The following is a 55,707-nucleotide window of genomic DNA, read 5'->3' as shown; positions in this document are numbered from 1 at the left end:
TTACTGAGAATGTTACAGATTGTCCCTCGGTTACTGTTTGGCTAACGGGTTGTGTGGTTATTGACGGGGGAATTGCGGAATTTACAGTTAATACTGCGGTACTACTTGTTACAGTACCCTCTAGATTGGATACATCAACTGTATAATCTCCTGCGTCGGCTAATACAACGCTGGGGATGTTATAGCTTGCCGTAGTGGCCCCAGCAATTGCTACCCCATCTTTTTTCCATTGGTAAGAAAGAGGGGCAGTGCCTGTTGCGGTTACTGAGAATGTTACAGATTGTCCCTCGGTTACTGTTTGGCTAACGGGTTGTGTGGTTATTGACGGGGGTATAAATGTACTCGACATGGGTGATTTCACATTCGTGTTGAAGGCGTGGCCCAAATGAGGATTTGCAAAAGCATTATTAAGTTGCCCGAATTGCAATATAAAACCCAAGAAAAAACAGAACATCACAAGGTATGACTTACATGTACTCATTATTTAATCCAAAAAATTTAAGACAATTTCAAATTAATTTAAAATTTAACATATTGTTTTCAAAGAGAAATTTGTTATATTTACTCATTAAAATGAAATTGGTTAATTTAATGAGCTTGCTTATGCTTAGAAAAATGTTCTCACAGCCCGATCAAACTCAACTGTTTTTCCTGATAGGAGCTAAGCACTAACGTAAATATGGTTTTAGGTTTCTTTTATTATTAACTCTAATCCTTGTTTATAGCTTTTACATGCAAGTGACTCTTCGCCAAGCTTTTCATGCAACTGTCCTTGAATTTCGTAGGCTAAGGCTGTAGGTTCGATCTCATTTGATTTTTCAAGGTAGTATTTGGCTTTGCCCCACAGTTGTTGTTTTACGCAGATTTGCCCTAAACATAAATAAAGCGCTGCTGAATGCGCATTTTTTTTAAGTAATCCCTCAGCAAAAGCCAATTGTTTTTCATTAGATGGTAATACGCTATAAAGCCCAATCAATTGGGGACTAAGATTTTTACGTAGTGAACGTTGTAGTAGATTATTTGCAGTAATATAGTCCGCTTTTTTTAATAAGAAACGTACATATTCTGCAATAATATTGGGCTCATTAGCTAAAGGTTTAGGGAGCGAATGAAAAAATGTATCCACAACTTCTGGTTGATTTTGCTTTACCAAGTCAATAAGTCTTTGTAAATAAGCGTTGTATTGTAATAGTTCAAATTCCTGTTGATTAACAACCCGATGCTTTTTTAAATCAGGCAAAATAGTAATAAGTTGCGACCAGTCTTTTACTTCTTGATAAAGTCGCATAATTAGTTTTAAAACGTAAGGATGATGTGGTGCTATATCACGTAAATGTTTTAAGGTGGCCAAGGCTTGTTCCCATTGATGATTTGCTAGTTGCAATTCCGCTTGGGTCAATTCAACAGCAATTTTAGCTTCTGGCATTGAGTGCTGTGCTTCACGTAAATAATCATCACGTAATTGGTTGTCTCCCATTTTTTGAGCCGCGCGAGCTGCTGTTAAGTAATTTAGTAACGGTGTATCGGTATTAGGTAATGCCTGAATTAAATGATTTTTTGCTTTTAACCAATATCCTTCACTGTATTCAATTAATCCTTTCCGAGTAATTGCTTGTGCTTTTTGGGCAAGTCGTTTTGAATGCCATCGAGTTAATGAGCTCGGAGCATGCGAAATTTTCTGGCATAAACGAAGAATAAGATACAAGGCCATGAATAAAATAATAATACTAAAGACCGCTACCCAGACCGTGGTTTCAACGGTCCAATGGTTAATTGCAATTAATATATAGCCCGGATCTTTATTGAGTTGAATTCCTAAAGCTACAGAACCCAATAAAATCAAAAAAGCAAAGAGAAGACGCATCATTATTGATTTCCTCCTTGTTCACTATGTATGGATTGATTTGCTGAAGTTTTTTTTGCGTCAATCAATTCATTGAGCATAGAGAGTGCAGAACCCATACGGGGTCTTTTTTGAGTTATATTTGTTTGTTGCAATTCAGTAAGTTTTTTGATTAAAGCTGCTGTGTTTGGTGCATTTGCATTAAAATTCATTTTAAGGCTATCAATTGCCTGTTTTAGAACCAGTTGAAAAACAAAGGGCTCATTATTTAGGATTGCCCATTGCGCTTCTTGGAGATTAAGTCGAAGTTTTTCTTTAAGGAGGGCTTCGAATGCGGGAGATATAAGTGGTTTAATCTCCTGATTATGGCGTCGGATCACAACAAGTTTTTCCAGTACATTCATACTGTTTTGTAAGCGAGCGCGCCAAGTAGGCAAGTTATTTGCTGGCGGTGTTGTGTTTTCTGCTGAGGTTACATTTTTGCTTATCGGTAACGGAATACTCAAATCATTAATGCTGCTCTGTGCTGCATCCAATTGACTCAGCAATCCAGCAACATCCACAGAGGGTAGAGCTTGGGTTTGAGCTATATCCTTAGCGATTGCTTGCCGTATACCCAAAATTTTAGGACTGTTTAATTGTTTTAAGAGCTTATCAGCTTGTTCTAACAATGTTATAGTGGAGTCCATTTCATTACTCCAATGTGCATTGATTTGCGCTAACTCAAGGTAGTAACGTGCTTTGAGAAGAAGCCAGTCCTGATTTTGATAGAATTTTTGGTTCATTGCATTTTGTAATTGTTTGCTTAAACTTTCAAATTTAGTCTGTAATTGTTTTTGTATTTCTTCAGCATTATTTGTTTTTGCATTGATCAGTTCTTGAGCTTGATCTTGTTTTTGTTCCAGTTGTTGTAGGTGTGTGGAAAAATTATTTTGCGCGTTACTTAATTGAGCTTGCAATTGTTTGTTCAGAAAAAGGGTATATGCAGCAACGCCAAGCGCCACGAAAGCAACAATACAACTTAATACAAATATTAGATATTTATTTTTACAAGCAGGGGAATTATTTTTTGCTTTCGTCTTTTCATTAGGAGTTTTGTTGATTGCTTTTTTTGTTTTTTGTATTTGTTCTTCTTTGCCGCTTGCCATAAGTTAATCCTTGTTTATATAGTCAAACAATGTATTCATTACCTGATTAGGATTACATACCCTAATATTTTTTATCTTCATTGAAGAGGCAATTTGAGCCAGGCGCTCACTAATTATGAGCCATTTTTTATTGCGAAGCCAAACATGAGCCTCTTTGTTAAACAGTATAAAAAGGTTATGCAAAGACTGTTCGCTTGTTAACAGTATAATGTCCACTAAATCATCGCGCCATATCGATTGGATATATTGACGGCTTATTTGAGGAATAACTCTTTGATATACTTTAAGAATAATAAGGTAAGCTCCTCTTTGTTTCAATTGTTCCTCAATGAGAGGCCTTCCACCCTCTCCTTTAAATAGTAGCACGTTTTGTTTTTCTGGTTGTTGTAATGTTTTTAATGCCAATAAATGTTCACTGTCAGGCACATCAGGAATTGCACTCACGTTGATGCCGAATTTTTGCAGCGCAGCAGCACTTCCTTGACCAATTGCAATGACTTGAATCGAAGACGGCCACTTAATATGCCGCTGATTTAATTGATTAAAACAATAATGAACAGCATTCGCACTAATAAAAATGGCGTGATTTACTTTTTCTAAATTAGGTAATGAATTGATCCAATTGCTGTTTGTAGCTTCAATTTCCAAAGTTGGAAGTTCAATTGATATTCCTCCTGCCTCACGAATACTTTGGCTCAACTGATGAGCTTGTTCTCGTGGGCGAGTATTTAAAATGCATAAACCGTGAAGTGAACTGTTCATCGTGGAACTGATGCAAGAAGGTTTGCTGCACCTTGTGCCAACAAAGATTGAGCGCAACGCTCAGCTAAGCTGATTGCCTGCTCTATTGGGCCAGTTTGTGTACTTGTAATGATTTTTGCCCCATCAAGGGTTAAAATTTTCGCGTGTAATGAAAGTTGCTTGTTTTCTATTGGCGTGCAAAAAACGGCTAAAGGTACATGACAATTTCCGCCAAGAAGGGCGTTAACCTTTCGCTCTGCGCGGACGCAAATAGATGATATAGGATCATCGAGTTCGGTAATGAGTGCTTGGATTTCGTGATCATCGCTTCTACATTCGATTGCTAAGGCACCCTGACCGCACGCAGGAAGCATGATTTGCGCTGATAATTGCTCGGTGATGACATGGGCGAATCCCATACGCTCAAGACCTGCAGCAGCAAGGATAATTGCGTGATACTCCCCTGATTTGAGTTTCTCAAGTCGAGTATTGATGTTACCTCGTAAGGATTTAATGCTTAAATCCGGTCTGTACGCTAATAATTGTGATTGTCGTCTAAGGCTTGAGGTTCCAACAATAGATTGAGCTGGCAATGTGTGCAAATCGTTGTGTTGGTAGCTGACAAAAACATCGAAAGGGTTATCCCGTTTACAGATTGCAACTAAATCGAGACCTTCAGGAAATTCTGCTGGCATATCTTTTGAAGAATGAACAGCAAAATCCGCTCTCTTATCTAACAATGCCTCTTCTAATTCTTTTACAAATAAACCTTTGCCGCCAATAGTCTGAAGTTTATCCTTGAGGAATTTATCTCCAGAGGTACTCATGGGGACTAATTCAATCTGCAAATGCGGCCGTTTATTTAATAATAAATCTCGGACATGATTAGCTTGCCATAAAGCAAGTGGGCTTTTGCGCGTTGCTATACGTAGTGTTCTTGAGTGCATAGAATGCCGCATTTGGGAAAGAAGGCAGTATCATACTATGTTCATTATAAGGATGCACGCACAGAAAGAATGATAAAAATATAAATCCAGCCATTAACAATCATATCAATAGTAATGAACATTCCTATAACTCATAAGCTGCTAATTGGTCCTTGCATGATGATCAGTACTCCAAGAACAAGGGCATTCTGAATACAAGCCAACCTCTTCCTCTGGAATTTTGTAAAGATATGGATTATTTACAGCTATCATAAAAAGCATAAGGTTTTTGTTTATAATAAGCCCAGTAACGGTCTCCATAAGACCAATGCCAGTATTCATTGCGATAATTAACGAAACCAACAGCTTCTAAGACATGACTCATGATTTTGCGATTTTGCTTTGCTTTCGCGGGAATAATTTCTGAGGCAGTTAAGGAAAGAGAGCCATCTAAATCTTCCATCCAATCTTTAGGATGAATTCCCATTTCAATGATCTCTTCTTGCTCATTGATTAAATATACATCAATTGCTGCGCCCGTTGAGTGAGGTGGGATATTCGGGGAACCGTCTTGGTTAATTACTGGGGAAACCATGCGGATTGTTTCTGTGAAAATCTGTTCAGATGACCATTCAGGATGTTTGCTCTTAACTTTCTCATAACGTGCATCAAAAAGAGATTTTTGTAATGTCAGACTCCGATAACTTTCATACAAACAAAAACGCAATCCTTGAGGTAACAAGAATTGGGCTTGTTTTAATTTTTCATAAACCGTTTTTCGCATTTTTGTGTAATCAATGTTGTTAGGTATTTCCGGAGATGGACCGTAGCTAATTTCTCGAAGATCCACTAAATCAATCATAGGGTCGTGATTATCAATCACAGGGATAGCGACTATTTTAGGATCTGCAATGAGCAAAATCGGATCCAACTCGGTGTAATCTGACATTTCAAGTCCTTATAACATAATTTATTTTTTAGCCATTGATGCAAAGAAATCTGCTGCGTTTTTTCTGATTTCCTTATCGGTTAGATCTTGAGTATGCGCAGAAATCATCCAGGAATAGCCAAAAGGATCTTTAATATGTCCTGCACGATCTCCCCAGAACATGTCAGATACAGGCATTGTTATTTGACCACCAGCAGTTACCGCTTGTTGGAAGACGGAGTCTACGTCAGCAACATATATATAGAATCCGATTGGCGATTTGCCAAGGGTCTCAGCACTTTTGGTACAATTATCTCCTTCCATTTCATCACCCATCATTATGATGGAGTTACCGATCTGGAGGCGGGCATGCATAATACCTTTTCCATCCAAAGATGGGAAAACATGCAGTGCTTTGGCATCAAATGCTTTTTTATAAAACTCAATCGCTTTCGCACAATCTTTAAAAGTCAATGTTGGAGTTACAGTATGAAAGCCTTCAGGAATTGCTTGGACCATATTTTTATCTCCATAAATTTTGGCTAGAAGAGCCATTATAGTTTGAAGATGGTCTCATGGAAACAAAATGATATTTCTCTTATTTTCTGCGCTACTATGCTCACATATTGCGTGTATGCTGCCGCTTCAGTACTCGAAGAGCTGACTATTTTGATTCAAACTAGCGAGAATGCAAACACCCGGTAATCTTGCTGGAAAAAAAATTCACTTCTATGTATTATGTCAAATTATTATCATGCAGGATAAACTCATCTAATTTTTGAACACAAAGTATTTTTTTGCCTGCTTACCGTGCTTTATGCACGCATCCAGTTGATAGTGCATAAAGACTGAAGCTGGATTCTGAGCATAAAATGCGGAAAGCAGGCCTTTGAATTTAGGTACGGTTACCCTGTATTATCATGAGGTGTTTGGGCATGAAATTGCAGTTTTTGCTATCATTGTTTTGTTTTTCATTTGCGCTGTATGCAAGTGATGAATTGCAGCAACGAGAGATTCAATTAAGAATTCAACCTGTAGGAAAGGTTACTGTACAAGGCCAGGCTCAACTAGATAATAAAACAATGATTAATGCCGAGACAAAAACAGAGCCCGGACAAGAAACATATCAGCAATATTGTATTGTGTGTCATCGAGATGGTCTCGCGGGGGCACCGAAATTCAGAAACGAACAGGATTGGAAATCGCGTTTATCCGGGAGAGAATTAAATGATTTACTTGCTTCTTCAATTAAAGGTTTGAATGCTATGCCTTCAAAAGGAACGTGTATTAAATGTAGTGATAATGATCTTAAAGCTGCTATATCCTATATGTTGCCAAAATCATGAGAAAACTAACTTATAGAAAAATTCAAACTTTTAATGCAGCGCTGACGGTGTTTGTTTTATTTGCTTCTTTTTATTTTCAATATGTGGTTGGCCTTACTCCATGTCCTTTATGCATCATGCAACGCCTTTGTGTTTTTTTGTTGTTGGCAGTTCTGGGATTAAGCTTTCGAACTTTAAAGAAGGCACGTATTATCAGTTTCCTGCAAATCATCATTGCCTGCGCAGGGCTATATTTTGCTTTACGTCAATTATGGTTACAGTCTTTGCCGCCAGGTGAAGCACCTGCTTGTATGCCAGGTCTGGATATTTTAATTCGTTATTTTCCGTGGCAAACGGTATTAAAGACTTTGTTTTGGGGAACTGAGGATTGTGCTGAAGTTAGTTGGCATATGTTAGGAATTTCGATGCCGGGATGGTGTGCTTTGTACTTTTTATACATGGTGCTTATAGGATGTTTTTTGTTTTGGAGTACTCGATCAAGCGCACTTCATGACGATAATTTATAGTCTAGGTGCTTTGTAGCCTGGGTTCCATGATTGTGCTTTGTAAACGCCCATCCTCCTATCAGAGGGCGGCGGTATTTGGCCGCATCTTTGCGAGATAATTCGGCCATTCGAATAAGCACGTTAACATGGAATCCTAAACTATTGCGATGCTTTGTCCAGGCCACAGAAATTTAAATTGTTGTTGAGGTATTGAATTGCAGATTTTGCCCTGCAGTACTTTCGTGATCTTGTACTGCTTGGGATAAAGGAGACATGGACTGATTTTTTCCCGGATGAGTGAAACGAAGCATCTGATTTTTAAAATGAGCGATGCGAGCAGCTGATTCCGGTGATTGAGGTAACGTGATTTTCTGCAATAGTTCAAGTAATACATGACGCGGTTGATGGCAGACGATTAACATATCACAACCGGCTTTAAACGCTTCTTCTGCGCGGGTCATTAAATTGCCTATATCGGCACCTGTCATACTCAAGCAATCGCTTAAAACTAAACCCTTAAATTTCAATTCATGGCGTAAAATCCCTTGCAGCCAAATTGTTGAAAAACCAGCAGGCTTATTTACATCAATTGCTTTGTAAGTTACATGAGCGGGCATCACAGCGCTGAGTAAACCTTTCTGGATAAGCTCGATAAAAGGTTTTAAATCTTTAATTTTCAATTCATCCATCGAGGCAAGAGAAACTGGCATAGCAGTATGTGAATCAGCAGAAACGGAACCATGGCCTGGAAAATGTTTGGCAACTGCAGGCATCCCTGCTGCATTCATGCCTTCAATAAAAGCACTTGCCAAAGCAATAATGACATCAGGATTATGGTGAAAAGCACGATCCAAACGTGCGATAACACGACTTCTGTCATGGAGGTCAAGGACTGGAGCAAGACTTAAATCAATACCAAATGCTAACAGGTCCTTGGCCATAATTTCACCATATTGCCTTGCAAGGCGGATGCCCACTTCCGGGCTCAGATCGTACACATCGCCGTAGACGCGAGAAGCAGGCAGGGCGCGAAATCCCTGGCGCAAAAAACGTTGCACAAAACCGCCTTCATGATCAGTCGCTATAAAAATATAGGGATTGATTTCGCGGATTTCATGAATGAGTTGTTCCAACTGCTGTGGATTTGCAAAGTTACGTGTGAAAAGAATCACGGAGCCGATATTAGGATGTTTTATGATTTCCCGTTCAATGTCTGAAAGTTCAGTGCTTTCTATATCAATCATGAATAAATGAGAATTTGAACTGGGCATATATGCGTATCCTTTTTAGAATTTGGATGAATAAGACCATGCTTCCTCGGTTTAGCGCATGATATCATAAATTAGACTTTTTTCGAAACTCTGCTGTAGCGAGTTGCGACAGAATCTATTGATTCGTGATTAACATGGCTAATGCTGGTAATCTGAGTTTGACTTAGCTATCATCGGCATTTTTGAATTATTTTTGCGAATGAAAACCTTTTCTTGTGACGTGTTGTATAAGCACTCAGCTACTCAGGCACGGGTGACCCGTGTCGCTACTGCTCATGGTGAATTTATTACCCCAGTTTTTATGCCTGTTGGTACGCGTGCCGGTGTAAACAATATGACTCCTGTAGAATTACATGATGCACACAGCCAAATCATTTTAGGGGGTAATACTTACCATATGTTATGTGCTCCAGGTATGGAAGTCATCGAAAAAGCAGGAGGTATGCATCCTTTTATGGGATGGCATGGGCCTATGCTAACGGATAGTGGCGGCTTCCAGGTTTTTAGTTTATCCAAGAATAAAAAAATCTGTACTATTGATGAGGATGGGGCACATTTTAGATTGCCAGGCAACGAGCGATTAATTCATATGACACCAGAAATGTCTTTGGAAACCCAAAAGATTATTGGTGCGGATATTATTATGGCTTTTGATCAGTGTACACCAGACAGTTGTACTAAAGATGAAGTAAATCATATCATGACACGTACACATCGTTGGTTAAAACAATCCATACAATACCATCAACAATATCCCAACTCACGATATGGTTATGAGCAAGCGCTTTTCGGTATTATCCAAGGGGGGACTTTTAAAGATTTGCGCTGCGAAAGTGCGGATTTTGTATCTTCCATGAATACTGAAGGTATCGCGATTGGTGGTGAAACCATTGGTTTTGATATGAAAACCACTGTTGAAGTCATCCGGTGGGTACGTGATTATCTACCAGAAAATAAGCCACGGTATACTATGGGAGTCGGAATGTCACCCCAAGATCTTTTAGATGTCGTTGCCGAAGGAATTGACATGTTCGATTGTGTTGCCCCCACACGTAATGCACGGCATGGGTCTTTATATTGTGGTGAGTTAATTCGGGAAGGCGATTGGTTACGTTTTACCAGTGAGTATGAAAATGAACGAATTCAGATAAAGAAATCATGTTTTGCTGATGATCTGTCGCCAATTATGGCACAATGTTCTTGTTATACTTGTCTTAATTATTCACGTTCTTATTTGCATCAGTTAGCAAAACAAAAAACAAATTTATTTACTGCATTAGCAAGTATTCATAATGTTCATGTAATGCACGATGTTTGTGATAAAATGCGAGAGTTGATAATGAGTGAATGTGCGAACTAAAAAAGCAACGCATGCGATTTATGACTCATAACGAATATTATCCTTTAAAAAAGCAAAGTCTTTTTATATTTAGGATCCATCAATTAATTTAAAAAATGACAGGAGATATAATGGTTGTAATTAGCACATCTAAAGGTGATATTCATCTACAGTTAGATACAGAAAATACTCCAACTACAGCAGAAAATTTTCTTAATTATGTGCGCAGTGGTTTCTATAATAATACAATTTTCCATCGTGTTATTGCCGGTTTTATGATTCAAGGAGGGGGATTTGATTCAGATATGAAACAAAAATCAACTCGCGAATCCATTAAGAATGAAGCAAAGAATGCGAAGCCAAATAAGCGAGGTACTATTGCAATGGCACGAACTATGGATCCGCATTCTGCAACGGCACAATTTTTTATTAATGTTGCTGATAATGCATTTTTAAATTACAGCGGTGAGCACATGCAAGGATATGGGTATTGTGTATTTGGTGAAGTAGTTGAGGGTATGGATGTTGTAGATGCTATTGCCAAAGTAAAAACGGGACAAAGCATGGGGCATGCTGATGTACCTGTTGAAGAAGTGAGTATTCTTGAGGTTAAAGAAATTTAAGCATGATTGGTAGCCTGGGTGAAGCAAAGCGAAACCCAGGAAGCACTCTTACAATTTTTTCCTTTTGCGTTTTTTGATACTTTCCGAATAATCAAATATCGGTATTTCAATGTGGAAAAAAATGGCTAAGAGACGCGCAGTAAAAATACTGATTAGTGTGATTATCACATTAATGTTTTCCGAAATATGAAAATAGTCAAGCGTGATAAACAGTACTGCGCCAGCCAAGGCAATGACTGCATAGAGCTCTTTTCTTAATACCAATGGAATATCATTGCAAAGAATATCTCGTAACATTCCACCACAAATACCCGTAATCATTCCGCTAATGACTGCAATGCTTGGTGATAAACCATGGTTTAGAGCTTTTTGAGTGCCAATGATCACAAAAGTAGATAATCCCAATGCATCAAGGATTAAAAATATTTTCATGATTCGAATCAATGAGTGTGCAATAAATATGGTGAGAAATGCAAATAATGATGTGTAAAGCAAATATTCAGGATGAATAACCCAGGTCAGCGGGTACGTGTTAAATAGAGCATCTCGTACAGTACCTCCACCTAATGCAGCAATGCAGGCAATCAGCATGACACCAAAAAAATCCATTTTTTTACGACCAGCAGCCAATGCACCTGTGATGGCTTCAACACAAATACCTATGAGGAAAAGAGAATGGAGTAACATGTAAACTCAGTGTTTTTTTAAAATGCAATAATATCACTATTGGGTCAATGGTGAAATATATTGTTAGGCGCTAATTTTGTGAGGAAAGAGCTTACGCTTTATGATCCTCTACTATACTCCATGTGGATAACTAAAATGTTTCACTGTAGATAAAGCCAAATCAATGATTTTTTTAGACTGTTCTTCATCCGCATTAATTATGCTGACATCATTGATTAATTCCATTAAAAAATTAGGTATTTCCTGTTCCAAGAACGTGCCGTTATAAAGACATGATGCTCTGGTGAAAATATAGTGAAGCAAGTTTTTATTAATTGATATTTTTTTTGGGGTAATTCCCTGGTCATTATGGGAGTCTCCAAATAATAACCATCCTGGTGAAACATGAATTTTTACTGCGATTTCTCTTAATTTGACGGGATCAGGAATGGCTTCGCCACGTAGATACTTACGACAAATTTGTACTGAATAACCTGTAATTTCTGCCAACTTATGGATGCAGACACCCGAAGTAGAGCGTTGAGAATTAAATCCAGCCGCGATCATTGCATCACGCAAACGGTCAGCGAACTGTTTTGCTAGGTTAACTTTTTCCATAATGATATAAGTCAAGTTTAGGGAGATAAAGTATAACAAATCGATATGGTTTATACAAAAAATCAATTTTTAGAAACTTAAAGTTTCTATTGGAAATTTATTGTTGACATTGAAAGCTAAAAATGTATAATTTCACGGAATCCTAAAGGAAAAGGATTTCATTTGCCTAAATAAGGGCAACTCGTGATATATGATGGAACACATATCACATAGTACAGTCCAATATAAGAAAAAAGTGGCATAACTCATAGCGGTTACCTCGCAATATCATGGCTTGAATGGTTCCCCTCTATTCGAGCCTTTCTATCACATTCAAAAGAGATTATTAACAATTTGCTGATTTAAAGAAATTGACCTGAAAATGCAAATAGAGGTCATTTCAAGCGAGTTCTGGATTTCAAAAAGTAATTCACGGTTAATCTTGAAGATTCACGAAAAGTTATTGAGGGCTGCTTGCTTCTGAATCACATTTGTATTTTAAATTATGTGGATTTTCTTTATTATTCCTATAATTAGTTTTTTAGTTATGAATGCAGGAAAAATGCTGGAGTTACTGAAGTCGGCTTAATTACAACATTTCCGTATTTATACTCCATAAAATGAATATTTTGTTTCTATTTCTATTGAGGGTGAGCGCGGGTTGATTCATTTTCGCTTTGGATTGGCATTCAAATTGAATAAGGGATTAGGGATTTGATTATGATGGACATTTTAATATTTAGGAATTTAATGAGATATCGAAAATACTGGTTTATGCGATCTCTATCAGGTTCCCTCACCGCTATTTTGTTGTGTTTCTCTATATCACTCTATGCTGCGTCATTAGCTATCCCTCAAATTCCACTGGTTATAGCAAGCCCAACTCATCCTCAGGTATTGATCCTGATAGGAAATTCTCAATCGATGGATGGTAACTTTAGCGGTGCGGTTATGACTGGTTCGGGTTCACTAGCAAGCAGTCTAACTTCCCTTTACAGTTCAAGTTCGCCAGTTAATTATCAAGTCCCATCGGGTTTTACTCCACCAATACAAGGCCCGGATGCCAATGGGGTAGCTCCTTATACCGTTATTCAGGGTGGGATTAAAGTTGATAATAGTCCCAGTCGATTAAATATAGCCAAACAAGCTGTCAAAGCCATCATTGAACATTATATCCCTTCAACGGATTTTGCCTTGGCGACCTACAGTACGAGCAGTATCAGTGTTTATAATACGTGGGTTTATTACATGTCGCCCCAAGGCAGTAATTTTGTTTTTACGAATACTCCAATCGCTGGGAATCGATATGTCACTAATCCTTGCTATAACTATAGCTCAGCATCGTCTGCCGTTGCGAGTAATTGCACATCGATTGCTACGCTCTATGGTAGCAATGTGGTGTCTTCAAGCCAGTACATGCAAATTGGAAACTCTAGTGACGATCCAGTAATTAATGATGTACTTTATGGTTCAGGTGGCATCCCTGGTGTATTCGTGAGTTATAATGGTCCTACGCCGTCTCACCCTTATCCTCCTAATTATACCCTGTCCAATTATAATCAGGGGAATATTAGAATGACCTACAACAATACCAGTCCTTCTATTGGCAGTCTTACTACATCGCCTACGAATGCTGGATTTGTACCTTTTTCATCGCAGGTTATGTATGTGCAGCGCGGTTTCGCATATTACAGTAACAATGCTTTTAATACGGGTAATGTACTGGTCAACATGAAGACTGCTGGAATAAATCCAACTCCTACAAGTGTTTCTAATGCTCTGAATGCTTTTCTACCCTTTTTACAACCGGAAACCAACTCAACATCTACCTCTGAAATAAAAGCATCTGCCCCCCAATCTCCCCTTGGAGGGATGCTAACCAGGGCAGGGAGTTTTATGAAAACTGTTGGAACAACGAGTGGTAATTGCCCACAAAAAAAATACATTATTCTGATTTCAGATGGTTTACCGACTCAGGATCTCCAAGGAAGATATTGGCCGCCATTAGGGAGTGCTGCGGCAGTAGGATATGGAGTCACTGCAACATTCAATGCGGATGGAACGCTAAATAGTACCAATAATCGGGCTTTAAGTGATGCGATTAATGAAGTAGTTGATCTAAAAAATAATAATGTTACAACTTTTGTTATCGGTCTAGGAGCAGGTGTTGATCCTACAGTTAATCCACAAGCTGCCGCAACTCTAAAAGCCATTGCAGTAACAGGCGGCACAGAAAATTATTATCCTGCCAAAAATCCTGAAGAGCTGGTCAATAGTTTTAATGCTATTCTGGCGAATATTCAAAATGGATCTTTTTCAACTTCAGCAGCGACGGTCAGTTCGACTCGTATCGATACGAACACTGTGGAACATCAAGCTAATTTTACCACTCGTGATACACCTTACGAAGACTGGACTGGAAATTTGTTAGCAATAAAACTTGACCCAGATACTGGCACACCAACAAGTACTGTCCTATGGTCAGCACAATCCCAACTTGACACTTTAGTAGACGGAACAGGGTGGTCAACAAACCGGAAAATAGCTACATGGGATCCTCTGACTGGTGTTGGAGTTCCTTTTAGATGGGCAAATATTAATACAACCCAACAAGCGCAATTACAACCTTTCGATCAATTAGGGGAACAGCGATTAGAGTATATACGGGGCAATACTACATTGGAAAAAAGAAATGGGGGAGCATTCCGCAATCGTTCGCATGTCTTGGGGGATATAGTTGACAGTCAAGTCATATACGTTGGCTCACCCCAAGCTCCTTATTTAACAACCAGTTATATAGATTTTGCAAAAACAAATGTTAATCGGCAACCCACACTGTATGTGGGGGCAAACGATGGAATGCTCCATGCGTTTAATGCGGGTACAGGTCAAGAGCTTTTCACTTTTATTCCCAATGATGTATTTAGTAAGCTCTCTCAGCTTACTTCTACTCTTTATAATCAAAACCATTTATTCTATGTAAATGGCTCACCAGAAAGCGCCGATGTACAACTCACCGATGGTTCCTGGCACACTATTCTCGTGGGAGGAGAAAGCGCAGGTGGCCAAAGTATCTATGCGCTTGATGTAACTAACCCTACCAGTCTGGCTACCGAAACTGCACTGGCAAACGCGGTCTTGTGGGAATATACTGATATTGATTTAGGACTTACTTTCGGTACCCCCAAAGTGGGTCAAATAGGAAAAACAAGCCCTTCCTCCTTAAATTTTGCTGTTTTTTTTGGTAATGGATATAACAGCACAAATAATAAGTCGGTACTTTATGCAATCAATCCTCAAACAGGAGCATTAATTCGGAAAATAGATCTTTGCACCGCTGTGCCTTCAGCCTGTGATGTTAACTTACCCCAAGGACTATCGACAGTTGCATTAGCTCAAAAAGATGGATTGCTAGGAGAACCTGTTACCGTAGTTTATGCGGGTGACTTGCAAGGTAACCTATGGGCAGTCGATGTTTCATCGAATGATCCTACCAATTGGAGTCCTCGAGTCCTGTTTCAAGCAAGAGATTCCACCGGTGTAGCTCAGCCTATAACAACAGCTCCTATAGTGACATTAAATCCGAATTATCCACGTTATCAAGGCCCATTTGTCCTATTTGGCACAGGGCAACTTCTGACAACGTCTGACTTGGCCAATGCTCAAACTCAAACAATTTATGGGATATGGGATAAACCGCTTTCCTCAGCAACCTTTATTCGGACTAATCTTCAGCAGCAAACTTTAACGCGGGTTAATGCATCCACTTCTGGTTTATCCACAGACATTATTACAGCAACAGCTAACACCATAAACTGGACTAACAAAGTAGGATGGTTTGCCGATTTGCCAGTAGCAGGCCAAAGAATAATCAGCAGTCCTGAACTGATTAACGGAGCATTTATTGCGACACTCAATACCCCTCCTCTCAATTCATGCGGATTTGGATTTTCATCCATGCTTTTACAATTGAATTTCTTAAATGGGGGCGCTTTCCAATATGCTCGCTTTGATCTAAATGGTGACGGTGCTTTTAATACCTCTGATCAATACAATGGGGTATATCCTGTAGGTATTGGCCTATCAAATAGTTATGCGAATTCACCAACGATTTTAGGACCTGATAAAAATAACAATCTGGTGATTTTAATCACCCAATCTGATAGAACACAAAAAGCTATTATTGCGCCTAACCTTGTGCGAAGAAAAACAGGTTGGTGGCAAATTAAATAGAGGATATAACCTGTAAAGAATCCCGCGTGCAAAGATAAGCTTATCTGGGCTTGCGGGTGAACGTTTTGGTCGTAGAAGAAGAACCGGTTTCATTCTCCGTAAGCGGCTCATCTTGAACGCTCACCATGACGACCTTTAGGCTTTGGAAGTAATTTCTAAACGAGACCATATCTCGTCATCAATGGCCATCCTTGACATTCCCTCTCCCCAACCCTCTCCCGCGAAAGGGCATCATCATACTATCAAAGTTCCTGGCGCGGGAGGGCTAGATCGCAGTGAAATTGAAAAATCTGTGCTCAATTCAAGATTAAATCTTGTCTAAAAAAACTTCAGGGACGTTGCCTAGTAGATTAACCAATAAATTAATTGAGTTAGCTAGAATTATTTGTTCCTTTTCATCCAAAGAACGAAGACTTTCATTCAGTCGATTATGCAGAAGGTAGGGGGTGGCACGAACAAAATCTTTTCCTTTTTCTGTGATATCAATATAGATAATACGACGATCCTTACGGTCTCGTGTGCGAAGAACAAATTCTTTTTCTTCTAAGCGATCGATTACACCCACTAAGGTGCTCATGGATAAATATACTGTTTTAGATAAGCTGGAGAGGGTCATAATTCCATTTTCATAAATTTCATACAAACATGCGATTTGCGGTACAGTTAAACCATAACATTTATTTAAACGTCTGGAATGAAAATCCATTTGCTGCATGATTTTGCGCAAGGCAAGAATAATGCTTTTAGAATGAAGTTCAGTTTGTGTTTGCAGAACAATTTTTTGATCCGCTTCATTTTTTTCAATAGTGTTCATGGATGGTCTTATAAAAATTCAAGGTTGAAATGGAATGCTTTAACCATTAGTATCTGAAATGATTTGTGTACGAATTGTTTCATCAGATATGAATGTTTAAGGGTATATTTATTGTACATCACTATTAAATCTAACTGTATAGAGCTCCTCAAAAATATCGAAGAGGAGACTTTCTCATGCTATTTCCAATAATAAAAAGAAGGATTAACTATGCAAAGTCAACTTAACGAATCCTTAACACAAGCCCCGGATACTGCTCAGCCATTATTAGCCTCAGAAGATGACATTCTTTTTAACAGTAATGGAATATTGACTTTGGGTGTTGAAATAGAGCTACAACTCATCGATGCTGAAACCTACAATTTATGCTCTCGAGCGGAAGATGTTTTAAATACTGTGTCTCATCTTGAGAAGATCAAACCGGAATTCTATTTAAGTACCATCGAAGTAAATACGACCAAATGCAGTTTGGTGCAAGAAGTTGAAGAAGATCTTTATGCAACACTTTTTGAGCTACAGCATGTTACGAAAAAACAGGGTATTTTACTGGCAACAACGGGTTCTCACCCCTTCTCAAAATATGCCGATTGGGTCATCTCGCCGACAGCTCGCTATCAAGATTTAATTGATCGCAATCAATGGCTTACACGTCGTATGAGCGTATATGGCCTTCATGTGCATTTAGGTATGTCCAGTGGTGAGGAGTGCATACGGTTTAATAATTTTTTCATGTATTTTTTGCCTCACTTATTGGCGTTGTCCTCCAGTTCTCCTTTTTGGCAAGGAATTGACACCGGGCTTGCTTCATGTCGCCCCACTACTTATGAGGCTCTTCCGACAGCGGGTCAGCCTTATCATGTACGCTCATGGCAGGATTTTGAATACTTGTATAAAACGCTTCGATCATGTGGTTCTATAAAATCACTTAAAGATTTATGGTGGGATCTAAGACCGAGCCCTGGTTTTGGAACTCTGGAAATTCGCGTTTGTGATGGCGCTGCAACGCTTGCAGAAACATTGGCGCTTGTTGCATTGATTCATGCCCTTGCTCACTGGTTTGCTGATAATGGAAGTTGGCTTGAATCAGTAGCCTATCCTCCTTATTGGCTTTCTCGGGAAAATAAATGGAGGGCTATTCGTTATGGCTTGGATGCTGAATTAGTAATGAATACAGACGGAAAAACTAAGTTAATGCGCGACGACTTGAAGGAGTGGTTTGAGAAATTAAAACCATACATTGAGCAACTTAATTATGAAACTTATTTTGCAACGCTTCAGGCTATTATGGATTCAGGAACAAGCTCTGAACGACAACGAAAAGTATTTGCCTATAACAATTGTTTTAAAGAGGTGGTGAAACACAATGTAAGCGAGTTTTTACTGCAAGTACCACTCTATAGACGTGAACTGGCAATTTCTTAAAGACAAAATAATTAAAGCAATTAAGGCAGTTGAGCCTACTGCGCAACCTGCTAAACCACTGGATTTTAAATTTTTGTTTACTGTAGAGATGCATACTGCGTTCATCAAAAAATTTTAAAATCTGACATCTTCAGCGTGCCATTAACGTGCTCGTTACGTACTCACTCTTTTTCTAGGTTAAATGATTGCTTTGTAATGCCACCTTATTATATACTTCATCACAATGTATATGCAGGTCGTTTTATAGGCACGTAGCTCAGTGGTAGAGCACCACCTTGACATGGTGGTGGTCGGTGGTTCGATCCCACTCGTGCCTACCATGCAAATAAATCATATTCTAGGAGCTCCCGCTTTCATTTGGGATGAAGCTTGGTAACCGTTCAAGATGAACCGATTTCTAGTGATACAAGCGTGAACGCTTACGATGCTTGCGATTGACTCCTCTTAATTAAGGTTTAAGCCCTGCCACGCAGGGTTTTTTTTTGAAAAGAAGTGCTTACGGATAAAATTATGCCACACATTAAATTGCCTGATGGAAGTATAAAACATTTTGAAGCGCCTTTAACTGTTTATGATGTCGCTCAGAGTATAAGTCCAGGTTTGGCTAAAGCTGCTTTGGCAGGTCGTGTCAATGATTGCTTGGTTGATATTTCTTTTCTTATCGAAAATGATTGTGCATTAGTTATCCTTACTGAAAAACAAGAAGAAAGTCTCGAGGTTATTCGTCATTCTACAGCGCACTTACTCGCGCAAGCAGTTAAGAGTCTTTTTCCAACAGCTCAAGTGACCATAGGTCCTGTAATTGAAGATGGATTTTATTATGATTTCGCATTCCAAAGACCATTTACACCTGAAGATCTCGAATTAATCGAAGCAAAAATGACGGAATTGGCCAAGGCAAATTATCCTGTAACGCGCAGAGAATTGCCACGCGATGAGGCAATCAAGTATTTTAAAAGTATCGGCGAAGAATACAAAGCGAGGATTATTGCTGATATTCCTGAAGATGAAGTATTGTCTTTATATAAACAAGGAGATTTTGAAGATCTTTGTCGTGGCCCTCATGTTCCTTCCACTGGATTTTTGAAGGCATTTAAGCTGACTAAATTAGCTGGTGCTTACTGGCGTGGCGACTCCAATAACGAGATGTTGCAACGTATCTATGGTACTTCCTGGGCTGATAAAAAATCTTTGGCTGATTATTTATTTCGTCTTGAAGAAGCCGAAAAACGTGATCATCGCAAATTGGGAAAAAGTTTAGAGTTGTTTCACTTTCAGGATATTGCTCCTGGAATGGTGTTTTGGCACCCCAAGGGTTGGACAATTTATCAAGAACTTGAACGTTATATGCGTAACCGACTGGCTGATTTTGGTTATCAAGAAATTAGAACTCCGCAATTAGTTGATAGAGTACTTTGGGAAAAATCCGGTCATTGGGCTAATTTTAGAGATGAGATGTTTGTCACTGAGACAGAAAATCGTCACTATGCAGTCAAGCCAATGAACTGTCCGTGTCATGTACAAGTATTCAATCAAGGTTTAAAAAGCTATAGAGATTTACCATTAAGATTTTCCGAGTTTGGTAATTGCCATCGTTGCGAACCTTCGGGCGCATTACATGGCTTGATGCGTGTTCGCAACATGGTTCAAGATGATGCTCATATCTTCTGTACCGAAGATCAAATTCAATCAGAAGTAGCGATGATGCTCGAGCTAGTCCAGTCTGTATATACCGATTTCGGTTTTAATGAGATTAAATATCGTTTGGCATTACGTCCTGAAAAGCGTGTTGGAAGTGATGATGTTTGGGATAAAGCCGAGGCTGCCTTAAAACAAGCAATGAAAGGTAGAAATATAGAATGGATTGATGCTCCAGGTGAAGGAGCTTTTTATGGACCTAAAATTGAATGTTCTTTAGCCGATTGTTTAGGTAGAATTTGGCAATGTGGAACCATACAAGTTGATTTTTCGATGCCTGGTCGTTTGGATGCTTCGTTTGTCTCAGAAGACGGTAGTAAACAGACTCCTGTAATGTTGCACCGTGCAATTTTAGGTTCTTTTGAGCGTTTTATGGGGATTTTAATAGAACACTATGCAGGAAAATTACCTTTATGGTTATCCCCAGTGCAAGCAATCGTTCTGACAATTAGTGAAAAGCAGAACGAGTATGCAAGTAAAGTAACTCAAATTTTACAAAAAAGAGGTATTCGCGCTAACTATGACTTGAGAAATGAGAAAATTGGCTTTAAAATTCGCGAACATACTTTACAAAAAGTACCTTATCTTTTAGTGATAGGTGATAAAGAGGTTGAATCAAACCAGGTCGCTGTGCGTTCACGTGAAGGTGCAGACTTGGGTGTGATGACAATAGATACAATTTGTGATACCTTAACGCAAGAAATTGCTCAAAAGGGTCATTATTAATTAACAAGCAGGGGGGATTAAACCATTAGTGCACCAACTAAGCGTGAAAATGATCGCGCACGAATTAATGAACAGATCAATGTACCTGAGGTACGCTTAATTGATGTCGATGGTAACCAGGCAGGAATTGTCCCCACACGCGAAGCCCTGCGTGCAGCGGAAGAAGGTGGATTGGATTTGGTGGAAATATCCCCAACAGCCAAACCTCCCGTATGCCGTATTATGGATTATGGTAAGTTTCTCTTTGAGCTGAGTAAGAAACAAGCTGAAGCGAAGAAAAAGCAGAAGCAAATTCAGGTCAAAGAATTAAAATTCCGTCCTACGACGGAAGATGGAGATTATCAGGTCAAGCTACGCAACCTGATCCGTTTCCTAAATCATGGTGATAAAGTCAAAGTTACGCTGCGTTTTCGTGGCCGTGAAATGGCTCATCAAGAACTTGGTATGAAGATTCTTGAGCGTTTACAGCAGGATACCGCTGAATTTGCTGTTATAGAGCAGCAAGCGAAACGTGAGGGAAGACAATTGCTGATGGTGTTATCACCCAAAAAAACTAAGTAGCTGAAATAAATGCGGAGTATATTGTTATGCCGAAGTTAAAGTCACATCGCGGAGCATCTAAACGCTTCCGTAAGACAGCGAGTGGCGCGATTAAACGTCGCGGTGCTTATAGAAATCATATCCTCACCAAGAAGTCTACTAAAGCAAAACGACATTTGCGTGTAGAAGCAGGTACCTTGAAGCCATGCGATGCGCGCTTGGCAGAACGTATGTTGCACGGTAGTTAAGGGGGGAATGAAAAATGCCAAGAGTTAAACGTGGTGTGACAGCGAAAGCACGTCACAAGAAAGTTTTAGACCAAGCAAAAGGTTATTACGGAGCCCGTAGCCGAACCTACCGCATGGCAAAACAAGCAGTAATTAAAGCAGGTCAATATGCTTATCGTGATCGACGCCAGAAAAAACGTCAGTTTCGTGCATTGTGGATTACGCGTATTAATGCACAAGCTCGTGAGTGCGGATTATCATACAGTCGTTTAATTGATGGATTGAAAAAAGCATCAATTGAACTGGATAGAAAAGTATTGGCCGATCTGGCTGTTCATGACAAAGTAGCTTTTGCTGCAATTGCTGAACAAGCTAAAGCTGCATTAGCAAAATAATCTTTATTATAAAGTAGCTTGGGTGAAGCGAAGCAGAACTCGGGATCGGGTCCGCTACGCTTCAGGCGACAAGTTGGCTAATTACGCTAGATAAAGATGAAAATTATTTTAAGGAGGCTGCGGCCTCCTTTTTACTTGTGGGTATAATTATGCAGGATATCATCACCATACAAGAGCAGGCTTCTGAAGCAATTAAGAATGCACAAGATGTATCTGGATTGGAATCAATCCGTATTGATTTTTTAGGCAAGAAAGGTAAGCTAACAGAAATTTTAAAAAGCCTTGCGCATCTATCTGCCGAAGAAAAACCTAAAGTAGGTCAATTAGTAAATCAGGCAAAACGTGAAATTAGTACATTGATTGAAACGAGAATGCTTGAACTTAAAGAAAAACAATTATTAGAAAAGCTCTCTGCAGAACGTATCGATGTCACCCTTCCTGGGCGTAAGAAAGAAAGCGGTTCATTGCACCCTGTGACCCAAGTGAAGCACCAAATTAATGAGTTTTTTAGTCGCATGGGATTTGATATTGTCGATGGCCCTGAAATAGAAACTGAATTTTATAATTTCGAGGCATTAAATATTCCTGGACATCATCCTGCACGAGCAATGCATGATACATTTTATTTTGGTGACGGTCGATTATTGCGAACCCATACATCACCAGTGCAAATCCGTACTATGGAGCAACGCAAACCTCCTTTCCGCTTAATTGCACCTGGACGTGTCTATCGTTGTGATTCAGATGTGACTCACACCCCCATGTTCCATCAAGTCGAAGGTTTGTTGATTGATAAGCAGGCTACTTTAGCAAGCTTAAAAGGATTACTTGAAGATCTTTTTGCCGATTTTTTCGGTCGTAAATTAGCATTGCGGTTTAGACCCTCCTATTTTCCTTTTACTGAACCTTCCGCAGAGGTAGATATTGAGTGCACCCAATGCAGCGGTAAAGGATGTCGTTCCTGTAAGTTTACTGGATGGCTTGAGGTTTTGGGTTGCGGCATGGTGCATCCTAATGTACTTAAAGCGGTGAATATTTCTTCAGATGAGTATCAAGGGTGGGCATTTGGTATGGGTATAGATAGACTGGCAATGTTGTATTACGGAATAGATGACTTACGTATGATGTTTGAAAATGATCTTACTTTTTTAAGTCAATTTTAAAAAATATCACAGGTTGAGATACTGTATTGCTTTCAGTATTGAAGCTCCGTAGATGTACGCTATCTACAGAACGTAATAAACAGTTTAATAAGGTGGTAAGGACTATAAATGAAATTAAGTAAATTATGGTTACGTGAATGGGTTAATTTTTCATTAACTGAACAAGAATTAGCAAATCAACTGACTATGGCTGGCCTTGAAGTGGATGCGGTGAGTCCAGTAGCAGGGGAGTTTACTCATGTAATCGTTGCTGAAGTTCTTAATACCAAACCTCATCCTAATGCGGATAAATTAACCATATGCGAAGTGAATGCAAACACCGATAAGTTGCTGCAAATTGTTTGTGGTGCTTCTAATGTAAGGCCAGGATTAAAGGTAGCCTTAGCAATGATTGGCGCGTGTTTGCCAGGTGGTTTTAATATTAAAGAATCTAAATTACGTGGTGAATTGTCCCAGGGGATGCTTTGTTCTGTTAGTGAATTGGGAATGGCGGAGCAATCTGAAGGCATCATGGAGTTAGAAGCTGATGCACCTGTGGGAATGGATTTACGCGAATATTTGAGTCTTGATGATCATATTTTTGATATTGATTTAACCCCCAATCGTGCCGACTGCTTTAGTATTTTAGGTATTGCACGTGAAGTAGCTGTTTTGAACAAATTATCCTTAGAGAAAAGAAGTATTTCCGAGGTGACTCCTGGCGTTGATGATATAGTGACCATCGAATTGAAAAATACTGAGGCTTGCCCACGTTATTGTGGTCGAGTGATTCGTAATATAAATCCTAAGGCAAATACACCTTTGTGGATGAGTGAGCGCTTGCGTCGAAGTGGTATTCGAATAGTGCATCCCGTGGTGGATGTGATGAATTATGTAATGCTCGAATTGGGACAACCCATGCATGCTTTTGATTTAGCAACAATCAAAGGCGAAATTAAAGTGCGTTTTAGTAATAGCCAAGAACAGTTAGCATTGCTTGATGGGCAAGAATTAACTTTAAATGAAAAAGTATTGGTTATTGCCGACAAAGAAAAACCCTTGGCGCTGGCGGGTATTATGGGGGGAGAAGCGAGTTCGGTACAAGTGCATACACAAGATGTATTTTTAGAAAGTGCTTATTTTAATCCGATTGTCATTGCGGGTGTTGCAAGAAAGTTTGGTTTATTCAGTGACTCGTCACAACGTTTTGAGCGAGGAGTAGATCCATGTTTGCAAATAAAAGCTCTGGAACGAGCTACCGCGTTAATTTTAGAAATTGCAGGTGGAAAACCTGGGCCAGTTATTGAGGCTCAAGACAAAAAAAATTTACCAGAAACGGTAAGTTTTTCTTTTGACACAGATAAAGTTAAAAAATTAACCGGACTTAGTATTTCCTTGCAAGAAATGAAGAGCTTACTGGAAGGACTTGAAATTGTTATCGGAAAACAACGAAATAATTTCCTTGATGTTACCATCCCCTCTCATCGTTTTGATATCCAGCAGGATGTGGATTTAGTGGAAGAAATCATCCGTCTCTACGGTTATGATAATTTACATGCTCAACCTACATATACATTGGTGCAGGCGGGAAAAGCGTGTGGGAATGAGGAAATAGCGGCAAAGCTTTCACGTTGGTTTAGCAACAGAGGGTATCACGAAACAATCAGCTACAGTTTTGTTGACCCAGAATTACAACATGAACTTTATCCTAATAAAGAGTTTATGCAATTGTTAAATCCCATTTCTTCAGAATTATCACAAATGCGTGCTGGGATGTGGCCAGGATTGATCGCTTCAATGATTTATAATGTTCATCGTCAGCAAAATGCAGTTAAATTCTTTGAAATTGGTGTGGTATTTGATGTGAACAAGGGACAGCTCATTGAACATCCTTGTGTTGCAGGTTTGTTGATGGGAGAGCAAGGAAGTGCTAACTGGAGTGAGCCTACACGATCTTTTGATTTTTTTGATCTGAAAGGTGATCTTCAATCTTTATTTACTGCACTCAAATTAAATCAGGTTGAGTTCACAACAGCTGCACATGATGCGTTACATCCTGGACAATCAGCCCAGATAAAGATTAATGGAGTAGCTTCTGGATGGATAGGTATGCTTCATCCACGCTTGACCGATGCATTGGATTTGCAAGAGGATGTTTTGTTATTTGAAATAAATTTAGCGGCATTAATCGGACACGATGCGCCGCGCTATAAAACAATTTCAAAGTACCCGCAAATACGCCGAGATTTATCCTTCTTAGTTGATGCGGATATCAGCGTGATGCACATTGAATCCATTATTCGATCAACTATAAAAGAAAATTGGTTAAAATCTTTTGATGTCTTTGATGTGTATATCGGGGAAGGGGTTCCACAAGGTAAGAAAAGCCTTGCAGTTGCCTTGACTTTGCAAGATGAAAGTCGGACATTGGTGGATGCAGAGATTAATTCTCTAATTAGTGCTATAATCAATACGTTAGAAAATAAATTTTCAATCATATTGAGGGAATAATCGTGAATGCACTGAGCAAAGCAATAATGGCAGAAACCTTGTGTGATGAATTAAAGTTGTCTAAACCCGCATCAAAAGAAATGGTCGAGAATTTTTTTGAAGAGTTGCGGCATGCTCTTGAGCATGGACATCATGTAAAATTATCTGGTTTTGGTAATTTTACATTAAGGGACAAGCCACAAAGGCCGGGTAGGAATCCAAAGACAGGAGAGGAAATTCCTGTAGTAGCCAGGAGAGTTGTAACGTTTAAACCTGGTTTGAAGCTAAAAACAAAAATTGAAGCTATTGAATCTATAGGATAGTAAGCATTGGCCTATTACACTAAACATGTTCTGATATGCACCAATCAAAAGGCTGCAGGCAAGCAATGCTGCGCCAATTCTGGCGGTGAAATGTATTTTGATTATATGAAGTCGCGACTCTTAGAACTGGAAATGCATGGTCCAGGTAAAATTCGTGTGAGTAAATCAGGTTGTCTTGGACGTTGCAGTTCCGGTCCATGTGTTGTGATTTATCCTGAAGGTGTGTGGTACTCCTATTCATCATTTGCTGATATTGATGAAATCATAGAAAAACATTTAATTTCTGGCAGTGTTGCCGAGAAGCTACTGATTGATCAAGAATGATCAATGAGGTCTTAATCCGAGTTCTATTTCGCGGTGTCCAGGTCAAAATTGAACAAAAATTATTATGATTTTTGTTTGAAATTTGTTATATTTACGCGGATTTAATTAATTGTTTATAAATTTTTATCCTTTTTACTTGTAGGATGTTTCTGTTTTGGTTAAAATCGCCCGTCCATGATAGAAGATTACCAATTTAGGCGGTTCGGAGTTCATTTAATGAAGACATTTAGTGCCAAAAGCCACGAAGTCAAACGTGACTGGTTAATAGTTGATGCCAGCGATAAGGTTTTGGGTCGCTTAGCAACTGAAATTGCTCGTCGTTTACGTGGCAAGCATAAAGCTGAGTATACCCCCCATGTTGATACAGGCGACTACATCATTGTTACAAATGCAGAAAAAATTATTGTGACCGGTCGTAAGTTTACCAACAAGATGTACTATCGTCACACCGGATACCCTGGTGGAATAAAATCAGATAGTTTTGAAAAACTACAGGCCAGAAATCCTGTTAGAATTATTGAACTTGCTGTTAAAGGCATGTTACCAAAGAATCCTTTAGGTAGAGAGATGTATCGTAAGCTAAAAGTATATGCTGGAAACGAACATCCACATACTGCACAGCAACCCAAGCAACTTGATATTGAGGAATAAGTATTATGGCTGAAGTGAAGCAATACTACGGCACTGGTCGTAGAAAAAGTTCAACAGCTCGTGTGTTTTTACGTCCAGGTAAAGGCGAGATCAAGGTAAATGGCCGTACTTTACAGGAATATTTTTGCCGTGAAACTTCGTGTATGGTTGTTATGCAGCCATTAGAAACCGTTGACCTTGTTAATAAATTTGATGTTTATGTTACGGTTTCTGGCGGTGGAATTTCTGGCCAGGCAGGTGCTGTACGTTTGGGTATCGCAAGAGCATTAGTTGCTTATGATGAAACAGGATTGGCAGAAGATGCTGAGCCAAATCCAAATTCTGTTCGTAGAAGACTTCGTGCACGAGGTTTGTTAACCCGTGATTCACGTCGTGTTGAAAGAAAGAAAGTGGGCTTGCACAAAGCACGTCGTGCAACTCAATACTCAAAACGTTAACCGTTTATTGGTTACAAAACCCCGCCAATGCGGGGTTTTTTGTTTGTGTAGCCTGGGTGCAGCGAGGCGGAGCCCGGGAATCATAATTTACGAAAAGCTAGAACATTTCCTGCGTTCCGCTTCGCTGCACTCAGGCTACATACTACATAAGCAGATAATATGGTGAATCACATTACTGATCCTGATCCGGATAAAAACGATCTGGTGGATGAAGAGCGTCGCCGGTTTTTGTTAACTACAACTTGTGTATTAGGAGGGATAGGTGCTCTATGTGCCTTAACCCCTTTTGCTGCTTCTTGGTTACCAAGTGCCAAAGCTCAAGCCGAAGGTGCGCCAGTGCAAGTTGATTTAAGCAAACTGGAGCCAGGTAAGCTGGCGGTTGTTGAATGGCGGGGCAAACCCGTATGGATAATTAGACGAACTGAAGAAATGTTGCAACGTTTAACTATGTATTCCTCAAGGTTACGCGATCCGAATTCGCTGACTCGGCAGCAGCCTTCTTATGCAAAAAATCAGCACCGTTCTATTAACCCTGAATATTTGGTTCTTGTAGGGATTTGTACTCACTTGGGCTGTTCGCCAAAATACAAACCAAATCTTGGCGATTTAGGGCCTGATTGGCCTGGTGGGTTTTTCTGCCCTTGTCATGGTTCTACTTTTGATCTTTCTGGCAGGGTTTTTAAAGATGTCCCTGCACCGATTAATATGGAAGTTCCTCCATATTATTTTGTCGATAAGCAAACTATTGTGATTGGCGAGGATAAAGCATAAGTTCCATGTCGCATAAAATATAGCCTGGATGCAATTTATGATTGGTAAAGAACAAGGTTCGATTAAATGAATAAACTCTTCAAATGGCTCGATGAGCGTTTCCCTTTGATGAGCACCTGGAAAAATTATTTTGGTGCCTATTATCTTCCAAAAAATTTAAATTTTTTTTACTTTTTTGGTTCATTAGCTCTCGTGGTTTTAGTGAATCAATTCATCACGGGTTTATGGCTGACCATGTTTTATACCCCAAGCGCTGAACAGGCTTTTTCGTCCATAGAGTATATAATGCGCGATGTTAATTTTGGTTGGTTATTTCGGTATATGCATTCAACAGGTGCCTCCGCATTTTTTATTGTTATTTATTTACATATGTTTCGTGGTCTACTTTATGGCTCGTACCAAAAGCCACGAGAGCTCATTTGGCTTTTAGGAATGTTTCTCTACATCTTGCTATTAGCTGGGGCTTTTTTTGGTTATTTATTGCCTTGGGGACAAATGTCCTACTGGGGAGCTCAAGTAATCACTTCATTGTTGAGTGCTATTCCTTATGTTGGCGAACATCTTGTTGTTTGGTTAAGAGGCGATTACACCGTGGGTAATGCTACCTTACAACGTTTTTTTGCTTTGCACGTTATTGCCCTTCCATTTTTACTCTTTTTTCTGGTTTTCTTGCATGTCGTTGCCTTACATAAAGTAGGTTCTAATAATCCGGATGGAATTGAAATCAAAAATAAGCTGGATGAAAAAGGAAAGCCTTTGGATGGGATTCCATTTCATCCATACTACATAGTGAAAGACTTCGTCATGGTGATTGCTTTCCTCACCCTGTTTTTTGCAGTTGTGTTTTTCGCTCCTGAAATGGGAGGATACTTTTTAGAGCATAATAATTTTACCCCCGCTAATCCTTTAATTACCCCAGATCATATTGCTCCAATGTGGTATATGGCTCCATTTTACGCCATATTGCGGGCGATACCTGATAAATTATTGGGGGTAGTGTGCATGGGATTTGCTTTATTTGTTCTTTTCTTTTTACCTTGGCTTGATTGCAGTCCTGTCCGCTCAATTCGCTACAAAGGAAATTATTCACGAATTATGTTATTTCTAGGGATTGCTGCTTTTGTGCTATTAGGTTATTTGGGAACAATTCCCATAACCCCTGTGCGTTTGTTTTTGACTCGTATCTGCACTATATTGTACTTTGCCTATTTTTTACTGATGCCTTTTTATACTCGTTTTGAAAAGTCGCGCCCATTACCCTCTCGTTTAGGAGGGCAATAATGCGTATGCAAGGAGTAGCTTTTTACTTGTCTGTATGTTTTTTTAGCTTATTTCTACATTCAGTTGTACGGGCACATTCAGTAGAAGTTGATGTACAAGATAAGGCCAGCTTGCAAAGAGGCGCTAAACTATTTATGAATTATTGTGCTGGCTGCCACTCTTTGAACTATTTGCGCTATAATCACATGGCCAAAGGATTGGGTATAATAGGGTTTGATGGTCGAGTAAATGAAGATTTATTAAAAAATAATCTGATTTTTACGCAAGCAACAGCTTATGATCCCATTCGTATTGCTTTACCTCCTGAAGATGCAAAACAATGGTTTGGAATAGTACCCCCGGATTTATCTTTAGTTGCTCGAGCAAAAGGAACAGAATGGCTCTATAGATATTTAAATAGCTTTTATCGAGATGACTCAAGGCCTTTTGGTACGAATAATAGTCTCGTTCCCGATGTTGCTATGCCTAATATTTTAGAAACATTGAAGGATGAGCTATCCGGCGATCAGTTTAGCTATGATTTACAAAATTTGGTTGCTTTTCTTGCGTACGTTGGCGAGCCAGTACAATCAATGCGATATCGGATAGGATTCTATGTTGTTAGCTTTTTATTTGTTTTATTTCTTGTTGCTCTTGGTTTAAAAAGAGTTTATTGGCGAAAAAACGGTATAAAGTAACCCAAAAAGGTAAAAATGTGGTAAAGTGTAAGTTTTGTGTTTTGTACTTACTTTTGTTATAGATTGAATTAAATAGGAGTTGCTCATGGCAATTGTTGCGAAGCGCACTATAATGTCTTTATTTTCTGATACAGATGATGTTTACAGTCATCAGGTTCGGATTGTTTTGGCTGAAAAAGGGGTAAATGTAGAAATTCTTGCTGCCAAACAGGCAGAGCCTGGCGCTGATCTTTTATCAGTTAATCCATATGGGACAGTTCCTACTTTAATTGATAGAGAGCTTGTGCTTTATGAACCACGTATTATTATGGAGTATTTAGATGAGCGATTTCCTCATCCTCCATTATTGCCTGTCTACCCTGTTGCTCGTGCTGAAACACGAAAGATGATGCACAGGATAGAACATGATTGGTATTATTTAATGAATCGCGTTTTAAGAGATGATAATGCAGAACAGGCCAAGAAAAATTTATTCGAAAGTTTAATTGCGCTTGATCCTGTATTTGCAGATAAATCTTATTTTTTAAGTGATGAGTTTTCTTTGTTGGATTGTGCGTTAGCACCTTTGTTGTGGCGTTTGCCTCGCTTGGGAATTGAAATTACACCGGAGTTTAAAGGAATAATTGCTTACATGCAGCGCTTGTTCAAACGTGATTCGTTTCAAGCAAGTTTGACTGATGCTGAGCGCCAACTAAGAGCGGCATAAATAATGACAATGACATCAAACAAACCTTATTTAATTCGCGCAGCTTATGATTGGATAGTAGATAACGAATTAACTCCCTATATTCTGGTGAATGCTGCATATCCGAGTGTGCAGGTGCCGAGAGAGCATGTAAACCATGATCGCATTGTGTTAAATATTTCTCCGGCAGCAACTCGCGGTCTTTTGTTGGAAAATGATCGAATTATCTTTACTGCGCGTTTTTCAGGGAAAACAGAGCAGATTTTTGTTCCACCAGGATCAGTATTAGAAATTTATGCTAAAGAAAATGGCAGAGGTATTGCTTTTGCTATCGAAGATGAGGAAGAGCCGCCTCCAGCATCTTCTGGCTCCTCAGGTACTGAATCTGATGGTTCAACTGCTTCTAAAAGTAAGCCTTCGTTAAAATTAGTCAAGTAAATGGAAGTAGCCTGGTGTAAAGACGAAGACAAACCCCGAGAATTCTGAATCGGGTTTATTCACTCTATCCTAGGCTACATATAAGAAACGTGTTCGAAATATAGCGTTATCCACTGAGTTCTAGGCAAGGCGCAAGTGAAAGTGAGGCGAAGGAGTGTACACAAAAGTACATGATTGAGCCGAACGAGCTTACAACGATGTATAGAACTTAGTGGGTGGCGCTATAGTAAATTTGGAGCACAAGGTGATCATGCCAACAAATGCGCTATATCGTTGTGAGCAAATTAGAGCTTGTGAGCAACAGGCTGCTTCTTTATTTCAATTAGATGAAAATGCACTTATGTCTCGTGCGGGAGCAGAGGCATTTTTTCTTATAACAAAATTATATCCACATGTTCGACATATCGCTGTGTATTGTGGTGCAGGAAATAATGCTGGCGATGGATATGTGGTGGCACGTTTAGCGCATGAACATGGATTATTAGTGACTATTTACCAATGTAAAGCGGTGGCTGATCTCCCTATCGCTGCACAACATGCAGCTTTAATGTCTATAAATGCAGGAGTTGAGTGTCAAGCTGCAGATGAGCCATTAGACAGTGAAACAGAGTTAGTTATTGATGCCTTGTTAGGGATTGGCCTGAAAGGACCTGTTCGTGGAGCTATCGTATCGGCAATTAATCAGATCAATACGAGTGGGCTACCTGTCGTAGCTTTAGATATTCCATCAGGTCTTAACGCAGATACAGGCAAGGTAGAGAATTTTTGTGTTAAAGCCAATACCACTTTAACGTTTATCGCCCAGAAATCGGGCATGTATACCGCAGATGGTCCTGACTATTGTGGGGATATATACTGTTGTTCTTTACAACTTGATTCCTGCGTAACTCAATTGACTCCTGCGGCATATCTTTTGAGCTCAGATTCTTTAGCTTTGCCGCTTGTCGGACGCAAAAAAAATTCACATAAGGGAAATTATGGTCATGTTTTAGTTATTGGTGGAGGGCCAGGAATGCCTGGGGCTATTAGCCTCGCTGCCAAAGCTGCAATGCGAACCGGGGCCGGTTCCGTAACTGTTGCAACTTGGCCTGAACACGCAAAGAGCGCCTTATCGTTAATCCCTGAGGCCATGGTAAGTGCTGTGGAAACCGCTAAAGATTTAATACCGCTTTTAGATCGAGCTTCAGTGTGTATTATTGGCCCTGGTCTAGGAGAAAGTGAATGGGCTACTAACCTGTTTTCAATGGCAATTACATCACAATTACCTATGGTTATTGATGCATCAGCATTACGATTGTTAGCCGAAAACGCACAGATGGATGATAATTGGATATTAACCCCACATCCTGGTGAGGCTGCTTGTTTGCTTTCTTGTTCTACTGATTTGATTCAGAAAGATAGATATCAGGCGACAGAAAACATCCAGAAGCAATACGGTGGAGTCGTTGTACTGAAGGGAGCTGGAACTGTAATTCAAACAGCAGAGAAAGACGCATTTGTTTGTCCTCGTGGTAACCCTGCTATGGCTAGTGCTGGTATGGGCGATGTGTTAAGCGGTATTATCGGGGGGCTTTGTGCTCAAGGATTTTCTTTATCCGAAGCAGCACAATGTGGTGTATGGGTTCATGCGGTTGCTGGAGACTTGTTAGCAAAAAAAATGGGAGGGACTGGTTTATTAGCCAGTGATTTATTTGATGTTTTACCTCATGTCTTGAATTATCCTGAATCATGATAAATAGCGAATCGAATACGGTTAAAACACTGGAGTTACCCGATGAAACGGCAAGCGAGAAATTTGCCGCTCATCTGGCTTCTTGTCTTTATCCTTCCTTGATCATGACCTTTAGTGGTGATTTGGGAGCAGGGAAAACAACTATTATTCGCGCCATGTTGAAACATCTAGGCATTCAGTCTGCAATCAAAAGTCCCACCTTTTCATTAGTAGAAAGTTATACATGCAATCATTTAACCATACACCATTTTGATCTCTACCGAATACACCATGAGGAAGAGTTGGAATACATGGGATTCAGGGATTATTTTACCCAAGAGAGTATCTGTTGTATTGAATGGTCAGAACATGCTGGAGGAGCATTGCCTCAAGTAGATATTCGTTTTAAGTTAGGTATTAAAGGGGCTGGACGTGAAATGCAAATTACTGCATTAAGTACAGCGGGTAAAAGAATTTTAGCTCGCCTGGCAGGTGAAAGATGATATTTCGCTCATGGTGTTTTGTTGTGATGTGTCTTTACTCTATTGCGTCATTTAGTGCTCAACTACAGTCCATTGTTTTAAAACAAAAGGGGAACCAAACCTCGCTTTTTCTAACCATTAATGGACCATTCACCCATAAATTATTTTTTTTGAATCATCCTGAGCGAGTTGTATTGGATTTAAAGGAAACTCTACTTGCGGTGGATTTAAATCAATTGGGTTTAATTAATGGACTAGTAAAACAAGTTCGTAGCGGGTATTCTGAACCAAGAACTCTAAGATTAGTTTTTGAAGTAAGTCAAAAAGTACAACTGAGATCATCTCCTTGGAAGCCTAATGGTGCTTTTGGAGGTATACGTGTTGATTTGATACATAGTGGCCGCCATGTTGCACCAATTGCAGCAAGTGTTTCTAAAGCTGCACCTACATTACCGAAAGCATCTACTGCACCAAAAATACAACAGGCTAAATTAACTGCAAAAATTGAATCCAAGCAACCTGTCCCCCCTATTTTAACAAATCAGAAACCCATTAAAGTAAGTAGTAGACCTTCTAAACTACGAGATGTTATTGTTGTTTTGGATGCAGGTCATGGAGGCAAGGACCCTGGAGCTCGAGGCCCACGTAATTCCCGAGAAAAGGATGTTGTCTTGGCAATTACTTTAAAACTAAAACAATTAATCGACAGACAGCCTGGTATGCGTGCAGTATTGACTCGTTCGGGAGATTATTACGTGGGTCTTCGACAACGCCTGGATATTGCCAGAAAATATAATGGTGATGTTTTTGTTGCCATTCATGCGGACGCATTTAATAACCCACATTCAAATGGTGCTTCGGTATTTGCTTTATCACAAAGAGGAGCAACAAGTGAGGCAGCACGTTGGCTTGCAGAAAAGGAAAACTATTCCGAATTAGGCGGGGTGAATTTAGGTGATTTGGATGATCAAAATGGGGTTGTACGGTCTGTGCTCATTGATCTATCACAAACAGCTACGATTAATTCAGGTTTGCAAATGGGGGGCCGTGTTTTAAATCAGCTTGGTAATTTTACTAATTTGCATAATAACAAAGTGGAGCAAGCTGGGTTTGTAGTTTTGAAGTCTGCTGATATCCCTTCGATTTTGGTAGAAACAGGATTTATTTCAAATCCTATAGAGGAAAGAAATCTAACTAACCCTGCTTATCAAGCTCGTTTGAGCCAAGCAATTTTTCAAGGCATTAAAGGATACTTCTGGGAAAATCCTCCTCACGGATCACGCATTGAAGCAATGACGACGAATAATGTTCATTTGGTTCGTGCTGGGGAAACGTTACCTGCTATCGCTGCACGTTATCATGTTTCAGTTGCGGCTCTGCGATCCATAAATCATTTGCGCGGCATTACGCGACTTAAGCCAGGGCAAAAATTGGTGATTCCTCAGGCATGGGCATAAGAATTCAGCAATTACCTTCACTTATAGCAAATCAAATTGCTGCGGGAGAAGTAATAGAACGACCGGCGTCGGTAGTGAAAGAATTACTGGAAAATTCTTTTGACGCAGGTGCGGACGCGATTATTATAGAAATAGGTTATGGCGGCCTAAATCAAATCAAGATCAGTGATAATGGAATGGGTATCGTAGCAGAAGACTTGCCCTTGGCAATTGCTGCACATGCGACAAGCAAGATCAGTACGCTTAACGATTTATATGCAATTGATAGTATGGGTTTTCGTGGTGAAGCGTTAGCCAGTATTGCTTCTGTAGCAAAAGTCACCATTAGCTCCAAACCTGAACAACAAGAAACGGCAATGATGGTGCGTGTACAGGGTACAGAAAGAGCAATATCTCCTTGTGCTCGCACTGTAGGAACAACAGTGGATGTTGTTGATTTATTTTTTAATACGCCGGTACGAAAACGATTTTTAAAAAGCGAAAGACTAGAATTTCAAGCAATCGAAACCGTAGTAAAGCGTTTTGCTTTAAGTGCCCCTGGGATTGCATTAACACTAAAACACAATGGGAAACAGGTTTTATCTCTTCCTGCTGCAACTAATGAACAAACTCGCTTAACACGTATGACCCGTATACTGGGGAATGTTTTTGTTAAAGAATCAATTTATCTTGATGTAGAGCATGGTGCAATGAAACTCTATGGATGGATAAGTAATTCCAATTTTCAGCGCAGTCAGAATGATCGATTGTGGGTTTATATTAATCAGCGCATGGTAAAAGATAGGCTAATTCAACAGGCGCTAAAGCAGGCATATGAGGGTTTGTTATATCCTGGTCGTTTTCCTGCCTGTGTGTTGTATTTGACGATTAACCCTGCAGAGGTAGATGTGAATGTACATCCTACCAAGCATGAGGTGCGCTTTCAGCAGCCTCGCTTGGTTTTTGACTTTTTTACTTCGCAATTGACTGCCGCGTTGAAGTCAAAAAATGAGTTCGATGAAGAGGCATCATATGCATTATTAGAGCAACCGAGTCGTGAGCAAGAGCAAGCGATTTATGAACCCTATCCTAAATTGGATGCATCAAGCAAAAGTGTTTATAATTCAGAAGCTGAATTATCCTGGGTCATTTTAAATAACCGACACATTTTGGCATTTATCAATCAACAACCGTATGTTGTTGATGTTGTGACCTTGCATCAATACAGGTTGCAGCAGCAAATATTTCAGTTGGTTTTGCCTTTGGCAAGTAGACCTTTATTGGTGGCGGTTCGTTATTCCTTCCCTCTAAAACGACGAAGTAGTGCTCCTGAGCTAGAAGAGTGCCTCAAACAATTAGGAATGAATCTTGAATGGTTAGGAGATAATGAAGTAGTCATTCGCAGTATGCCGCTGTGTATGCCCTATTTAGATTTGCGGTTATTCTTAGACTCTGTTGCTGCTTGTGAAGTAGTGAATCAGAATACATTACTTGAATTAATGAATCGCTCGCAAACATTTGATCCAAGACTTTTAAGTCTCGAGGAAAAAATGGAATTAAATGAGTTATTCCTTAGGCTATATAATGAAGAAAATAAAAGACCGGGACTATTTAAAGTGTTAACAAGCGAAGATTGTAAAAATTTATTGAAGCTAGATTCATGATGTTTTTTAATTGAGATAATGAATGGTTAAATTAATTTTTTGTTTGATGGGACCAACTGCTTCAGGAAAAACGGCTTTAGCTTGTGAATTAATAGCACGATATCCTTTTGAAATTATTAGCGTTGATTCCGCAATGATTTATCGTGATATGAATATAGGAACTGCCAAGCCAACTCCTCAGGAGCTGCACATAGCGCCGCATCACTTAATTGATATCAAGGATCCTGTTGAGTCCTATTCTGCTGCTCAATTTTGTACTGACACTTTATCTTTGTGTAACGCAATCATCAAAAAAGGCAAAATCCCTTTGCTTGTTGGGGGAACGATGATGTATTTTAATGCGTTACAAAAAGGCTTATCTGCTTTGCCTGAGGCGAATCCGGTGATACGTCAGCAATTGGAAGATGAAGCAGCTTTATTGAGTTGGCCTGTTCTTCATCAAAAATTGATACAAATTGATCCCGAATCTGCCGCACGAATTCATGCTCATGACGCACAACGAATTCAACGTGCATTAGAAGTTTATTATGTGACGGGTAAAACCCTGTCTGCGTTTCTTAAGCAGCATAAGGAAAAGCCAGATTATCATTTTGTGAATTTTATTCTCTTTCCAGAGCAAAGAGCGTGGTTGCATGAACGCATCGCACAGCGTTTTGATCATATGTTAGCCGAAGGTTTTATTGAAGAAGTAAAACAGCTACAACAAAAATGGCATTTAACCATAAACTTACCCTCCATGCGCTGTGTAGGATATAGGCAAGCTCTCGAATATCTGCAAGGCGGTTATGATTATCCTATAATGCGTGACAAAGGGATTGCTGCTACCCGTCAATTGGCGAAACGTCAATTAACCTGGCTCAGGCATTGGGGAGATGCCTTTTATTATGATCCACAAAATGGGTCTTTTCGCGATGAGATTATAGCGAAAATTGAGGAAATATTAGATAATCCTATTAAATAAGATTTAAAGGAACATCATGTTAAAAGCCAAAAAGAAAGAACCCGCGAGTACAAAAAAAAATTATGTAGTACACCGTAATGAATTACCTCTGAGCTGTCCGACAAAGGATATGGTGTTATGGAATGCTCACCCAAAGGTTTACTTACCTATTGAAAAGACCGGAGTAGAAGTGTGTCCTTATTGTGGTTCGCGATTTGTTTTACAGAATGATTAAATCCATCTGTATTGTACGTTTATCTGCATTAGGTGATGTTCTAATGGCTGTTCCACTCATTAGAACCTTACAAGCCAATTTACCGCAAGCCAAGTTGACTTGGATTATTTCCAGGCCTGCTTTTGATTTGGTAGAAGGGATGGATGGAGTAGAATTCATTTTAATTGATAAGCCGAACAGTATTGTGGACTACTGGCGCTTTAAAAAACAAATGAGAGGACGTACCTTTGATGTGTTATTAGCGCCGCAAGCGAGCCTCAGAACAAATTTACTTTACCCCCTGATCAAAGCAAAAAGAAAAATAGGTTACGATGAACATCGAGCAAATGATGCCCATGGCTTATTTGTTAATGAACGAATTACTCCGGGTTTAGAGCATACCTTGGATGGTTTTTTGAAATTTGCTCAGGCCTTAGGAATAAAGGAACGTGTTATTCGCTGGGATTTACCTATTTCTCCTGCAGATTATGAATGGGCAGAACAACAGTTACCAAAGCAAGGTCCAATTTTGATAGTTAATCCAGCGGCAAGTAAACCTGAGCGTAGTTGGCCCGTTGCCCGTTATATTGAAGTCTTGCAAAAAGCACGAGAAAAATGGAATGTACACGTGATAATTACCGGAGGGCCAATTGATTTTGATAAACACTTGGCAGAACAAATTACACAAGTGATTCCTACTGCAATTAATCTTGTAGGCAAAACCAAACCCAAGCAATTATTGGCACTTATCAGCAAAGCAACCGTAGTTCTTTGTCCGGATACTGGTCCTTCACATATGTCTACTGCGGTAAACACCCCAGTTGTTGCCTTACACGCGGTGACCAACCCTCTTATTTCTGGTCCTTATCTTTTTCAACATTTGGTTGTAAACCATTATCCTGAAGCTGCAGAAAAAATTCTCGGTAGCAAGTGTATTGAAGATGTTTGGGGAGAGCATGTTCATGGTGACGAGCCTATGCAATTAATTTCTGTTGATGAAGTGATGGAAAAGTTATCTATTATTTTAAATAACTCCACTGAGAATTTAATATGATGTATACCTTAAAACCAGATTTATTTTACCAGAAGAATCTTACTTAGTTCTTTTGGTAAATTGAAAATCTCATGCCAGGAGCGGAATAATGTCTGAATTTGCGCCTATCTCTCCAGACCCAGCCTACATCTGTCTAAAAAACATTATCAATACCAGAAGCCTCTTCATTTGATGAGGATAGGTTTTCTTCAGAAAGCTTCTTACCAACAAAGAGTCCGATATATTGTTGCGCTGCTTTAAAAGAGATGGTCCCTTCTTCTTGGGTTTTGGGAATAAGCGTCGCATAAATTTCCTCTTCTTTTTCGGAATGAAGTCCCGTTTTTTGATGACGTTGATTTGCTTTATCAAATTTACGATGTAGGTCATGACAAATGCCTAACAATAATTTTGCTTTGACAAAAGAAAATGTCTCTTCTATTTCTTCTTGTAAAAGCTCTTCTCCTCGAGCGGCCAGCTTTTCCATCCCATGGTTTTTTTCTATTAAATGGGGCTTATTATCTATTAGAGTGATGAGCCCTCTTAGAAGGGGTTTCAAAGTCCATGCTAAAGGCCAGAGGGCTAATTCTAATAAGCCCCTTGCTAGAGTGAATAGCCCATCCGCAAAACGGGAAGGCTTTACTATACCCGTAACAATTTTTACCAGTCCGCTGGTAATATTTACTGTGCCCACAAGTGGCTGCTTAAAATCATTAGCCAGTTGATATGTCCCTTTGTATGGTTTAAAAAAATCAATAAAGAGTTTACCCATTTTTTTCAGGGAATATCGAATGGGCACATAAGCGAATTGTCCTAACTTAATGTCCGGATTGTATGCTCGATGCGGATAGGGTTCATAGCGAATTTTATCTCCGGGGTGTGTTTTAGTGAGTAAACGAAAATAAGATTGGATTGCTTGCTCTTTTTGAGCAGGAGGTTCGAAATGTGAAAAACCTTTCATTTTTCGTACGAATTTAACTATCTTGAATGCAGGTTTTATTTTTAGAGCACTATATTCTTTCACTTCATCGATTTTTTTATCTGCAAAAAGTGAAAACCAATTTTGATAGTCCTCTAGCTTTTCTTTGAGTAATTTTTTGTCCAGGTCACCGACAAGAGCTGGTTTTAGTAGTTCAACATATTTAGCTAAAGCCTCTAAGCCAGCATTAAATCCTTTAAAATAAGATAATCCTAAAGCGGCATCACCATTTAACGAGATTTGAACCGGTTCTTCCAGGGAGTCGTCTGCACCTTTGTATTCAGTAACTACTTTCTTGGCTTTAGAAGCAGGTAGTTCATTCACACTAATGCGAATGGAGTCCTTATCAAGTTTGCCATTCTCGGATCCCATAAGAACGGATTCAATGTGATTGCTAATAAAATTACGAAGATGTGGAGGTACCTTGGCGAATCTTTCTCGTTCATCTTTTTCTGTATCGTTTGCAAAGGGTTTAATCGCTTTTTTAGCGGTAAACTGTTTTAGAGGAAGATAATCTTCTTTAGGAATAATTAATTGTACTGTGATTGGCGTTTTTCCTGTTTCAGGATCTTTCTTACCTATTTGTTGTGTCGCAACTAAGCCTTGGCGTGCCAGATTTTGATAAAAGGAAACACTCTTTTCCCATGATTTTTCTGTATCTGCATTCCCTTCAATTTCATAACGAATTTGCATTGCAAAATCGACTTCAGTGTGTTCGTGATTTCCTTTGGGAAATAATTTTTCATTGACTACACTATGCGTTCCATCAGCACCTACAATAAGTTTTGGCTTATAGCCTAATACTAACTGATCAATAGTTTTTTCAGGTACAGGTATCCCTTCTTTAGTTTTCTCTTCTACTGTGGTGATAACTGTTTCTACACCGGCAGCTTCGGCTATTTTTTTAAATTGCTCTTGAATATGATTCGTGCGTATATGGGGTTTTTTACGTAGGGTTTTAAGAAGTTTTTTTAAATCAGGGTCATTCTGGGCGCCTGTAGCAATCATGAGTTTTTCTAATTGCTTGGGCTGCATGACCAGAGTATGCTTGCGCTCAAATTCAGGATATTTTTCTAAAACAACTACTTTTAAATCCTTATTTAATTTTTTAAATGCCATTGCCTGAGCATAACCAATGGGTCCACCACCAACGATGACTATATCTGCTTCTTTCATTAAGTACCCTTTCAGGTTATCTCATATTTAAAACCTATATTTTATCATTTGCTCTATTTGTGATCAAATAGTTTTAAATTTTCATTGGATGTAAATAAAACGATTTAGAAGGGGTGCTATAATGCGAGAAACATCGGATAATTGCATTTGTCGCCTTGAGATCACAATTTGTGACCTCAATATGATGCGCAATATAAAGTTTGGGAAAACGTAAGGTTTTTAAAATCGGCTCGGGAACAGTGATTTTAAACTACTGCACCCAGACTACAATACATCCAAATAATGAACAGCCTCCCGTGACCTGTTACTATAAACAAGAATTTGAAAAACTCTCCTGATCCAAAATAGGTTCACTTCCCAGTTGTGGTGTTTCCTGACTTTTATATGTTCTACTGAGGAAAAAATCATTCGTTTTCTCCCAGGCGGCCTTTGTATCAACTGGCTCCGGCAAACCAAAATCATCCATTGAAATGCTGCTTGAATGGTCTTCACTTGCAGGTTGGGTACTTTGTTCAGACAGTAATGAAGTTGATAGGATACCAGTGAACACACCGAGCAGGCTAATCGCCGATAAAGTGCATGCGCTACTAAACCCTATAGCCGTTCCAGCTGTAAATGCTAAAATCGGTAAGGCTAATCCCCCTGTTGCAATGGTTGCTACTAAAACACTACTGATGAGTAGGGTGCTTGCTGTCAATAATAATCCAATTGAGAGATTGGAGCTTAATAGTTTTTTAGGCCAAGAAATCTCTTTATCTAAAGCGGAGTCAATATTGAGTTGAGTTCGATAAGAATTAAATAAAACAAAAAGTGTTGTTGACAGCATAATAGTCATTGGGATTAATGGAGAAACGGCAACTCCAGCTATAGAAAAACTAATGATAAAAGCAAGAAAGGCGATGGTGCTATAAATGAGTATGCCTTTGTTTTGGGTTATATTTTGCTGTAAGGAGTGATTTAATTTATTGTGTTCAAATAGATAATCTAATGAACCATTTAAGGTAATGTCTGTAAAAAATGCTGATTTATCATTAGAGTCCATTGCGCAGCTAAGCCCTCCTTTTTCAGAGACCAGCCGACAACAAGGTGCATCATTTAAGCCATCTCCTACAAACCACACTCCTTTAGGGCTGTGTTCTTCTGTCCCCATTATTTTTCTTAAGAATGACTCTTTATTTTGTGGTGTTTGCCCTGCATGAATATCTTCTTCATTAAAAATAGAGCCCATGTGTTTATTAAATCCTTTGGCAGATAAAAGGTTATCTCCGGTTAACATGATAATTTTTTTGCCTTCTCTTCTTAACCGGGTGAGTGCCTCAATGATCCCTTTTCTTACTTCATGTTTCACATAGATAACTCCTTTATAGATACCATCTTCTGCGACACAAACTGCTGAAAAGCCTTGTTCGATTTTTGATTTTTCAGGTTCAGGAAGAGAAATACCGCTGCCTCTTAAATAGTCAACGCTTCCAATTTGGATTATTCGCCCTTGCACTTGCGCTGAGAGTCCCCGATTTTCAGGGTCTACCGTGCATTCGTTTATTTCATCAAAAAGAGGGGGATTATTAATAGTAACTTCATAGTATTTTTGAATTGCTTTAGCAAGAGGGTGTTCTTTACCATAAGTTTTTTCCAATAAATAGATTCTTTGCCATAATGACGAATTGATAGGAATGTCAGAAGATTCGACAATGGAATTTCCTGTGGTTAAAGTTCCTGTTTTATCAAAAACTACGGTATGGATTTCATCAGATTGTGGTGTAATTAAACTGTCATCACGTAATTGGATGCCTTTATGATTACGATGATGGATGCTGATGAGTTGTGGTAATTGATGAGCAATAGCAATAGTGCAAGGACATACGGAAAACAAAATGCCAATGATGTTTTGTATTACTAAAGGAATAGTTGCTATCCCTAGTCCGATTGGAGTAAAAATAGCCGCCAAAAGACCAATGATAACAAGTGTCGTATAAAGATAAGCAAATTTGGGAACTTCTTCTTTGATAGTTGGTGATTCTTTAGCTCGGTTTGAGCGAAAGAGTAGGGTATTAACGGTACTATTATATGAGTTTTTCTCAGCATAAACAGTAACTTTTTTTCCAAGATTAATAGCGCCCGAGGGAATATGCTGCCATAATTGTTTTGTTTGGTGCGGTTCACCGGTCAGAAGAGACGCATCAATTACTGTGTTGCCTTTAATTAAAATACAATCCACTGGAAAGCACTCGCCAGCGTTAACTTCAATGAGCATTCCTTCTCTTAGAAGATTTCTTTTTTCTTCGCTTATTTCTTTGGTATTTAATAATTCCTGAATAAATAATAGATGTGCAACATCTTCTTCTTTTTTGAGTTGTAAATCAGTTTCTGAGAGGATTTGTTTCTTAGATGAAAGTAGGTGGTTAATTTTTTCTGATAAAAGCTCTAGTTCGAGTTGAGTTAGTTGATGACAACGGTACGTTTCTGACATTTGAGGAAATAATGTTTTAATCCCTTTCAATTGAATTTTTTTAGATTTTTCAATAATAACCCGTTTAATCTCATCCATACTATTGATACAAGTAATCAACATTGTTGGCATCATAAAGTTCATAAAAATCATAGAAAAACTACTTGCCAAAGGCATGCTCATCGCATGAAAAAGAGTATGAGCCATAGATAAAAACCAGCCTAAGCTAATGGTCGTTGCCATATTTGCGAAATTTTTAGTGCGAAAGTTACGAAAAAAAGCAAATAAGTACTCTCGAGATGTAAATGCGGTTGAAAAAAAAGTAAGGGCTGTTAAGCCAATGGTTAAAACTATTGAGGGAGGAAATGCAAATGTTAAAGCAAGTACAGCTCCCATACTAATTAAGTTAACAAGTATGTTAATCCAATTTTTGTTGTCATTTGGTTTGTTCTCTTTCTCATTTTGATCGTCAATGATCTCAAAAATAATATCTTCTTTAATCTTGGCAAAGATAATGGAATCAAAATTTTTTATAGGAATAAAATCATTTTTTTCACTTTCAATAGAAATGGTTAATCGATGAATACCTAACCCGCTGGGTTCAGCATCTATGATAAGTCGTGCATCTGCAGGAAGAATCTTTTTTTCAATACAATCATTGATACACGTATGCAGAAGGCCTTGTAGAGTATTACCACAACCATTAAAGCACATAATGCCGGAGACCAAGAGCGATTTTTGAAAGATAATAGTTTTTGACATGGAGGAATTAGTGCATTAAATGCGTCAATTTAAATTACTTTGACTCAAATGTCATCACTGTTTGGAAAATATTTTAAAACTTCATTTTCTAAACACATGATAAAGAATTTGTTAGGACTTTTTATCAATTGTAGTGTGGTTTAAGTGCATCCATAATATGGCGTGAGGTATTTTAAGGGCTTGGTATTTGCAGTGGGGTGAAAAGCTTTTTTCACCCCATATTTTAATTAAGGTTGTTGTCCTGCTGTGAAATCAGTAGATGGAGCACCTGTACGAACACTTTGTAATAACAAGATGCTGTTCGTCATGAGAAGGCGTTCATGGACTTGACGATCTAAATAAAGTTGATAATTAATCTCAGCAAGTAATATAGCAATTTCTTTTTCTACTGTAGCAGGCGGTGCATTATTAAGGCTATTAATCCATGGGGTGTTTCCAGGTTCGCCGGTACCGCCCGTGCCGCTAGCGGCAGCGGCAGTAGCAGCACTTGTACCGCCAGTACTTGTAGTATTGTACAATCTCCAGGTTGCCATATTAAATTCGGTTAAAGCCTGGCTTGTTGGACCACTAGAGGTACTTCCAGTTTGTCCGCCTGATGGAGCAGTCTGAGGCATTCTTTTTGACATGATAAAATATAGGTTACTTATTCCTACAGAGTTTTGTGCCGCATAGGCACGTAAGCTTGCAAGATATTTAGCAAGAGTTTGCTGCGCTTGCATTTGTTTTGTTGTTGGGGTGCTGGAAGATCTATCACCAAGGGTTTGAGTATATAACGTGTCATAATCTTTCCATTTAGGTAATGCTATAGGAATTACACCACCACTAACATAGCGAATAAAATTCGCTGCAAGTTGCTCTTGATTTTGTGCGTTTAGGCCATTTTTGGCTGCTTTGTTTTTTTCCTGATTAGTCCCAAGGTCTTGCGTTGAATACATCAAGGGGCCGGTTAATGCGTTGCTATTAAGATGATTTAAAAATTGTTGAAGGTAAGTTGGGTCAAAAAACATAGTTGCGCTGGGAATTTCCCCTACAACTTTCAGGGGTACCAAGGTATTATAAAGCAACTGGCAACCAGGAGTAAAGGTTAGTGTACTACTAGTAGGATCCAGGCAGTATGAGTAATCAGGGGTCGCTAAAATATTTAATACAGATTGGCTTACTGGATCCTCTTGATAAGTTTGTTGATCTATCAACGGAGTCACACTCACTCCAGTGGTTGAGGTTGACGCGTAATTTGGAAAAGCAAGATTAGCCAGAGGATTAATGATCATTGCGCTGGGATTATAGGGGGATGTATTTGCACTATCAGTAGGCAGGAATTGTGCCAAAGGATTACCAGTGGTCGTTCCAGTTTGTTGGCTCTGACCACTGGCAAAAGTATTCACGGGAATCGAGCCTAATAAGGTATAAAACTGATAAGCTTGTGATAGTTGAGAGGTTGTTAAATCAATGAGTTTATAGGTTACTGAATAATCTTTATTGTCTTCTGTAGGAGCTTTATTTACTTGAAAACCCAAGTATTGACCAAAATTTTCAAAATACTTTAGCAGCTTTTTTGTGTTTTCTGTTTGTTGGTTTTGATAATATTGAGATGGATCAGTTGAAGTTGTTAAATCCTGTGCTGTAGCAGAAAACGCAGTAAAATAAAGCACATTCAACAACATCAGTTTAGACGCTAATTTCATTTATTCTTCCCCTTCAAGTGCACGTAAAACAAGTTTTAGACGATACTGACAAAAAACTCGCGACAACAATCTTAAACGCTCAAATACAATGTTTCGCTTGAGAAAAACTCCAGCAGGATCATGGCTTCCCGTGCTTGTTTCCTCGGCGTGGATTAAAACGCGTGACGCACTGCCCGGATGGACTGTATCGATTGCTTGCAGCAATCGAAGGCCTCGACCCGATTTAATATTTCCAACAATGCGAATAAATTTTTCTTCTTCTGCTAACAGGCTCATGTCTATTTTTTCTATGTCATCAAGCTCTTTACCCAACTGTTCCATGGCTGCCTCAAACTCAGGATTCCCATCCAGAGTCCAATCTTCTACACTTTCCATAAAAGTAATCACTCTATAGATCATAGGATCAATGTATTCAAACCAGTATTGGGCAGACGCTTCGTGACTTAGATCAGGCATATTTTACTCTTTCTTTACTGTATTTAAGCGGATGGACGAAATCATTACTTACTACTATAGTATATTATGAAAGATAAAAGAAAGAAGTAAAAAATATGAAAAAGCAGTCGCGGATAGTTAGATTAGTTACAAGAATTATTAATGTTCGTAGGTGGTTTGATTGGGAACGGATGAAAGCATTTACCTTGTATTTAGGAAATGGCTTTATACGTTTGTTTGTACCACAGAAAAAAGTTGAAGGTGAATCATTCAACGATGCGGTCCGTTTATTAAATCTTAGCGACGAAAGTATACTTATAAAACAAAAATCTTTATTTCGATTGAGTATTATTATGGTGTTAGCTGCTCTTTTGATTTTGGGATATGCCGGATATCAGCTTTTCTTTGGTTCAATAAAAGCGTTTATTGTGAGCCTCATCGTCACTTTAATTGCGTTGGTTTTAGCCTTCCGTTACCACTTTTGGTACTATCAAATTAAAAATCGTAAATTAGGGTGTACCTTTAATGAATGGTTTAGGCGGGGGCTGTTGGGGGAAAAGAAATGAATAAGTTGTTAGTAACTCTACTTCTCCTTGTATGTCCTGGTTTGGTTTTAGCGGATAACGCCAGTTCTTTGAGTTTTGCTCCTCCTGCTAGTGATTATTCGGTAGTATTTCTTGGCAATTTATTCGGAGTTGTTGATGGTGTTTTAAGTGGTACAGGCAGCCAAATCATGGGCAGTATGTTTGCAGTATTTAATGCTGCAGTTTTGGCGCTGGGGGGTATTATTATTATGTATACTCTCTTGGTATCTACTATGAATACTGCCCATGAAGGGCAAATGCTTGGACAAAAGTGGTCTTCTATTTGGATTCCAATTCGTTCTACTGTAGGTTTGGCTTTATTGATTCCCAAGGCTTCTGGCTATTGCTTGATGCAAATTTTTGTTATGTGGGTTGTTGTTCAAGGTGTTGGGGCTGCAGATAAGGTATGGGATGCCGCGTTAAGTTATTTGAATCGTGGCGGGGTTATTATTCAAACACAACAAATCAATCCATCCGAAGCACTTTTGACCTCTGATAGTACAGGGATCGGTGGTATTGCAAAGGGTGCGTCAAACATACTTGCCGGTCAAGTATGCATGTTGGGCTTACAGACACAATTGACAAATCTACGCCAACGTCTTCTTGATGCTCAGCAACAACAAGCAGGAGATTGTTATAATGCCGCTAAAGCAGGCGATAATAGCTCTCCAATAGCTAAGTTTTGCCAAAATACAGTCCCTGATTTTCTTGGTACTGTAAACGCAATTTCTGTTCAGAATAAGGCTCCGACGAATCCTAATTGGACTGTTGAAATGCCTAATTTTACTGATTCATCTTCACCTTATTATTTTTTGAACGGGATATGCGGTTCCATTACCTGGAATAACATTAGTACTCTTAATTCCAGTTTCGGTGCTTTACTTACTGGCACACAGGGTCCTAACGATGCGGACGGCAAGCCTACCTATTTTACTGCAGGAAAAAATGTCAAGCTTGGTAACAATACTTTAACTCCTGCTGAGGCAGCTGCAACGCAAATGTCTCGGGCGATTGCCGTCCAGCAAATGTATACGGATTTGTCTACAGTAGCTCGAACTATAGTGGGTAATGATCCGCAAATGTCAACAACGAGTAATCCCAATACTACTCCTTTTTCTCCAGTTGCGACGCAACAATTTGGCGTGCCCTATAAACAGGATGGAACGATTTGTAGTACCTTTGATAAAACTACTTCAGATAAACCAGAAAATTTATGTATTACTTGGGGGCCTGTGCCGGGATCTGTAATTGGGGGGACATTGCTTAATGGTAACGAATTAGTTAATGCAGTTAATGATTATAATGGTATTATGATGCCAACAGTGAATCTGTCGCGTCTAATCAACCAATCTGCAACTGGGGAGAAGGCGACTGACTTTATTAATAAAGCCAAGACTCAAGGATGGATTATGGCTGGCGCTTATTTCTTTAACTTGGTAGCGATTCAGGGAACATCGGGGACCATTGCAAATGCAGGCCAAACAGATTCAGAAACTGGATTGGAGAAAAGTACATTTAGTGCTTCGGCAGTAACAAGCCCGTTTGTCCCTAGCGAGGATGGTAAAACGATTACCTGTGGTCCAGGAGATATGACCAACAACAATAAAGACTTTTCGCAATTATGTAAATGGTTTGGCCAAGATAATACCCAAGTATTAGAAGTACACGCATTAATTACATCAGATCCTAATGCTAAAAACCCACCAAGCCTGGGTAATAAGATGACTGTAGATAGTGGTCAATCATCATCTACGGTATATGGTTTTCTTAACAATTCATTTATGATGTCAAACCCTGAGCAACCAGGAGTTAAGCCACTGACTTTTGCTAATTCAATTAATTTTAGTGTCAGCACTTCGTTATATCGATTAGAAAGACAAAACTTCTCTTGCGGCTCAGTAAAACCTTTCTATTCTATTTGTCTGGGACAAATACTCGGAAACATATTTTATAATATTATCTTAGTGACCATATATAATCTGTTTCTTGATATCTTTGGCCAGATTATTAATAGTGTGGTTATGGCATTCCTGATGATTCCATTGCAAGGAATGGCGACAATCTTTCAACAGGGTCTGCAAATTATCTCGCAGCCTGGGGTAAACCCTGTAGTTGCTTTGGCAAATATGGGCAATGAGTACATCAATTTTGCCGGTAACTTATGGATGCTCTTATTGAATATGGCGGTATCCAGCGCATTAATCCCTGTATTTGGTATCTTTATTTTTGCGATGATGTCTTTGGCAATGCCGCTTGTGATTGCGTGGGTAGGTGTCATGGTGAGTGTCGGTTTTACTACGGCTTATTACATTCCAATCTTACCCTATATGATTTTCACCTTTGGCGCATTGGGTTGGTTAATCTCGGTAATCGAAGCAATGGTCGCTGCACCTATTGTGGCATTAGGGGTAACTCATCCAGAAGGGCATGAGGCTTTTGGTAAAGGTGAAGCAGCGATCATGATTCTGGTGAACGTATTTCTTAGACCTTCCATGATGATTATTGGCTATATTACTGCCATAGCATTGTCCTATGTGGGGGTATGGGTTTTAAATGCTGGATATGATCAGGCTATAGCATTTATCCAGCAGGAAAATACCGATAGCGCTAAACTTGCGGGCGGGGTCTGGGCATATGGAGGTTCGGAATCAACCGGCTCTGGTACAGGTGGATATACGGATTGGGCCGGAATATATGCATTCTTCTTCTCCATATTAACGTATACTACTTTGTATTTAGTTATCATACAAAAAGCATTTACATTGATTTCTTACTTGCCAGACAAGGTATTACGATGGATAGGGGGTACACCAGAAAGCATAGGCCAAGAAACAGCACAATGGGGTGAGGAAGTAAAAGGTAAGACTCAAGAAGCAGGTAAGGAAACCCAGACCGCGCAAGGACAAATTGATAAGACTCTTGGTGGATATGGTGCGAAAGGTGTGGGCATGATTAAGGGTGCTTTAGGTAAAGGTGGCGGCGGTGGTGATGTTAGTGCTCAAGGTAATGCTACGCCAAGCAGTGATAAGGATACTGGTAGCAGCAATCAGTCCTCCAAGAAAAAGAGTAGCGATGGCCTAGGTGGCTCTTCCAAGCCTCCTCCCGAGATAATGAAGTAAAAAGGGAGATGGAACATCAAAGAGATACTTTGATGCTCCATTTTTACATGAAAAGTATTATATATTGTGGTATAATTGTACACTAAATAAACACTTAATCGGTTTGCATCATGCCTGATTTATTTGCTCCTAAAAGCACTGAAACAGCAGTAGCTGAAGATAAACTTAAAGATTTGCAAAAAGCAAAAATGGATGAGGAACGATTTATACAAAATTTGTTTCTTTTTTTGCAAAATATGCGCGATTCAATTTTAAGGTCGCAATTAGAGCAAACCTCATTAGACCTAAAAACTCCATTAACAGCTCTTGCTAAAGATTTTGGTTATCAAGATCTTCCTACTGCGTTAAACAATGCAAAAAACATACGTGGGCAGACACCATTAGTTCAAGCGCTGCAAAATCAAGATTTCTCTATGGTAAAGGCGTTACTCGATTCTGGAGCAGAGTATGATGCTCTGGCAAGAGAGGAATATGATATCGCAATACGTAGTGAGCGGGGGCGAGGACAACAAATTATTTCCCCTCCTGAGCGGTATACTCCATCCCCCCCTGTTAAATTGCATACAGTTAAAGAGTTTGGCCTCATACTGGGCATAGAGATAACTAGTGTAGATGGCACTCCTTCTCAACGTGCGCATGTAGGACCTACCTATCAATTGATGACTGATACCGTAAAGGATTACAGCCAGGGTCTCAGTAAGGAACCAGAAAAAGGCGATTTCAAGAAAATTTCAGATGCTTTTACTTTTGCAAATAAAGCCGCTAATTATCAATACAGTACTCCTGAAGGAAGTCCTGAGGCTGGAAATGCACTGAGTAAACGAATACAAGCAGGAGACGTAACCAGTGTCCCTATTAATTGCACTGGACACGCTATGGGATTATCTTTTGTGCCAGTCGAAGGAAATTCGGATAAAGTTTACTTAGTATTCACCAATCGAGGAGAAGGAGCTAGCCCAGGGAAACATGGAACTCAAATCTATGAAGTAGACAAGAAGGATATTACGTCAGATTTTATAAACAATGTAATGAGTGGTCATGATAAAGGGCATTCACACGAGCAAGTTATGGAGCAAATTCATCAGGTTACTAAAGGAGAACAGCCAGTATATACCCTTGAGCAAAAACCGCAAAAATATGATAATTGTACGGTGGCAAATACGCGCGCGAATGTTCATGGGGTCCTCCTATGTCAAGAAGCAAATCGCAAAGGAGGCTTTGAGAATGTGGATCAAGAAACAAAAGACAAAGTAAAGCAACGCTACAAAGAGTTTACTGATGATATGAGAAGTAAAAAAGTCCAACAACTGGATAAAGCATTAGAGAAAACCCCAGAAGATCCAGACCTAAAAGCTCTGAAAAAAGCGTATATGGATAAACCCAAAAGTAAATCTGCAGTTGTTGAAAAATCTGAAGAATCGATTAATATGCGTTCGCCCTAAATAGTGGAGCCAATCTTGTCCTTTCGTGTAAGTCAAAGTAAATTTTTTTATCCTAAGTTCGACATAAAAGGCATTTCCATTTTTATGTCGAACTCAAGTGAAATATAACAGCTGATATTTTCAATGGTTCATTTAGATTCGTAGCTTGTAGTTGAGAGATCAGAAATTCCACGGATAAATTCTGACATTTCAATTGGCTCTTGACCTATCTTTAATGAGCTGCGAACGAAATTTGCTGCTTCGAGAATACTATCCAAATTGTATTTTTTTAGTTGTATTGAATGTAGATAAGCAACAAAAAACTCTGTTTTTAAATTACCAGTACCTTTGCCCATACCAGCAAGAGATGCATCAATAAAGCGAACTCCTGAGCTCATCGCTGCCAAGGCATTAGCTTGTGCTAAACCAAGGTTGTCATGAGCATGAAATCCAAATGGGAATGGGTAATTATTAACGTATTTCTCATAAATTTCTGTGATACGCGTAGGGAGTAAACTGCCATTTGAATCAGCAAAATAAATAATATCCGGCTCATACTCGCTTATCATTTTGATTGAATCATCAAGTTCAATTTTTTTGTAGTAAGAGATATTCATAAAATTAATTGAAACATCTATATTTGCATTTTTTATCATTTTTATTTTAGGCAAGGCAGATACAAGTTCGTTTTTAGCAATGCAGAGTCTTAATAAATCGACACCACATTCTTTTAATTCAATGAGATCGCTCTGAGTGAGATTATTTGGAAAAACCATGACTACCATTTTTGCTTTTTGAATTAAAGAACGACAAAGAAGCAGATAATCTTTTGCACACCATCCAGCTCTCCCGACCTGGGTGGGTGTTAAAGTTCCATTTCGATAGCCAATTTCAATGTATTCAATGCCTGAGTTATCTAGAGATACAAGAATTTTTTCTAATTGAGCGTCTTCGAAATTAAAATTAGTTCGGTGGCCTCCGTCTCTCAATGAGGCATCTAAAAGTATTATAGAATCGTTCATATGATTCCCAAGTGCTATAAGCTTCCCCCACTGAATTTTATACTGCGTTGCAAGCTCGTTCGGCTTCAGTTATGCACTTGAGTACACTCCTTCACCTTATTCACTTGTACCTTGTCTAAAGGTTAGTGGGTAATGCTATAAAAAAAAATCATACCTTCTTTTAAAATTATAGTTTAAATTGCGCTTAATCGATAAAGAGCAGTAGATATATATAAAGTTGTATGTAATTTCTCAAAAGGAAGGAAGATAAAAAATTTGAGCTTATTGCTGGTATTCTTTGGCTCCAGCAATAATTAATTTGTATACGCGCTCGCTGATAATACCCTGTTCAAATTTTGCTTTTGCATCCCAAGTCATAAGTTGGCCCTTTTGTCGTACCAATTTACGTGTAGCAGAGGTTACATCATTAGGATCACTTTCAAGTAAAATATCTCGAACCTCTTCATCAAAAACTAAATACTCTCTCAACGCTACCCTTTTTTCATCTACAGTAGGTACAAGTTTTTGCCAAATACACAGCCTGATTGTCTCTAAAATATCAATAGTTCTTCCTAAGCGCTCTTCACCAGAAAATGAGGTTACAAGACGGCGCATGGTTTCAGCAACGCCTGAAGTGTGCAAGGTTGTATATACTGGGTGTCCAGTAAGTGCTGCTTCCAATGCGGCACTAATTGTTTCTGCATCTCTACATTCACCCACCATGATTAAACGAGGTTTACGACGTAAAGCATTTCTCACCCCATCAGCAAAGCTTGGTAAGTGGCGAGGAATTTCTGATTGACTAACTACCGAGGATATTGTTTCAATTTCATCATAAACAAATTCGATAGGAGATTCATAGGTCAATACTTTGCGATTTGAATCCTCTGATTCGATTAAGTCGCGAATAATCGAGGCCAACAAAGTGGATTTACCTGAACCTGTTGCACCCGTAATAAAGACAATTCCTTCTTGAGGTGCAACTGCTTCAAGCACATTATCAGGTAGATTCATGGTTTCGAGTCTGGGAGGAGTCGTAGGAATAGTTCTTAGCGTAATCTGAATTGCATCATGACCTTCTACAAGACATGCTGTCCCATTCACCCTATAGCGATATCTAACACCACGATTAGGTCGAAATTCATAGTGAGTATCGATGTCTTTACCTGAAAGAAGCTGGGTTGTAGCATTGGGCCCGTATATTGCATTAATTAAATCGCCGAGTTCCGTATTAGACAGGCGACGGTTGGTAATCCGCAATAGTTTTCCATAGACCTCTGCATAAATAGGTTCGCCTGTTTGGATGGTAATATCAGAAGCATTTAAACGTTCAGTATGCTCCAACATTTTATCCATGAAGAGCGGAGTAAAACGTGTTGGCTCATCGGGCATTAAATTTAAATGAGTATTATTGTTCATACTTTATTGGCGAATTCTGTTGTTATCGTTAACTGGAGCAATCGTAGGCTGCCAGGATTTATCTGTTATTATAATTTTAGAACGATTTGCCAATTTTTCCATGTTTTTGAATCGTTCCAAGGCATTTTCATCTTTGGAAACCGCTGCCCGCCATTGTTCACTATTCACATTCAGAGCGGGTAACGCAGTAATTCTTAATACTCTATCATCAATATGAATTTCTGAGGCATCACCTGTTATACCCAAGTCTGTATGAGAGACATAAGGAGGGGAAATCATATTCATGGCTAATAATTTTCTATAAAGAATCATTCCGCCAAAATCTTCTTTAATTCTGGCTATGTTTTCCTCAAGAATAGTATTTGCTTGATCAATACCATTTTTCCAGCCTCTTGCTACATAAATGCACCATATTTTTTTCTCTAGCTTGGTTTTAGGCAAGAGAGTATAGTGAGGATATTCCGGTTTTACATAATCCAGCCATAAGTATTGTCGCCAAGTTGGGGGAGTTGTGACAAAATGGGCTTGTTTTGCAACTTTATATGTACGATCAGAAATGCGAATGGTTTGCGTATCAGCAAGATTGAGGGTGTTCCTGCCTTCTAAGAGTACGGGGGGCAAAATGTTATGTTCTAGAAGCAAAGAATTAAAATCATAAATCGCATCGAGTCTGCGCGATTGTCTTATAAGATGCTCATCAATAATTTTGGCTCGATTCGCTAGCCCTGCCTGAGCGCCAAGGCTTAAAGCGGTTTCTTTCAAAGCCATTTGACGAATCTTACCTTTTTGCCTTTTGTTTCGGTCCTTTACATTCACATTAGCCATAGCCTGCAGCCCTGCTAATGAGCTGGTGTCTCCCATATATTTTGATGAGTGACATGCAAGCAGTAAAGCAGACAATACTACAACTATAAAGCTACGAATAAATTTTGGCATAGCGTAATTCTACAACCTGACTGTTAGGATAAACGTGAATATAGGCTTTTTTACCAGCTTGGTAATCAATATCACGCAGGATTTCAGCTAAACTTTCATCTTTAATGTTAAGACTAATTAAAACTGGAAGTGGAGGCGCTTTCCCTAAAACACGAAGCCTGAAGTGAGCTGATTTGGCAATGCGGGCGGTTAACTCCTCAATAGGTCCAGACCAATCTACACTTGCTCTAGCTTGTAAGTTGTACGCATTTGGTATCGTGAGTGCATTATCTACAGGCGGTGGTAGAATTACTTTTTCAATTCGTGCCATTTCATGCATGGAATCGCTTACAGATACTGCTGCTTCTGCTAATTTAATCGTAGCATCATCACTAGGATTGTTGACTGGTGGTTTTTTAAAGAGTACTCCACCATGTTTACAACCCACAAGCAGGACTGAGGCAATAAATAGCATGAGAAGCTTATTGTTCATTCAATGTTCTTTAATGTCTGAGAATATTCGTTTGATTGAAACAGGAGCCAAGCTGCTTGTCAAGCCTATAGAAGAGGAATTGCATGAATTTAAACAGAAATGGTTTTAGAAGATTCATGTTTTAATTACAGTGTAGACTGGGTGCATAGAAAAAATTAATTTAATTTTTCAAATAATGAATAGACAACTTGCCCTGCTTGTTTCTGTTTTATTTGTTGCCAATGTTTTTCATCCAACTGAATCGCAGTTGGTGATTCTAAATAAACAAGACCTCCAGGTTTGAGAATATTGCTTTGTGTTATATTCGAAATGCATTGAAGGAGATAATTTTGTGCAAAAGGAGGGTCCAGAAAAATTATATCAAATTCTTCTTGTTTGCGCTGTAGATACTGTACTGCATCTGTGTGTAGGAGTTTAAGCTTTGAGCTGTTAAACGAAGCGATTATTTTTTGTAAATGAGCATAAGCTTTAGGTGATTGCTCAAGAAAAACAACTCGCGTAGCTCCTCTGGAAAATGCTTCTAGACCCAAAGCGCCACTGCCTGCAAAAGCATCCAGGCAGCGTGCTTCTCTAATGTCATGCATGAGCCAGTTAAATAAAGTCTC

At 39.1% G+C, this 55,707-nt stretch carries 51 protein-coding genes and 1 tRNA gene (1 of these 52 running past the window's edge); 32 read left to right on the top strand and 20 right to left on the bottom strand.

Annotated features, from left to right (window positions below; all coding sequences use genetic code 11):
* From Ltuc_RS15740 to Ltuc_RS13960, 7 genes are all read right to left on the bottom strand, one after another.
* On the bottom strand, positions 1-349 hold a 349-nt coding region (locus Ltuc_RS15740), incomplete at its 3' end, for an immunoglobulin domain-containing protein (protein WP_238584157.1).
* A gap of 336 nt (positions 350-685) precedes the next feature.
* A complete protein-coding gene (locus Ltuc_RS13985) occupies positions 686-1,867 on the bottom strand; it encodes a heme biosynthesis HemY N-terminal domain-containing protein (RefSeq protein ID WP_058521969.1) in 1,182 nt (393 codons plus the stop codon).
* On the bottom strand, positions 1,867-2,991 hold the full coding sequence (locus tag Ltuc_RS13980; protein WP_058521968.1) for a uroporphyrinogen-III C-methyltransferase: 1,125 nt from the start codon (positions 2,989-2,991) through the stop codon (positions 1,867-1,869). Before Ltuc_RS13980 ends, Ltuc_RS13985 begins: the two co-directional genes overlap by 1 nt.
* A 3-nt stretch (positions 2,992-2,994) precedes the next feature.
* Positions 2,995-3,753 (bottom strand): uroporphyrinogen-III synthase, encoded by a 759-nt coding sequence (locus tag Ltuc_RS13975; protein WP_058521967.1) that lies wholly within the window; start codon positions 3,751-3,753, stop codon positions 2,995-2,997.
* On the bottom strand, positions 3,750-4,679 hold the full coding sequence (gene hemC, locus Ltuc_RS13970; RefSeq protein ID WP_058521966.1) for a hydroxymethylbilane synthase: 930 nt from the start codon (positions 4,677-4,679) through the stop codon (positions 3,750-3,752). The genes Ltuc_RS13975 and hemC overlap by 4 nt, the downstream gene beginning before the upstream one ends.
* A 235-nt stretch (positions 4,680-4,914) precedes the next feature.
* The gene (locus Ltuc_RS13965; protein WP_058521965.1) at positions 4,915-5,607 is read right to left on the bottom strand and encodes a M15 family metallopeptidase; all 693 of its coding nucleotides are present in this window, start codon (positions 5,605-5,607) and stop codon (positions 4,915-4,917) included.
* Between the two features lie 21 nt (positions 5,608-5,628).
* Positions 5,629-6,105, bottom strand: coding sequence for a VOC family protein (locus Ltuc_RS13960; protein ID WP_058521988.1), 477 nt, complete (start codon positions 6,103-6,105; stop codon positions 5,629-5,631).
* A gap of 416 nt (positions 6,106-6,521) precedes the next feature.
* Between Ltuc_RS13960 and Ltuc_RS13955 the strand changes: the two genes are divergently transcribed.
* Together Ltuc_RS13955 and Ltuc_RS13950 are read left to right on the top strand one after the other, a co-directional pair.
* Positions 6,522-6,932 (top strand): c-type cytochrome, encoded by a 411-nt coding sequence (locus Ltuc_RS13955; RefSeq protein WP_058521964.1) that lies wholly within the window; start codon positions 6,522-6,524, stop codon positions 6,930-6,932.
* Positions 6,929-7,438: a disulfide bond formation protein B gene (locus Ltuc_RS13950; RefSeq protein WP_058521963.1), complete on the top strand. Its 510-nt coding sequence runs from the start codon at positions 6,929-6,931 to the stop codon at positions 7,436-7,438. The genes Ltuc_RS13955 and Ltuc_RS13950 overlap by 4 nt, the downstream gene beginning before the upstream one ends.
* A 170-nt stretch (positions 7,439-7,608) precedes the next feature.
* Here the strand turns inward: Ltuc_RS13950 and nagZ are convergent, their stop codons facing one another.
* A complete protein-coding gene (gene nagZ / locus Ltuc_RS13945) occupies positions 7,609-8,688 on the bottom strand; it encodes a beta-N-acetylhexosaminidase (RefSeq protein WP_058521962.1) in 1,080 nt (359 codons plus the stop codon).
* Between the two features lie 199 nt (positions 8,689-8,887).
* Between nagZ and tgt the strand changes: the two genes are divergently transcribed.
* Positions 8,888-10,048, top strand: coding sequence for a tRNA guanosine(34) transglycosylase Tgt (gene tgt, locus Ltuc_RS13940; protein WP_058521961.1), 1,161 nt, complete (start codon positions 8,888-8,890; stop codon positions 10,046-10,048).
* 110 nt (positions 10,049-10,158) lie between these two features.
* Positions 10,159-10,650 carry a peptidylprolyl isomerase gene (locus tag Ltuc_RS13935; protein WP_058521960.1) on the top strand — a complete coding sequence of 164 codons (492 nt, stop codon included), beginning with the start codon at positions 10,159-10,161 and terminating at the stop codon, positions 10,648-10,650.
* 48 nt (positions 10,651-10,698) lie between these two features.
* Here Ltuc_RS13935 and Ltuc_RS13930 read toward each other — a convergent pair whose 3' ends face one another.
* Positions 10,699-11,337 (bottom strand): trimeric intracellular cation channel family protein, encoded by a 639-nt coding sequence (locus Ltuc_RS13930; protein ID WP_058521959.1) that lies wholly within the window; start codon positions 11,335-11,337, stop codon positions 10,699-10,701.
* A gap of 111 nt (positions 11,338-11,448) precedes the next feature.
* The gene (locus Ltuc_RS13925) at positions 11,449-11,934 is read right to left on the bottom strand and encodes a helix-turn-helix domain-containing protein (RefSeq protein ID WP_058521958.1); all 486 of its coding nucleotides are present in this window, start codon (positions 11,932-11,934) and stop codon (positions 11,449-11,451) included.
* A gap of 729 nt (positions 11,935-12,663) precedes the next feature.
* Between Ltuc_RS13925 and Ltuc_RS13920 the strand changes: the two genes are divergently transcribed.
* The gene (locus Ltuc_RS13920) at positions 12,664-16,146 is read left to right on the top strand and encodes a pilus assembly protein (RefSeq protein WP_162264368.1); all 3,483 of its coding nucleotides are present in this window, start codon (positions 12,664-12,666) and stop codon (positions 16,144-16,146) included.
* 307 nt (positions 16,147-16,453) lie between these two features.
* Here Ltuc_RS13920 and Ltuc_RS13915 read toward each other — a convergent pair whose 3' ends face one another.
* A complete protein-coding gene (locus Ltuc_RS13915) occupies positions 16,454-16,960 on the bottom strand; it encodes a MarR family winged helix-turn-helix transcriptional regulator (protein WP_058521957.1) in 507 nt (168 codons plus the stop codon).
* Between the two features lie 210 nt (positions 16,961-17,170).
* Here Ltuc_RS13915 and Ltuc_RS13910 point away from each other — a divergent pair, with 210 nt between their 5' ends.
* From Ltuc_RS13910 to Ltuc_RS13795, 24 genes are all read left to right on the top strand, one after another.
* Positions 17,171-18,382, top strand: coding sequence for a carboxylate-amine ligase (locus Ltuc_RS13910; RefSeq protein WP_058521956.1), 1,212 nt, complete (start codon positions 17,171-17,173; stop codon positions 18,380-18,382).
* A 245-nt stretch (positions 18,383-18,627) separates the two neighbouring features.
* Positions 18,628-18,702, top strand: a tRNA-Val gene (locus tag Ltuc_RS13905).
* 190 nt (positions 18,703-18,892) lie between these two features.
* Entirely contained in the window at positions 18,893-20,806 is a 1,914-nt protein-coding gene (gene thrS, locus Ltuc_RS13900) for a threonine--tRNA ligase (RefSeq protein ID WP_058521955.1), read from the top strand.
* Between the two features lie 24 nt (positions 20,807-20,830).
* Positions 20,831-21,367 (top strand): translation initiation factor IF-3, encoded by a 537-nt coding sequence (infC, locus tag Ltuc_RS13895; protein WP_058521954.1) that lies wholly within the window; start codon positions 20,831-20,833, stop codon positions 21,365-21,367.
* Positions 21,368-21,393: 26 nt separating this feature from the next.
* Entirely contained in the window at positions 21,394-21,594 is a 201-nt protein-coding gene (gene rpmI / locus Ltuc_RS13890; protein ID WP_019234612.1) for a 50S ribosomal protein L35, read from the top strand.
* A gap of 14 nt (positions 21,595-21,608) precedes the next feature.
* Complete coding sequence (gene rplT / locus Ltuc_RS13885; protein ID WP_019234611.1) at positions 21,609-21,968, top strand: 50S ribosomal protein L20; 360 nt, start codon at positions 21,609-21,611, stop codon at positions 21,966-21,968.
* Positions 21,969-22,117: 149 nt separating this feature from the next.
* Complete coding sequence (pheS, locus tag Ltuc_RS13880) at positions 22,118-23,131, top strand: phenylalanine--tRNA ligase subunit alpha (RefSeq protein WP_058521953.1); 1,014 nt, start codon at positions 22,118-22,120, stop codon at positions 23,129-23,131.
* A gap of 108 nt (positions 23,132-23,239) precedes the next feature.
* A complete protein-coding gene (gene pheT, locus Ltuc_RS13875) occupies positions 23,240-25,621 on the top strand; it encodes a phenylalanine--tRNA ligase subunit beta (protein ID WP_058521952.1) in 2,382 nt (793 codons plus the stop codon).
* 2 nt (positions 25,622-25,623) lie between these two features.
* On the top strand, positions 25,624-25,923 hold the full coding sequence (locus Ltuc_RS13870) for an integration host factor subunit alpha (RefSeq protein WP_058521951.1): 300 nt from the start codon (positions 25,624-25,626) through the stop codon (positions 25,921-25,923).
* Positions 25,924-25,929: 6 nt separating this feature from the next.
* The gene (locus Ltuc_RS13865) at positions 25,930-26,247 is read left to right on the top strand and encodes a (2Fe-2S) ferredoxin domain-containing protein (RefSeq protein ID WP_058521950.1); all 318 of its coding nucleotides are present in this window, start codon (positions 25,930-25,932) and stop codon (positions 26,245-26,247) included.
* Positions 26,248-26,463: 216 nt separating this feature from the next.
* Complete coding sequence (gene rplM / locus Ltuc_RS13860; RefSeq protein WP_058521949.1) at positions 26,464-26,898, top strand: 50S ribosomal protein L13; 435 nt, start codon at positions 26,464-26,466, stop codon at positions 26,896-26,898.
* 5 nt (positions 26,899-26,903) lie between these two features.
* The gene (gene rpsI, locus Ltuc_RS13855) at positions 26,904-27,335 is read left to right on the top strand and encodes a 30S ribosomal protein S9 (protein WP_058521948.1); all 432 of its coding nucleotides are present in this window, start codon (positions 26,904-26,906) and stop codon (positions 27,333-27,335) included.
* A 159-nt stretch (positions 27,336-27,494) separates the two neighbouring features.
* Complete coding sequence (gene petA / locus Ltuc_RS13850) at positions 27,495-28,106, top strand: ubiquinol-cytochrome c reductase iron-sulfur subunit (protein ID WP_058521947.1); 612 nt, start codon at positions 27,495-27,497, stop codon at positions 28,104-28,106.
* Between the two features lie 66 nt (positions 28,107-28,172).
* Entirely contained in the window at positions 28,173-29,387 is a 1,215-nt protein-coding gene (locus Ltuc_RS13845) for a cytochrome b (protein ID WP_058521946.1), read from the top strand.
* The gene (locus Ltuc_RS13840; protein WP_083498113.1) at positions 29,387-30,064 is read left to right on the top strand and encodes a cytochrome c1; all 678 of its coding nucleotides are present in this window, start codon (positions 29,387-29,389) and stop codon (positions 30,062-30,064) included. Before Ltuc_RS13845 ends, Ltuc_RS13840 begins: the two co-directional genes overlap by 1 nt.
* Positions 30,065-30,149: 85 nt before the next feature.
* Entirely contained in the window at positions 30,150-30,770 is a 621-nt protein-coding gene (gene sspA / locus Ltuc_RS13835; RefSeq protein WP_058521945.1) for a stringent starvation protein SspA, read from the top strand.
* Positions 30,771-30,773: 3 nt separating this feature from the next.
* Positions 30,774-31,187 (top strand): ClpXP protease specificity-enhancing factor, encoded by a 414-nt coding sequence (locus Ltuc_RS13830; protein ID WP_058521944.1) that lies wholly within the window; start codon positions 30,774-30,776, stop codon positions 31,185-31,187.
* Between the two features lie 250 nt (positions 31,188-31,437).
* Positions 31,438-32,919, top strand: coding sequence for a bifunctional ADP-dependent NAD(P)H-hydrate dehydratase/NAD(P)H-hydrate epimerase (locus tag Ltuc_RS13825; protein ID WP_058521985.1), 1,482 nt, complete (start codon positions 31,438-31,440; stop codon positions 32,917-32,919).
* The gene (tsaE, locus tag Ltuc_RS13820) at positions 32,916-33,401 is read left to right on the top strand and encodes a tRNA (adenosine(37)-N6)-threonylcarbamoyltransferase complex ATPase subunit type 1 TsaE (RefSeq protein ID WP_058521943.1); all 486 of its coding nucleotides are present in this window, start codon (positions 32,916-32,918) and stop codon (positions 33,399-33,401) included. The genes Ltuc_RS13825 and tsaE overlap by 4 nt, the downstream gene beginning before the upstream one ends.
* A complete protein-coding gene (locus Ltuc_RS13815) occupies positions 33,398-34,837 on the top strand; it encodes an N-acetylmuramoyl-L-alanine amidase family protein (RefSeq protein WP_058521942.1) in 1,440 nt (479 codons plus the stop codon). The genes tsaE and Ltuc_RS13815 overlap by 4 nt, the downstream gene beginning before the upstream one ends.
* The gene (gene mutL, locus Ltuc_RS13810; protein ID WP_058521941.1) at positions 34,828-36,480 is read left to right on the top strand and encodes a DNA mismatch repair endonuclease MutL; all 1,653 of its coding nucleotides are present in this window, start codon (positions 34,828-34,830) and stop codon (positions 36,478-36,480) included. Before Ltuc_RS13815 ends, mutL begins: the two co-directional genes overlap by 10 nt.
* 22 nt (positions 36,481-36,502) lie before the next feature.
* Positions 36,503-37,441 carry a tRNA (adenosine(37)-N6)-dimethylallyltransferase MiaA gene (miaA, locus tag Ltuc_RS13805; RefSeq protein ID WP_058521940.1) on the top strand — a complete coding sequence of 313 codons (939 nt, stop codon included), beginning with the start codon at positions 36,503-36,505 and terminating at the stop codon, positions 37,439-37,441.
* A 16-nt stretch (positions 37,442-37,457) separates the two neighbouring features.
* Positions 37,458-37,655 carry a zinc-finger domain-containing protein gene (locus Ltuc_RS13800; protein ID WP_058521939.1) on the top strand — a complete coding sequence of 66 codons (198 nt, stop codon included), beginning with the start codon at positions 37,458-37,460 and terminating at the stop codon, positions 37,653-37,655.
* Positions 37,648-38,688 (top strand): glycosyltransferase family 9 protein, encoded by a 1,041-nt coding sequence (locus Ltuc_RS13795; protein WP_058521938.1) that lies wholly within the window; start codon positions 37,648-37,650, stop codon positions 38,686-38,688. Before Ltuc_RS13800 ends, Ltuc_RS13795 begins: the two co-directional genes overlap by 8 nt.
* Before the next feature lie 133 nt (positions 38,689-38,821).
* Here Ltuc_RS13795 and Ltuc_RS13790 read toward each other — a convergent pair whose 3' ends face one another.
* The 4 genes from Ltuc_RS13790 to icmW all read right to left on the bottom strand — a co-directional run bounded on the left by Ltuc_RS13790 (position 38,822) and on the right by icmW (position 46,171).
* Entirely contained in the window at positions 38,822-40,819 is a 1,998-nt protein-coding gene (locus tag Ltuc_RS13790) for a hypothetical protein (RefSeq protein WP_058521937.1), read from the bottom strand.
* 307 nt (positions 40,820-41,126) lie between these two features.
* Complete coding sequence (locus Ltuc_RS13785; protein ID WP_058521936.1) at positions 41,127-44,030, bottom strand: HAD-IC family P-type ATPase; 2,904 nt, start codon at positions 44,028-44,030, stop codon at positions 41,127-41,129.
* A 227-nt stretch (positions 44,031-44,257) separates the two neighbouring features.
* Positions 44,258-45,715: a type IVB secretion system protein IcmX gene (gene icmX, locus Ltuc_RS13780; protein ID WP_058521935.1), complete on the bottom strand. Its 1,458-nt coding sequence runs from the start codon at positions 45,713-45,715 to the stop codon at positions 44,258-44,260.
* Complete coding sequence (gene icmW, locus Ltuc_RS13775) at positions 45,716-46,171, bottom strand: type IVB secretion system protein IcmW (RefSeq protein WP_019234590.1); 456 nt, start codon at positions 46,169-46,171, stop codon at positions 45,716-45,718.
* 95 nt (positions 46,172-46,266) lie between these two features.
* Between icmW and icmV the strand changes: the two genes are divergently transcribed.
* From icmV to ankD, 3 genes are all read left to right on the top strand, one after another.
* On the top strand, positions 46,267-46,716 hold the full coding sequence (gene icmV, locus Ltuc_RS13770; protein WP_058521934.1) for a type IVB secretion system protein IcmV: 450 nt from the start codon (positions 46,267-46,269) through the stop codon (positions 46,714-46,716).
* Positions 46,713-49,853 (top strand): type IVB secretion system protein DotA, encoded by a 3,141-nt coding sequence (gene dotA, locus Ltuc_RS13765; RefSeq protein WP_058521933.1) that lies wholly within the window; start codon positions 46,713-46,715, stop codon positions 49,851-49,853. Before icmV ends, dotA begins: the two co-directional genes overlap by 4 nt.
* Before the next feature lie 110 nt (positions 49,854-49,963).
* Positions 49,964-51,295 (top strand): Dot/Icm T4SS effector AnkD/LegA15, encoded by a 1,332-nt coding sequence (gene ankD, locus Ltuc_RS13760; protein WP_058521932.1) that lies wholly within the window; start codon positions 49,964-49,966, stop codon positions 51,293-51,295.
* A 128-nt stretch (positions 51,296-51,423) separates the two neighbouring features.
* Here the strand turns inward: ankD and Ltuc_RS13755 are convergent, their stop codons facing one another.
* The 5 genes from Ltuc_RS13755 to rsmD form a co-directional block, all read right to left on the bottom strand.
* Entirely contained in the window at positions 51,424-52,296 is an 873-nt protein-coding gene (locus Ltuc_RS13755; RefSeq protein WP_058521931.1) for a beta/alpha barrel domain-containing protein, read from the bottom strand.
* Positions 52,297-52,557: 261 nt separating this feature from the next.
* Positions 52,558-53,667 (bottom strand): Dot/Icm type IV secretion system ATPase DotB, encoded by a 1,110-nt coding sequence (gene dotB / locus Ltuc_RS13750; RefSeq protein WP_420798256.1) that lies wholly within the window; start codon positions 53,665-53,667, stop codon positions 52,558-52,560.
* 30 nt (positions 53,668-53,697) lie between these two features.
* Positions 53,698-54,630 (bottom strand): type IV secretion system DotC family protein, encoded by a 933-nt coding sequence (locus Ltuc_RS13745; protein WP_058521929.1) that lies wholly within the window; start codon positions 54,628-54,630, stop codon positions 53,698-53,700.
* Positions 54,611-55,102, bottom strand: a complete 492-nt coding sequence (dotD, locus tag Ltuc_RS13740) for a type IVB secretion system lipoprotein DotD (RefSeq protein ID WP_058521928.1) — start codon at positions 55,100-55,102, stop codon at positions 54,611-54,613. Before dotD ends, Ltuc_RS13745 begins: the two co-directional genes overlap by 20 nt.
* Before the next feature lie 155 nt (positions 55,103-55,257).
* On the bottom strand, positions 55,258-55,707 hold the 3' portion of the coding sequence (rsmD, locus tag Ltuc_RS13735) for a 16S rRNA (guanine(966)-N(2))-methyltransferase RsmD (RefSeq protein ID WP_058521927.1). Its footprint extends 99 nt past the window's final position; the window shows 450 of its 549 coding nt (coding positions 100-549); its start codon lies beyond the right edge, outside the window — the gene reads right to left on this strand; the stop codon is at positions 55,258-55,260.

This window comes from Legionella tucsonensis (assembly GCF_001468035.1).
Taxonomy (GTDB): Bacteria; Pseudomonadota; Gammaproteobacteria; order Legionellales; family Legionellaceae; genus Legionella; species Legionella tucsonensis.
The sequence above is the reverse complement of the archived record's forward strand: the minus strand, read 5'-3'. Positions and strand labels throughout refer to the sequence as shown.

What these genes read in the sequence shown, in the direction of transcription:
- Ltuc_RS13985 (WP_058521969.1), bottom strand. Translation starts at nt 1,867, where the DNA reads ATGATGCGTCTTCTCTTTGCTTTTTTGATTTTATTGGGTTCTGTAGCT.
- Ltuc_RS13980 (WP_058521968.1), bottom strand. Translation starts at nt 2,991, where the DNA reads ATGGCAAGCGGCAAAGAAGAACAAATACAAAAAACAAAAAAAGCAATC.
- Ltuc_RS13975 (WP_058521967.1), bottom strand. Translation starts at nt 3,753, where the DNA reads ATGAACAGTTCACTTCACGGTTTATGCATTTTAAATACTCGCCCACGA.
- hemC (WP_058521966.1), bottom strand. Translation starts at nt 4,679, where the DNA reads ATGCACTCAAGAACACTACGTATAGCAACGCGCAAAAGCCCACTTGCT.
- Ltuc_RS13965 (WP_058521965.1), bottom strand. Translation starts at nt 5,607, where the DNA reads ATGTCAGATTACACCGAGTTGGATCCGATTTTGCTCATTGCAGATCCT.
- Ltuc_RS13960 (WP_058521988.1), bottom strand. Translation starts at nt 6,105, where the DNA reads ATGGTCCAAGCAATTCCTGAAGGCTTTCATACTGTAACTCCAACATTG.
- Ltuc_RS13955 (WP_058521964.1), top strand. Translation starts at nt 6,522, where the DNA reads ATGAAATTGCAGTTTTTGCTATCATTGTTTTGTTTTTCATTTGCGCTG.
- Ltuc_RS13950 (WP_058521963.1), top strand. Translation starts at nt 6,929, where the DNA reads ATGAGAAAACTAACTTATAGAAAAATTCAAACTTTTAATGCAGCGCTG.
- nagZ (WP_058521962.1), bottom strand. Translation starts at nt 8,688, where the DNA reads ATGCCCAGTTCAAATTCTCATTTATTCATGATTGATATAGAAAGCACT.
- tgt (WP_058521961.1), top strand. Translation starts at nt 8,888, where the DNA reads ATGAAAACCTTTTCTTGTGACGTGTTGTATAAGCACTCAGCTACTCAG.
- Ltuc_RS13935 (WP_058521960.1), top strand. Translation starts at nt 10,159, where the DNA reads ATGGTTGTAATTAGCACATCTAAAGGTGATATTCATCTACAGTTAGAT.
- Ltuc_RS13930 (WP_058521959.1), bottom strand. Translation starts at nt 11,337, where the DNA reads ATGTTACTCCATTCTCTTTTCCTCATAGGTATTTGTGTTGAAGCCATC.
- Ltuc_RS13925 (WP_058521958.1), bottom strand. Translation starts at nt 11,934, where the DNA reads ATGGAAAAAGTTAACCTAGCAAAACAGTTCGCTGACCGTTTGCGTGAT.
- Ltuc_RS13920 (WP_162264368.1), top strand. Translation starts at nt 12,664, where the DNA reads ATGAGATATCGAAAATACTGGTTTATGCGATCTCTATCAGGTTCCCTC.
- Ltuc_RS13915 (WP_058521957.1), bottom strand. Translation starts at nt 16,960, where the DNA reads ATGAACACTATTGAAAAAAATGAAGCGGATCAAAAAATTGTTCTGCAA.
- Ltuc_RS13910 (WP_058521956.1), top strand. Translation starts at nt 17,171, where the DNA reads ATGCAAAGTCAACTTAACGAATCCTTAACACAAGCCCCGGATACTGCT.
- thrS (WP_058521955.1), top strand. Translation starts at nt 18,893, where the DNA reads ATGCCACACATTAAATTGCCTGATGGAAGTATAAAACATTTTGAAGCG.
- rpmI (WP_019234612.1), top strand. Translation starts at nt 21,394, where the DNA reads ATGCCGAAGTTAAAGTCACATCGCGGAGCATCTAAACGCTTCCGTAAG.
- rplT (WP_019234611.1), top strand. Translation starts at nt 21,609, where the DNA reads ATGCCAAGAGTTAAACGTGGTGTGACAGCGAAAGCACGTCACAAGAAA.
- pheS (WP_058521953.1), top strand. Translation starts at nt 22,118, where the DNA reads ATGCAGGATATCATCACCATACAAGAGCAGGCTTCTGAAGCAATTAAG.
- pheT (WP_058521952.1), top strand. Translation starts at nt 23,240, where the DNA reads ATGAAATTAAGTAAATTATGGTTACGTGAATGGGTTAATTTTTCATTA.
- rplM (WP_058521949.1), top strand. Translation starts at nt 26,464, where the DNA reads ATGAAGACATTTAGTGCCAAAAGCCACGAAGTCAAACGTGACTGGTTA.
- rpsI (WP_058521948.1), top strand. Translation starts at nt 26,904, where the DNA reads ATGGCTGAAGTGAAGCAATACTACGGCACTGGTCGTAGAAAAAGTTCA.
- petA (WP_058521947.1), top strand. Translation starts at nt 27,495, where the DNA reads ATGGTGAATCACATTACTGATCCTGATCCGGATAAAAACGATCTGGTG.
- Ltuc_RS13845 (WP_058521946.1), top strand. Translation starts at nt 28,173, where the DNA reads ATGAATAAACTCTTCAAATGGCTCGATGAGCGTTTCCCTTTGATGAGC.
- Ltuc_RS13840 (WP_083498113.1), top strand. Translation starts at nt 29,387, where the DNA reads ATGCGTATGCAAGGAGTAGCTTTTTACTTGTCTGTATGTTTTTTTAGC.
- sspA (WP_058521945.1), top strand. Translation starts at nt 30,150, where the DNA reads ATGGCAATTGTTGCGAAGCGCACTATAATGTCTTTATTTTCTGATACA.
- Ltuc_RS13830 (WP_058521944.1), top strand. Translation starts at nt 30,774, where the DNA reads ATGACAATGACATCAAACAAACCTTATTTAATTCGCGCAGCTTATGAT.
- Ltuc_RS13825 (WP_058521985.1), top strand. Translation starts at nt 31,438, where the DNA reads ATGCCAACAAATGCGCTATATCGTTGTGAGCAAATTAGAGCTTGTGAG.
- tsaE (WP_058521943.1), top strand. Translation starts at nt 32,916, where the DNA reads ATGATAAATAGCGAATCGAATACGGTTAAAACACTGGAGTTACCCGAT.
- Ltuc_RS13815 (WP_058521942.1), top strand. Translation starts at nt 33,398, where the DNA reads ATGATATTTCGCTCATGGTGTTTTGTTGTGATGTGTCTTTACTCTATT.
- mutL (WP_058521941.1), top strand. Translation starts at nt 34,828, where the DNA reads ATGGGCATAAGAATTCAGCAATTACCTTCACTTATAGCAAATCAAATT.
- miaA (WP_058521940.1), top strand. Translation starts at nt 36,503, where the DNA reads ATGGTTAAATTAATTTTTTGTTTGATGGGACCAACTGCTTCAGGAAAA.
- Ltuc_RS13800 (WP_058521939.1), top strand. Translation starts at nt 37,458, where the DNA reads ATGTTAAAAGCCAAAAAGAAAGAACCCGCGAGTACAAAAAAAAATTAT.
- Ltuc_RS13795 (WP_058521938.1), top strand. Translation starts at nt 37,648, where the DNA reads ATGATTAAATCCATCTGTATTGTACGTTTATCTGCATTAGGTGATGTT.
- Ltuc_RS13790 (WP_058521937.1), bottom strand. Translation starts at nt 40,819, where the DNA reads ATGAAAGAAGCAGATATAGTCATCGTTGGTGGTGGACCCATTGGTTAT.
- Ltuc_RS13785 (WP_058521936.1), bottom strand. Translation starts at nt 44,030, where the DNA reads ATGTCAAAAACTATTATCTTTCAAAAATCGCTCTTGGTCTCCGGCATT.
- icmX (WP_058521935.1), bottom strand. Translation starts at nt 45,715, where the DNA reads ATGAAATTAGCGTCTAAACTGATGTTGTTGAATGTGCTTTATTTTACT.
- icmW (WP_019234590.1), bottom strand. Translation starts at nt 46,171, where the DNA reads ATGCCTGATCTAAGTCACGAAGCGTCTGCCCAATACTGGTTTGAATAC.
- icmV (WP_058521934.1), top strand. Translation starts at nt 46,267, where the DNA reads ATGAAAAAGCAGTCGCGGATAGTTAGATTAGTTACAAGAATTATTAAT.
- dotA (WP_058521933.1), top strand. Translation starts at nt 46,713, where the DNA reads ATGAATAAGTTGTTAGTAACTCTACTTCTCCTTGTATGTCCTGGTTTG.
- ankD (WP_058521932.1), top strand. Translation starts at nt 49,964, where the DNA reads ATGCCTGATTTATTTGCTCCTAAAAGCACTGAAACAGCAGTAGCTGAA.
- Ltuc_RS13755 (WP_058521931.1), bottom strand. Translation starts at nt 52,296, where the DNA reads ATGAACGATTCTATAATACTTTTAGATGCCTCATTGAGAGACGGAGGC.
- dotB (WP_420798256.1), bottom strand. Translation starts at nt 53,667, where the DNA reads ATGCCCGATGAGCCAACACGTTTTACTCCGCTCTTCATGGATAAAATG.
- Ltuc_RS13745 (WP_058521929.1), bottom strand. Translation starts at nt 54,630, where the DNA reads ATGCCAAAATTTATTCGTAGCTTTATAGTTGTAGTATTGTCTGCTTTA.
- dotD (WP_058521928.1), bottom strand. Translation starts at nt 55,102, where the DNA reads ATGAACAATAAGCTTCTCATGCTATTTATTGCCTCAGTCCTGCTTGTG.